The 57,034-nt window shown below is 62.1% G+C and carries 51 protein-coding genes and 1 riboswitch (1 of these 52 running past the window's edge); of the genes, 31 read left to right on the forward strand and 20 right to left on the reverse strand.

What is annotated here, in order from left to right:
* The 8 genes from RVM26_RS03860 to RVM26_RS03895 form a co-directional block, all read left to right on the forward strand.
* Positions 1-1,241 carry the 3' portion of a DUF3375 domain-containing protein gene (locus tag RVM26_RS03860; protein ID WP_498940923.1) on the forward strand. The gene continues 262 nt to the left of window position 1, outside the view, so 1,241 of the gene's 1,503 nt are visible here — the last part of the coding sequence; its start codon lies beyond the left edge, outside the window; the stop codon is at positions 1,239-1,241.
* A gap of 98 nt (positions 1,242-1,339) precedes the next feature.
* On the forward strand, positions 1,340-2,002 hold the full coding sequence (locus RVM26_RS03865; protein WP_498940924.1) for a DUF4194 domain-containing protein: 663 nt from the start codon (positions 1,340-1,342) through the stop codon (positions 2,000-2,002).
* Complete coding sequence (locus tag RVM26_RS03870) at positions 1,999-5,343, forward strand: ATP-binding protein (protein ID WP_498940926.1); 3,345 nt, start codon at positions 1,999-2,001, stop codon at positions 5,341-5,343. Before RVM26_RS03865 ends, RVM26_RS03870 begins: the two co-directional genes overlap by 4 nt.
* Positions 5,327-6,487 (forward strand): Wadjet anti-phage system protein JetD domain-containing protein, encoded by a 1,161-nt coding sequence (locus tag RVM26_RS03875; RefSeq protein ID WP_498940928.1) that lies wholly within the window; start codon positions 5,327-5,329, stop codon positions 6,485-6,487. Before RVM26_RS03870 ends, RVM26_RS03875 begins: the two co-directional genes overlap by 17 nt.
* A gap of 73 nt (positions 6,488-6,560) precedes the next feature.
* On the forward strand, positions 6,561-6,791 hold the full coding sequence (vapB, locus tag RVM26_RS03880) for a type II toxin-antitoxin system VapB family antitoxin (protein WP_039177604.1): 231 nt from the start codon (positions 6,561-6,563) through the stop codon (positions 6,789-6,791).
* On the forward strand, positions 6,791-7,201 hold the full coding sequence (gene vapC / locus RVM26_RS03885) for a type II toxin-antitoxin system tRNA(fMet)-specific endonuclease VapC (protein ID WP_016913422.1): 411 nt from the start codon (positions 6,791-6,793) through the stop codon (positions 7,199-7,201). Before vapB ends, vapC begins: the two co-directional genes overlap by 1 nt.
* 69 nt (positions 7,202-7,270) lie before the next feature.
* Positions 7,271-7,603: a hypothetical protein gene (locus tag RVM26_RS03890; protein ID WP_498940931.1), complete on the forward strand. Its 333-nt coding sequence runs from the start codon at positions 7,271-7,273 to the stop codon at positions 7,601-7,603.
* The gene (locus RVM26_RS03895; protein WP_498940933.1) at positions 7,543-7,809 is read left to right on the forward strand and encodes a hypothetical protein; all 267 of its coding nucleotides are present in this window, start codon (positions 7,543-7,545) and stop codon (positions 7,807-7,809) included. Before RVM26_RS03890 ends, RVM26_RS03895 begins: the two co-directional genes overlap by 61 nt.
* Before the next feature lie 38 nt (positions 7,810-7,847).
* Here RVM26_RS03895 and atzF read toward each other — a convergent pair whose 3' ends face one another.
* From atzF to epmB, 10 genes are all read right to left on the reverse strand, one after another.
* Complete coding sequence (atzF, locus tag RVM26_RS03900; protein ID WP_498940935.1) at positions 7,848-9,668, reverse strand: allophanate hydrolase; 1,821 nt, start codon at positions 9,666-9,668, stop codon at positions 7,848-7,850.
* A gap of 38 nt (positions 9,669-9,706) precedes the next feature.
* The gene (locus RVM26_RS03905) at positions 9,707-10,423 is read right to left on the reverse strand and encodes a hypothetical protein (protein ID WP_498940937.1); all 717 of its coding nucleotides are present in this window, start codon (positions 10,421-10,423) and stop codon (positions 9,707-9,709) included.
* On the reverse strand, positions 10,420-11,499 hold the full coding sequence (locus tag RVM26_RS03910) for an isopenicillin N synthase family dioxygenase (protein ID WP_498940940.1): 1,080 nt from the start codon (positions 11,497-11,499) through the stop codon (positions 10,420-10,422). Before RVM26_RS03910 ends, RVM26_RS03905 begins: the two co-directional genes overlap by 4 nt.
* Positions 11,496-15,116, reverse strand: coding sequence for an acetyl-CoA carboxylase biotin carboxylase subunit family protein (gene uca, locus RVM26_RS03915; protein WP_498940942.1), 3,621 nt, complete (start codon positions 15,114-15,116; stop codon positions 11,496-11,498). Before uca ends, RVM26_RS03910 begins: the two co-directional genes overlap by 4 nt.
* A 79-nt stretch (positions 15,117-15,195) precedes the next feature.
* Positions 15,196-15,834, reverse strand: a complete 639-nt coding sequence (locus tag RVM26_RS03920; protein ID WP_498940945.1) for an urea carboxylase-associated family protein — start codon at positions 15,832-15,834, stop codon at positions 15,196-15,198.
* Between the two features lie 10 nt (positions 15,835-15,844).
* Positions 15,845-16,567: an urea amidolyase associated protein UAAP1 gene (locus RVM26_RS03925; RefSeq protein ID WP_213262993.1), complete on the reverse strand. Its 723-nt coding sequence runs from the start codon at positions 16,565-16,567 to the stop codon at positions 15,845-15,847.
* On the reverse strand, positions 16,564-17,370 hold the full coding sequence (locus RVM26_RS03930) for an ABC transporter ATP-binding protein (RefSeq protein WP_039177589.1): 807 nt from the start codon (positions 17,368-17,370) through the stop codon (positions 16,564-16,566). Before RVM26_RS03930 ends, RVM26_RS03925 begins: the two co-directional genes overlap by 4 nt.
* Positions 17,367-18,194 (reverse strand): ABC transporter permease, encoded by an 828-nt coding sequence (locus tag RVM26_RS03935; RefSeq protein ID WP_081136957.1) that lies wholly within the window; start codon positions 18,192-18,194, stop codon positions 17,367-17,369. Before RVM26_RS03935 ends, RVM26_RS03930 begins: the two co-directional genes overlap by 4 nt.
* Positions 18,195-18,267: 73 nt before the next feature.
* Entirely contained in the window at positions 18,268-19,341 is a 1,074-nt protein-coding gene (locus tag RVM26_RS03940; protein ID WP_189462894.1) for a putative urea ABC transporter substrate-binding protein, read from the reverse strand.
* A gap of 58 nt (positions 19,342-19,399) precedes the next feature.
* Positions 19,400-19,518: riboswitch (guanidine-I (ykkC/yxkD leader) on the reverse strand.
* A gap of 209 nt (positions 19,519-19,727) precedes the next feature.
* A complete protein-coding gene (epmB, locus tag RVM26_RS03945) occupies positions 19,728-20,750 on the reverse strand; it encodes an EF-P beta-lysylation protein EpmB (RefSeq protein WP_498940948.1) in 1,023 nt (340 codons plus the stop codon).
* Positions 20,751-20,862: 112 nt separating this feature from the next.
* On the opposite strand from epmB, the gene efp reads away from it, so the two are divergent.
* Complete coding sequence (gene efp / locus RVM26_RS03950) at positions 20,863-21,429, forward strand: elongation factor P (RefSeq protein ID WP_016913434.1); 567 nt, start codon at positions 20,863-20,865, stop codon at positions 21,427-21,429.
* A 70-nt stretch (positions 21,430-21,499) separates the two neighbouring features.
* Positions 21,500-22,480, forward strand: a complete 981-nt coding sequence (gene epmA / locus RVM26_RS03955; RefSeq protein ID WP_016913435.1) for an EF-P lysine aminoacylase EpmA — start codon at positions 21,500-21,502, stop codon at positions 22,478-22,480.
* Positions 22,481-22,502: 22 nt separating this feature from the next.
* Here the strand turns inward: epmA and asd are convergent, their stop codons facing one another.
* Genes asd through rsgA form a run of 3 tightly spaced genes read right to left on the reverse strand, consistent with a single transcriptional unit; the run spans position 22,503 to position 25,316 of the window.
* Positions 22,503-23,345, reverse strand: a complete 843-nt coding sequence (gene asd, locus RVM26_RS03960; RefSeq protein ID WP_016913436.1) for an archaetidylserine decarboxylase — start codon at positions 23,343-23,345, stop codon at positions 22,503-22,505.
* Positions 23,346-23,397: 52 nt separating this feature from the next.
* Positions 23,398-24,237: a sulfurtransferase gene (locus RVM26_RS03965; RefSeq protein ID WP_081136963.1), complete on the reverse strand. Its 840-nt coding sequence runs from the start codon at positions 24,235-24,237 to the stop codon at positions 23,398-23,400.
* Between the two features lie 53 nt (positions 24,238-24,290).
* Positions 24,291-25,316, reverse strand: coding sequence for a small ribosomal subunit biogenesis GTPase RsgA (rsgA, locus tag RVM26_RS03970; RefSeq protein WP_026001635.1), 1,026 nt, complete (start codon positions 25,314-25,316; stop codon positions 24,291-24,293).
* A gap of 146 nt (positions 25,317-25,462) precedes the next feature.
* On the opposite strand from rsgA, the gene orn reads away from it, so the two are divergent.
* Entirely contained in the window at positions 25,463-26,047 is a 585-nt protein-coding gene (gene orn, locus RVM26_RS03975; protein ID WP_498940952.1) for an oligoribonuclease, read from the forward strand.
* 16 nt (positions 26,048-26,063) lie between these two features.
* On the opposite strand, the gene queG is transcribed toward orn, so the two are convergent.
* Positions 26,064-27,173, reverse strand: a complete 1,110-nt coding sequence (queG, locus tag RVM26_RS03980; protein ID WP_498940953.1) for an epoxyqueuosine reductase — start codon at positions 27,171-27,173, stop codon at positions 26,064-26,066.
* A 126-nt stretch (positions 27,174-27,299) separates the two neighbouring features.
* Here queG and RVM26_RS03985 point away from each other — a divergent pair, with 126 nt between their 5' ends.
* The 11 genes from RVM26_RS03985 to RVM26_RS04035 all read left to right on the forward strand — a co-directional run bounded on the left by RVM26_RS03985 (position 27,300) and on the right by RVM26_RS04035 (position 40,465).
* Positions 27,300-28,793: an NAD(P)H-hydrate dehydratase gene (locus RVM26_RS03985; protein WP_287807343.1), complete on the forward strand. Its 1,494-nt coding sequence runs from the start codon at positions 27,300-27,302 to the stop codon at positions 28,791-28,793.
* A gap of 11 nt (positions 28,794-28,804) precedes the next feature.
* Positions 28,805-29,302 carry a tRNA (adenosine(37)-N6)-threonylcarbamoyltransferase complex ATPase subunit type 1 TsaE gene (tsaE, locus tag RVM26_RS03990; RefSeq protein WP_039177559.1) on the forward strand — a complete coding sequence of 166 codons (498 nt, stop codon included), beginning with the start codon at positions 28,805-28,807 and terminating at the stop codon, positions 29,300-29,302.
* A complete protein-coding gene (locus tag RVM26_RS03995; protein WP_498940955.1) occupies positions 29,293-30,774 on the forward strand; it encodes an N-acetylmuramoyl-L-alanine amidase in 1,482 nt (493 codons plus the stop codon). The genes tsaE and RVM26_RS03995 overlap by 10 nt, the downstream gene beginning before the upstream one ends.
* Positions 30,775-30,852: 78 nt before the next feature.
* Positions 30,853-32,763 (forward strand): DNA mismatch repair endonuclease MutL, encoded by a 1,911-nt coding sequence (gene mutL / locus RVM26_RS04000; protein ID WP_498941704.1) that lies wholly within the window; start codon positions 30,853-30,855, stop codon positions 32,761-32,763.
* A 47-nt stretch (positions 32,764-32,810) separates the two neighbouring features.
* Positions 32,811-33,749: a tRNA (adenosine(37)-N6)-dimethylallyltransferase MiaA gene (gene miaA / locus RVM26_RS04005; RefSeq protein WP_081136973.1), complete on the forward strand. Its 939-nt coding sequence runs from the start codon at positions 32,811-32,813 to the stop codon at positions 33,747-33,749.
* 163 nt (positions 33,750-33,912) lie between these two features.
* Positions 33,913-34,161 (forward strand): RNA chaperone Hfq, encoded by a 249-nt coding sequence (gene hfq / locus RVM26_RS04010; protein ID WP_016913446.1) that lies wholly within the window; start codon positions 33,913-33,915, stop codon positions 34,159-34,161.
* A gap of 36 nt (positions 34,162-34,197) precedes the next feature.
* Positions 34,198-35,508 carry an HflX GTPase family protein gene (gene hflX / locus RVM26_RS04015; RefSeq protein ID WP_498940959.1) on the forward strand — a complete coding sequence of 437 codons (1,311 nt, stop codon included), beginning with the start codon at positions 34,198-34,200 and terminating at the stop codon, positions 35,506-35,508.
* 137 nt (positions 35,509-35,645) lie between these two features.
* Complete coding sequence (hflK, locus tag RVM26_RS04020) at positions 35,646-36,896, forward strand: protease modulator HflK (RefSeq protein WP_498940961.1); 1,251 nt, start codon at positions 35,646-35,648, stop codon at positions 36,894-36,896.
* The gene (hflC, locus tag RVM26_RS04025; RefSeq protein ID WP_498940963.1) at positions 36,897-37,781 is read left to right on the forward strand and encodes a protease modulator HflC; all 885 of its coding nucleotides are present in this window, start codon (positions 36,897-36,899) and stop codon (positions 37,779-37,781) included.
* 195 nt (positions 37,782-37,976) lie between these two features.
* Positions 37,977-39,170, forward strand: coding sequence for an ATP phosphoribosyltransferase regulatory subunit (locus RVM26_RS04030; protein ID WP_039177538.1), 1,194 nt, complete (start codon positions 37,977-37,979; stop codon positions 39,168-39,170).
* A complete protein-coding gene (locus tag RVM26_RS04035; protein WP_039177535.1) occupies positions 39,170-40,465 on the forward strand; it encodes an adenylosuccinate synthase in 1,296 nt (431 codons plus the stop codon). The genes RVM26_RS04030 and RVM26_RS04035 overlap by 1 nt, the downstream gene beginning before the upstream one ends.
* Positions 40,466-40,535: 70 nt before the next feature.
* Here the strand turns inward: RVM26_RS04035 and cobO are convergent, their stop codons facing one another.
* A complete protein-coding gene (gene cobO, locus RVM26_RS04040; protein ID WP_287807332.1) occupies positions 40,536-41,135 on the reverse strand; it encodes a cob(I)yrinic acid a,c-diamide adenosyltransferase in 600 nt (199 codons plus the stop codon).
* A 130-nt stretch (positions 41,136-41,265) separates the two neighbouring features.
* On the opposite strand from cobO, the gene RVM26_RS04045 reads away from it, so the two are divergent.
* The 4 genes from RVM26_RS04045 to RVM26_RS04060 all read left to right on the forward strand — a co-directional run bounded on the left by RVM26_RS04045 (position 41,266) and on the right by RVM26_RS04060 (position 46,220).
* Positions 41,266-41,751: a YajQ family cyclic di-GMP-binding protein gene (locus RVM26_RS04045; RefSeq protein WP_287807330.1), complete on the forward strand. Its 486-nt coding sequence runs from the start codon at positions 41,266-41,268 to the stop codon at positions 41,749-41,751.
* A 78-nt stretch (positions 41,752-41,829) separates the two neighbouring features.
* Entirely contained in the window at positions 41,830-44,460 is a 2,631-nt protein-coding gene (gene pepN / locus RVM26_RS04050; protein ID WP_498940966.1) for a M1 family metallopeptidase, read from the forward strand.
* 40 nt (positions 44,461-44,500) lie between these two features.
* The gene (gene yegS / locus RVM26_RS04055; protein WP_498940968.1) at positions 44,501-45,460 is read left to right on the forward strand and encodes a lipid kinase YegS; all 960 of its coding nucleotides are present in this window, start codon (positions 44,501-44,503) and stop codon (positions 45,458-45,460) included.
* A gap of 49 nt (positions 45,461-45,509) precedes the next feature.
* Positions 45,510-46,220 carry a hypothetical protein gene (locus RVM26_RS04060; protein WP_498940970.1) on the forward strand — a complete coding sequence of 237 codons (711 nt, stop codon included), beginning with the start codon at positions 45,510-45,512 and terminating at the stop codon, positions 46,218-46,220.
* A gap of 84 nt (positions 46,221-46,304) precedes the next feature.
* Here RVM26_RS04060 and RVM26_RS04065 read toward each other — a convergent pair whose 3' ends face one another.
* Positions 46,305-46,508 (reverse strand): cold-shock protein, encoded by a 204-nt coding sequence (locus tag RVM26_RS04065; RefSeq protein WP_016913457.1) that lies wholly within the window; start codon positions 46,506-46,508, stop codon positions 46,305-46,307.
* A gap of 140 nt (positions 46,509-46,648) precedes the next feature.
* On the opposite strand from RVM26_RS04065, the gene RVM26_RS04070 reads away from it, so the two are divergent.
* Positions 46,649-47,302: a LysE family translocator gene (locus RVM26_RS04070; protein WP_016913458.1), complete on the forward strand. Its 654-nt coding sequence runs from the start codon at positions 46,649-46,651 to the stop codon at positions 47,300-47,302.
* Positions 47,303-47,331: 29 nt separating this feature from the next.
* Here RVM26_RS04070 and RVM26_RS04075 read toward each other — a convergent pair whose 3' ends face one another.
* On the reverse strand, positions 47,332-49,281 hold the full coding sequence (locus RVM26_RS04075) for a lytic transglycosylase domain-containing protein (RefSeq protein WP_498940973.1): 1,950 nt from the start codon (positions 49,279-49,281) through the stop codon (positions 47,332-47,334).
* 136 nt (positions 49,282-49,417) lie between these two features.
* Here RVM26_RS04075 and RVM26_RS04080 point away from each other — a divergent pair, with 136 nt between their 5' ends.
* From RVM26_RS04080 to sixA, 4 genes are all read left to right on the forward strand, one after another.
* Complete coding sequence (locus tag RVM26_RS04080) at positions 49,418-49,753, forward strand: YkvA family protein (RefSeq protein WP_016913460.1); 336 nt, start codon at positions 49,418-49,420, stop codon at positions 49,751-49,753.
* Positions 49,754-49,880: 127 nt separating this feature from the next.
* Positions 49,881-51,785, forward strand: a complete 1,905-nt coding sequence (htpG, locus tag RVM26_RS04085) for an Hsp90 family chaperone protein (RefSeq protein WP_498940975.1) — start codon at positions 49,881-49,883, stop codon at positions 51,783-51,785.
* A gap of 114 nt (positions 51,786-51,899) precedes the next feature.
* Positions 51,900-53,024: an NAD(P)H-dependent glycerol-3-phosphate dehydrogenase gene (locus RVM26_RS04090; RefSeq protein ID WP_422822513.1), complete on the forward strand. Its 1,125-nt coding sequence runs from the start codon at positions 51,900-51,902 to the stop codon at positions 53,022-53,024.
* Positions 53,017-53,535 (forward strand): SixA phosphatase family protein, encoded by a 519-nt coding sequence (sixA, locus tag RVM26_RS04095; RefSeq protein WP_498940977.1) that lies wholly within the window; start codon positions 53,017-53,019, stop codon positions 53,533-53,535. The genes RVM26_RS04090 and sixA overlap by 8 nt, the downstream gene beginning before the upstream one ends.
* Before the next feature lie 160 nt (positions 53,536-53,695).
* Here the strand turns inward: sixA and gatB are convergent, their stop codons facing one another.
* The 3 genes from gatB to gatC are packed head-to-tail and all read right to left on the reverse strand — an operon-like array spanning position 53,696 to position 56,957.
* Positions 53,696-55,150: an Asp-tRNA(Asn)/Glu-tRNA(Gln) amidotransferase subunit GatB gene (gene gatB, locus RVM26_RS04100; RefSeq protein WP_016913464.1), complete on the reverse strand. Its 1,455-nt coding sequence runs from the start codon at positions 55,148-55,150 to the stop codon at positions 53,696-53,698.
* Positions 55,150-56,610: an amidase gene (gene gatA / locus RVM26_RS04105; RefSeq protein ID WP_498940979.1), complete on the reverse strand. Its 1,461-nt coding sequence runs from the start codon at positions 56,608-56,610 to the stop codon at positions 55,150-55,152. Before gatA ends, gatB begins: the two co-directional genes overlap by 1 nt.
* Before the next feature lie 59 nt (positions 56,611-56,669).
* Complete coding sequence (gene gatC, locus RVM26_RS04110) at positions 56,670-56,957, reverse strand: Asp-tRNA(Asn)/Glu-tRNA(Gln) amidotransferase subunit GatC (protein WP_016913466.1); 288 nt, start codon at positions 56,955-56,957, stop codon at positions 56,670-56,672.
* Between the last annotated feature and the right edge of the window lie 77 nt (positions 56,958-57,034).

Here is a 57,034-nt window from a genome sequence, read left to right on the forward strand (position 1 = left end):
GGATTCGGCGTGGCTTGGTCACCGAGCGAGGTCAACGGTTGTATGCCACCGATGCCTTGTCGTCGGCGATTCAGTTTGTCGATTCGCTGGACAACCGCATCATGACCTCTACTGCGTCGCGGCTGTCGGTGGTGCAGCGTGAAATCGAAAGCCTGGAAGTCAGCCTCAACCCCAACCCTGAGAGTCGCAAAGCAGCGATTCGGCGAAAAATCCAACAGCTGGAGGGCGAATTGGCCGACGCGGAAGCCGGGCATGTTCCGGTGCTTTCGGAGCAGCAAGCTATTGAAAATATAAGAGAAGTGTTTCACTTGGCCACTGGGCTGCGTGCCGATTTTCGGCGAGTGGAAGACTCCTGGCGAGAGGCGGATCGCCAACTGCGCCAATCGATCATGTCCGAGAAGTATCATCGGGGGGATATTGTCGATCGCTTGCTGGATGGTCAGGAGGCTTTGCTGGACACCCCAGAGGGCCGTGTGTTCGATAGTTTTTTACAACAGCTACGCCAAACCGCCGCGCTGGATATGATGCGCCAGCAGCTACGCACTATTCTCGTCCATCCCGCTGCCGGGAAAGCGCTTGGTCGGCTACAGCGGCTGGATCTTAAACAGCTGGGTATGCGGCTGGTTCTGGAAAGTCAGTCCGTATTACAAGCCAGAGCGCGCAGTGAAAAGGATGTCAAAGGCTTCCTCAAGACCGGTTTGGCGGCCGAACACCACCGCGTCGGACAGTTGCTCAATGATATCTTTCATACCGCTCAGGCGCTGGATTGGCAGCGCCAGAAAGTGCGCCGTTCAGAGGTGTCAGCGCTGCCGCCGCTGGGCTTTGCCCTGGGCAACTTATCGGTGATCGAGCGGCTGCGTTTCAAGGTGCTGGAAAACGAGCAGGACGAGACGCTGGATTTGGCTCAGCAGACGAGCGATTTGAGCGATGTCGAGGCTGAGTTCTGGGACTCTCTGGATGGGCTCGACCGCGACGCTTTGGTGCAGGAAACGCTGGCGCTGCTGGCGGCAGAAGGGCGCCCACTCACCCTACTGGAGCTCGCCGAGCGCCTGCCGCCCAGCCATGACCTGGAAACCCTGGCACTCTGGCTGGGCATGGCGCGGGAAGCTGGGGTTGAGATAACCGGGCAGGATGTTCAGGACGTGGTCATTACCGATGATGAACAGTGCGATTGGCTATTCAAAGTGCCGCTGGTTGCCCTGAGTGAGCAGGCGTTGCAGGGCATTGAGTGGGAGTTTTAAGTATGGCGGGTGTTTTTGATCAGATTGTTGGACGCCAGCAGGCAGATGAGGTGAGTGAAGAGTCATCGCCTCCAGAAGGGAAGGATTCGCCCCATTCAATGGCTGAGGAAGGGCTCACAGGTACCGACGGGGAAAATAGCGCGCGTACCGACGTCAAACTGCGGGAAGTGGCTCAGGAGCTGCTGCGTATGGGGCTGCTGGAAGAGAGCCTGCGCCCGCATCTTTATCGAACGGCCCTGGCCTCCATGGAGAGGCTCAATGCAACGTTAGAGCCCCTGGATTTAATTGCCCGCGCCGATGAGATCCGTGGGTTGGTATTTCTGGCGGTGCGTCATGGGGATGTCGATGTGTTTCAAGATGAGTGGTCACATCCACTGGTGCGCAAGCAGCGGCTGAATATGGAGCAGACGCTGCTGGTGGCTATTTTGCGTCAGCACTTCATCGCTTACGAGCAGGACACTGGTACGGGCGCCGGTGACGCCATGGTGGCGGTTGACGAGCTGATTCCACATATGCAGGTGTATTTGGGGGAGAGTGGCAGCGAGGCTCGGGAGCGCACGCGAATGCTGCAATTATTGGATCAGCTCAAGGGGCATGGCCTGGTCTCGGCGCCGGACAGTCACGAGCGGGTAGTCATCCGGCCAATGATCGCTCACCTGGCCAACCCGGAGAACCTCACTGCCTTGCTGTATGAGTTAAAGGCAAGAGTCGCCGCGGAGAGTAGTGACCGCCAGGACAGTGACAAAGAGGGGACGCCATGATCACGACAACGCCTAGCCAGCCCTCGCTGCTGGATGAGGAACAGGCGAGCGCCTGGCAGTTGGCTCCTACCTATATCCTGCAAACCCTGGAGCTGTTCAACTGGGGTGGCTTTGGTGGTATGCACAAGGCGGATATCGACGCTGAGGGTAGCGCCATCATTGGTCCCACCGGCAGTGGCAAGACCACGCTGGTGGATGCGTTGATGACCCTGCTCACGGCCAACCCCAGGTACAACCTTGCCTCTACCGGTGGCCATGAGAGCGACCGGGATCTGGTCTCTTACGTGCGGGGGGTGAGTGGCCCCGGTGATGGCAGTGAGGGGCAGTCGCATATTGCTCGGCCCGGTAAGACCGTGACGGGGCTGGTGGCGACGCTCAGTAATGGTGAAAGCCTGGTACGTATCGGTGCCCTGCTGTGGTTCGACAGCACCAGCATGTCGCCCTCGGATATGAAAAAGCTATGGCTGTTCAGTACCGCCCGCGAACATACTCTGCATCGCTGGCTGACACTGCAGCAGGAAGGCGGTATGCGCGCTTTGCGCCAACAGGACAAAACCGACACCGGTATTTGGACGTATCCCAGCAAAAAGGGCTTTCTAGCGAGGCTGCGGGACTTTTTCGAAGTGCGTGACAACGCCTTCAACTTACTCAACCGAGCGGCAGGGTTGAAGCAGCTCAACAGCATCGATGAGATCTTTCGCGAGTTAGTGCTAGACGATAACGCCCAGTTTCAGCGCGCCCGGGAAGTCGCCGATAGCTTCGACGACCTCACTGCCATTCATGAAGAGCTTGAAATCGCCCGCCGCCAGCAGCGCTCTCTGGAACCGATCAAAGTCGGCTGGGAGAAGTATCAACGCAACCAGGCAGAGCTGGATGACCAGGAAACCCTCAGCCGGGTGCTGCCGGTGTGGTTTGGTGAACAGGCTCACCGGCTGTGGAAGGCCGAAGCCGAGCGTCTTCAGCAACAAACCCAGCAGGCCGAGGCCGAGTTGGCAGCCGCTGAGGAGAGCTACACTCACCAGCAGCGCACCTGTGAGCGTTTAAATGAGGCTTACCTGCGTCTGGGCGGCTCGGATATTCAGACCCTGGAAGCGCTGGTCAAAGCAAAGCAAGCCAACCTGGAGCGCTGCCAGCGTCATGCGGCAGACTACCAGCGATTGGCACGCTCGCTCTCCTTTGACGATGCCCTCAACCGTGAAGCGGTCGCCACCAATCAGATGCTGGCTGCCGAGCAGTTGCGCGAGGTTCAGCAGGCGCTTGACGCCGCCAAGCAGGCCGCCTTTGAGCAGGGCAGTCAACGCTATCGGATGGAGCGAGAATCCAGGGAGCTACAGGATGAGCTGGCCGAGGTGAAAGCGCGCCCAGGGTCTAATATTCCCGGGCGCTTTCAACAATTTCGCTCCCTGCTGGCCGAAGCGTTGGCACTCAGCGAAGACGACCTGCCCTTTGTCGCCGAGCTGGTACAGGTAAAAGCGGACGAGCAAGCCTGGCGCGGCGCGATTGAACGGGCGATTGGTAGCCACCGGCTGCGTATTTTGGTGCCGCCGGAGGCCAGCCGCCAAGCGCTAGACTGGATCAATAGCCGTCACAATGCGCTGCATGTACGACTCCTGGAAGTGAAATCGCCCGTCAGCCAGCCGCGCTTTTTTGAGGATGGCTTTACCCGCAAGCTCGACTACAAGGATCACCCCTATCGAGAAGCGGTCAAGGAGCTACTGGCAGGGCTGGACAGACATTGCGTTGGCTCACCGGAGAGGTTACGAGAGACTCCCCATGCCATGACGGCGGAAGGGTTGGTGTCGGGCAAGGCGCGCTTTTTTGACAAGCAGGATCAGAAGCGGCTAAGCGACGATTGGCAAACCGGCTTTGATAACCGTGACCGGTTGGCGGCATTAAGCGCGCAAATCAGCGAAGCGGAAGCACGCTTGCAGAGCGCCCAAGCGGCAGAAGAGCAGGCGAAGGCCTCACTGGCTGAACTTGAACAGCAGGTAGTGTTGTTAACAACGCTGGCAGCGTTGGACTATGAGGAGATCAACGCGCCCCAGGCCGAGCGTGAATGGCAACAGCAACGGGACAAACTGGCCGCCTTGACCGCACCCGATTCCGATGCGGCGACAGCCAAACGCCAACTGGAGCAAGCCCGCGATGAGTTGGCCACGCTGGAGCAGCAAAAAACGCAGTGCATCAGGCAGTGTGCCCAGTTAAACAACCGGCTGGAGGCGGCCCAAAAAGAGCAGCAGCAGGCGTTTCGCAAAAGCGAAGCAGGATTGAAGGAGGCGGAGCGCACTCTTGCTGATAGCCATTTTTCTCCCCTTGATCAACGGCAGCTTGCCAACGTTGATGAGCTGGAGCGCCACGCCACTACCCAGTTGCAACAGCAGCTAACCACCTTGCGGGCGACCCAAAGCCGGCTGGAAAAAGAGCTGGTCAAAGCCATGTCGGATGCCCAGCGGGAAGACCGCGGGGCGCTTTCTGAGGTTGGGCGGGAGCTAGACGATGTGCCCGACTACCTGGCCCGACTCAAGGTGCTGACCGAAGAAGCGTTGCCCGACAAGCAGCAGCGTTTTCAGCAATACCTCACCGACTCTTCCGATCAGGGTGTATCGCAGCTGCTGGCCACCATCGAGGGGGAAGTGGAGCGGATCGAAGAGCGGTTGGAAGACCTCAATAACACCCTGCGGCGGGTAGACTTCCAGCGCGGCCGTTACCTGCAGCTGGTGGCCAACAAGGTGGTGCATGAAAGCCTGCGCACCTTTACCCGGGCCAATACGGCGCTTGCTTCGTCGCGATTTGTCGAGGATGGCGGCGAAAGCCAGTACAAGGCGCTGCAACATATTATCGCCCTGCTGCGTGATGCCTGCGAACGCCAGCGTACTCTCGGCGCGCGGGCGCTATTGGATCCACGCTTCAGACTTGAGTTTAAAGTCGCGATGATCGACCGTGCCGACGGGCGTGTGATTGAAACCCGCTCGGGTTCCCAGGGCGGTAGCGGTGGCGAAAAAGAGATTATCGCCTCCTATGTGCTGACGGCCTCGCTGAGTTACGCGCTGTGCCCGGATGGTAGCCCTCGGCCGCTGTTTGGCACCATCGTGCTGGATGAAGCCTTTTCGCGCAGTTCGAATGCCGTAGCCGGGCGTATTATCGCCGCGCTCAATGAATTCCACCTTCATGCGCTGTTTATTACCCCCAATAAGGAGATGCGTTTGCTGCGCAAGCACACCCGCTCGGCGGTGGTGGTGCATCGCCGTGGCAATGCCTCCAGCCTGACGCCGATCAGTTGGCAGGCGCTGGATGCCGTGCGTGAAAAGCGGCGTGAGGCGCGCAATGAAGTCCCCGAGTGAGATCGCTGCTCGCCTGGCTAAGCAGTGGCAGCAAGCGTTCTGGCGAGTAGAGCGATTGTTATCCTCGGAGAGTTGGCCGCTGGTGATCGCGATTGGCAAACCCACCGGCCGCCAGTTTGCCGATCAAACCGGTCTGGTGCAGGCCCATGTGCAGCGCTGGCGGCAGGTCACCGTTGGTGAGGTGGTGTTTCAAGATATCAACTTCCGCGCTGCTGCTGAACCGGTGTCACTCCCCGTACAGTGGGTGCTGCACACGCCGTCTGAATGGGCCGCCGCGACGGCGGATGGTGACGTGCAGCAGGAGTTTGCGCTGCTGGAAACTCTGGTAGGCAGCGTCAACCAGCGTTACTGGGAGGTGCTGGTTCGCGAACGTGCCCTGTGGCGCAATAAGTCTGTTAGTGAAATCACTGCCGCTGCAGCGCTGGCGGACTCGCTTTCTCCGGGGATGGCAGAAGGTCGACCATTAAGATTGCTCAATGGATTGGGGGTGGACACCAAGTTTATCGAGCGCAACACGGTGTTACTGACACGCCTGCTGGATGAACGCTACGACGGCATGGTCAACCAACAAGGCTTAAGCGGTTTTCTGGATGCCCCCGATGATAAGGATCACTGGCTGCTGGTAGTGCCCTTGGCGCAGGAGCTGCTGCCTTTTAAGCGCCTGCGCATCACCGCCAGTGAACTGGCGGATACTTGCCTGCCGGGCTCGCGGGTGGTGGTGGTCGAGAATGAGCAGTGTGAGCACTTGCTACCCGTCATGCCGGGCACTGTGGCGATTCTAGGTGCGGGGCTGGATGTACACTGGCTGGCAGGTGAGGCGCTAAAAACAAAAGCGGTCGCCTATTGGGGCGATATGGACACTTGGGGACTGCTGATGCTGGCCAGAGCGAGGCAGGCGCTGCCTACGATTACTCCGCTGATGATGAGCGAGGCGCACTTCAAGGCATTTTGCCGTGACTGCGCCGTGCCAGAGCCGGTTCATGCCGAGCTGCCGAGCAGCGGCCTGACTGAGCATGAAGTGGCTTTTTTCCATTTGCTTAAAGCCCAACCACAAGGGCGCCTGGAGCAGGAGTATCTACCCATGGAGGAAGTGCATCGCCAGCTACAGGATTGGGTAGACTCATTAGGGTGTATATCCCTTTGACATATCCATTGCGTTGGCTAACATGAGTTCCATGTACGGTATCTCCCGATGGTCCTGGCACAGGAGTATGATCATGGAACAAGGCGCAGTCTTTCAGAGTAATCGAAGCCAGGCGGTTCGACTGCCCAAAGCGTTGGCTCTGCCAGAAGGTGTAAAACGAGTCGACATCGTGGCCATTGGTCGTACCCGGGTTATATCGCCAGCCGGGGAGGCCTGGGATAGCTGGTTTGAGGGTGAAGGCGTGAGCGCTGACTTCATGTCGTCACGTGAGCAGCCCCCCGAACAGGAACGAGACCTGTTTTGATGCTCAAGTTCATGCTCGATACCAATATCTGCATTTTCACGATTAAAAATCGTCCGCAAGAGGTTCGTGAGGCATTCAAACAGCATCATGGGCAGCTGTGCATCAGTACTGTCACACTGATGGAGTTGGTGTATGGTGCAGAAAAATCTGCTTTCCCTGAACGTAATTTAGCCACCATCGAAGGGTTTGCAGCCAGGCTGGACGTGTTGATGTACGACGAGGCAGCGGCATCGCATACAGGGCAGCTGCGCGCTGAACAAGCCAAGGTGGGCAAGCCCATAGGCCCTTACGATCAAATGATCGCCGGTCACGCGCGCTCACGAGGGCTGATACTGGTCACCAACAATATGCGCGAGTTCAAAGCAGTGCCGGGCTTGCGTGTAGAAGACTGGGTAGGCTCGGGGCAGTGACGCTCTATGGCGGGAGACCACCTAGTGTCAAAGCGATTATTCCAGCATAGAACAGCAGGATAGCCGTCAATGTGCAGAGGATGGGTAACACGGGTTGGGTGGGTCTTCGTGCTGATTGCCTTGGCAGCTGCAATATTGACCTCGGCTGCCTCCCGCGAGCCCTTCGAGCCACGACTGGTGCGGCTGGAAGCCCACAAGGCACTGCCTGCATTGCCCCTTGAGCAAGAGTCTCCTGAGATCAATGCGCTGATGCTGCACTACGCTTCCGATCAGGCGCTGTGGATGAGCGCCTGGCTGGCTGTCATGCTGCATGGCGACCTCGCCCGGGAGGTACTGCTCGCATGCGCGTGGCGGCAGTGGCGGGCACGGCCTACGTGGTGGTACGCCACCCCAGCCTGGTGAGCGCGCTAGGCGCCAATCTGGCCAACTGGCTTGGCTGGCCCACCTGGTTGGGGCAGTGGCTGCTGTGGTTCTTGGTCTTGCTGCCGCTGCTGATCATGGCCCGCTGGCTATATCGCTGGTTGATTTCCCCCTTGCTCTGGCTGCTACTGCCGGTGGCGCGCCTGTGCGCCAGGACGCTTGCACACGCGCCGAGGCAGCGTGGGTAGCGCCGCTCTGAGGTCATTGCTCAGAGCGGCGGGCGGTGTCAGGCGTGGCTGGCCAGCCACTTTCGCCAACTGCCGAATTCGGTAATGTCCCTGGCGGTACCGCTTTCGTTCAGCGCCCCGGCAGTGCAGATGAATCCACACGCCCAGCGGCCGCTGGCCAGCTCCACCTGCCCCAGCCCCAGCGGCGCGGGAATCCCGGCCAGAAAGCTGCCCACGGTCTCGACGGGCAGCCGCCATACCTCGACGTCAATGGCCTGGCCCCCCGCATCGCGCAGCAGCGCCGGACGCGAAGGCGGCCCGCCTGCCAGCGCGAACAGCTTGTAGCAAGGAGCCGTCTGGCTCGCTTCGTGCAGCACGCCGCCGCGCTCCGTCAGTTGGTGGTTGAGGGGTAAGCCGCTCAGGTGAGCGCCGCACACCACGATCTCCATGTGGCCGTCCTGGGCGGTGGTTGCCAAATCAGCGAGTGGCGGATGTGCAATGCCGGTTGCCCCCAGTGGCAGCATCACGCGTGCCTCCAGCGCCCGCGCCAACGACAGCAGCATCAGGTCGGCAAACGCCGGGCCGAACAGGGTGACCCCGGCAGGCAGGCCGCTCTCGGGCAATGCCACAGGTACCGCCAGGGCGCTGTAATCGAGCAGGTTCATGAAGTTGGTCCAGGTCCCCAGCCGTGAGTTCACGCCAATCGGGTCAGCGGCGACATCTGCCTTGGTGGGGTGGGTCACCGTGGTGGGGCTGAGCATCACATCTACCTGGGCGATGAGCGCATCGGCCTGGCGCTTGAATTCGGCGAGCTGATAGCGCGCATCGAAGGCATCGACCGCCAGCGGGGTGGCCCCGCCTTGCGTGATCTGAAACGTCACCGGGTGAACGGCTTCGGGGTGGCTGGCCATCAGCTCACGAATCACGTGGTAGCGCTCGGCCACCCAGGGGCCTTCGTAAAGCAGGCGCGCCGCCGCCAGCAGTGGCGCGCAGTCCAGCTCGACCTTTTCACCGCCCAGCGCTTCAAGGTGGGCAATGGCCTGGTGCATGCCCTGGGTGTAGGCCGCATCCGTTTGCCATTGGGTTTCGGGCGGTACGCCAAAGCGGAACGCGGAAGGGGCCTTTCCATAGCGTCTGGCGTGCACGGCAAAATCGTGCTTTCGCGACCAGGCGCACTGATCATCATAGGCAGCGGTAATGCTGAGCACTTTCGCGGCATCGTCGGCGGTGAAGGTAAACAGGCTGATGGTGTCCAGCGTTGCGCAGGCGGGTACTACGCCGCGGGTGCTGAGCAGGCCAAGGCTTGGCTTGACCCCGTACAAGTTGTGAAAACAGGCCGGCACACGGCCTGAGCCCGCCGTATCGGTACCGAGAGCAAAGCTGACCATGCCTGCCGCCGTGACCACCGCCGAGCCACTGCTGGAGCCACCCGGCACCCGCGTCGGGTCGAAGGCATTGGCGGGCGTGCCGTAAACCTCCAGCGCCCGTTCACCGACCAGCCCCGTGGCAAACTGATCCAGGTTGGTTTTGCCCATGGGGATCGCCCCCGCATCGATCAACCGCTGCACGACGAAAGCGTGTTCGCTGGGCGTGTAGGCAAAAGCAGGACACCCCGCCGTGGTCGGAACGCCCGCCAGGTCGATATTGTCCTTGATCGCAAACGGAATGCCGTACAGGGGCAGGGTCTCCGGCGATTCGCCTTCCAGACGTTGGAGGTAGGGCGCTAATTGCTCACGCGTCAGCCGGGTGATCCAGGCAGGGTCATGGCCGTGTGTATCGGCCAGGGAGAGCAGGTGTTCTACCAGTCGTGCAGGTGTCAGGTTGCCCTGCCGATAGGCGCTGTGCAGGCTGGCGATATCCAGCGCTTGGGTGAGTGCCATGGTGGTCTCCTAATCTAGTGCTGAGCTAGTGGTTTTACCTAGCCGTTCTGGGTCGTGTCGAGCTTGAGTGGCGTGTCGTTCATTGGCGTGGCTGGGTGACCTATGCGCCAGGGGTGGGTCGAAAGACGAATCTGCCACCCTTGCCCATCGCGCTCCAGATAGTCCATGCACAGGCTGGCTCGCCAGCGCAGTGCGTCGTCGCTGGCCTTTTCCAGTGGCGTGTAAAGCGAGTCATGGTGGCCTGATGCGGGGCGCGGAGTGATGGCCATGGCATGGTCACCGATCTGAAACCAGCGTAGCTGCCCTTGGGCGTCGGTGCGCACTAGCTCGTGTTGGCCGGGGGTGCATTGGCGTTGCCAGTGTTCGACGTAGCGCCCGTGGGGGTGCTGCTCTTCGAGCAGGTGATCATCGAGCCAGGCCAGGTGGCCGACGTCTTTTTCCAGGCTGGGGTTCAGGTCCTGCAGGCGGTGCCAAGTGCATACCGGCCCGTCGATCTGGGTGATGCCGACGAACCCGGTCAGATGGGCGAGCCATTCGAGCTGCGCTCGACTGCACGCACCCAGGTGCTCGATGCCTGCCAGCGCATCGTGACGGGCGGGAAGGCGCAGGTCGGCATGCCACTGAGCGCCCTGTAGCCAGACCACCTGGGTGCCGGTATCCGTGTACTGGTAGGGCGGCTGAGCGGGCTCGGCATAGAGCGTGCGCTTCCAGACGCCCCGAAACTCGGTTGGTGTGGCGGGGAGTGGTAGGGTCATGAGGCGGGCTTCTTGTCCTGGGGGTGCGAGTGCTTGCCGTGCTGGCCCAGGCTACCCACCTCTCGGGCACCTTCGGGAAGCGTAATCTCACCCTTTGTCAAACGCTCGCGCAGGTAGCGGAAGGTCTGGATCGTTTGGGCGTAGAGGTGATCGCCCGCTTTGAGCGGTGCATAATGAGCTTTGCCGTGGCGCTCGACCAATTCAGGCAGCGGTGCCACTTCAGTATGGTAATCGCAGGCGAAAAACAGCGGGAAAGAGTAGCGCTCCTGTTTAACTTTGCGCACTCGATGGGAGGTCGCCACAAATTCGCCGTTGCTCCAAATTTCCAGCATGTCGCCAATATTGACGACTAATGCATCCTCTTGATAGGGGACATCGATCCATTTGCCTGCACCATTCATGACCTCGAGCCCCGGTGCAGTGGGTAGCAGCAGCGTGAAGCACTCGTAGTCGGTATGGGCACCGATGCCTTGGGCATCTTCGGCATCAGGGTTATACGGATAGTGGATCAATCGCAGTTGGCTGGGCGGCTTGGTGACGTGGCGCAGTAGCTGCTGCTCATCAAGACCCAATGCTCGGGCAAAGCCGCCCATGAGTGCCCGGCCCACTTGGTAGGCAGCCTCGTAGTAGGCGGCGATAGGCTCGCGGAAACCGTCAAGGTCGGGCCAGGGGTTGGGGCCGAGGAGTGGCGTACCTGCCAACACCTCTGGGTCGTCACTGGGCAGTTCAAAGGCAAGATCAAACGCCTCTTTCATGTCCGGCTTGTTAGGGTCTGGCGACTCTTCACCAGGAGGAACATAGCCTCGGTGGTGATGGTAGAGGCCGATGTAGCGCTCCATTTTGATGGCTTCAGGTTGGGCAAAGAAGCGTTTGGCTTGAGTAATCAAACCCTCGCGAAGCGGGAGGTCGATACCGTGGCCCACCATTTGAAAGAATCCCACGTCTCGTGCGGCGCGACCAAGGTTATCCGCAACCGCTTGGCGTGCAGCGGCATCACCATGGAGTAAACCGCTAATGTCGATAACGGGGATTGCTTGAAAGTCAGCTAAGCGCTGGTCGGCGGTGATCTGGCTCATGCGCTTACCTCCTGTTCACTGGTGAGCACCACAAGTGGTTGCCCCGGCGCAATGGAAGCGCCCTCAGAAAGGGGTAAGCGAGCAACACGGCCAGCGCAGTGGACGGTGATCTCAACTTCCATTTTCATCGACTCCACCAGTGCCACTGGCTGGCCAGCCGTTACCAGATCACCCTCTTCCACCAGCAATTTCCACAGACTGCCGGTGACGGGGCTTTCGATGCCTATTTCGTGATCATCCAACGCGGTGACTTCGGTGGCTTCCGGGGCCTGATCTTCAAAGGTGAACTGGCCATTGGCACGCCAGGCGGCCATTTCGGCCTGGAAGGCGGCTTCACGTTTTGAGCGGAAGGTCTCAATTGCCGAGGCATGTTTGTCGATGTCGGCCTGGTAGTCCGCCAAGCGAAAGCGAGTCGTTTCAATGGACAACTCGTAACGACCATGGGGGAAGTCGCGGCGAATTTGCACCAGCGCCTCGTGGCTGACCTCATGAAAACGCAGTTGATCAAAAAAGCGCAGCAGCCAGGGGTTCTCGAAGTGGGCCGTGGTGCGATAGCGGTTCCACATCTGCAGGGTGCGCCCCACGAACTGGTAGCCGCCAGGGCCTTCCATGCCATAGACGCACAGGTAGGCGCCGCCGATACCCACCGAGTTTTCGGCGGTCCAGGTGCGGGCCGGGTTGTATTTGGTGGTAACCAGCCGCTGGCGCGGGTCGAGGGGCGTGGCGACCGGTGCGCCGAGGTAGACGTCCCCTAGCCCCATGACGAGATAGCGGGCGTTGAAGACGATGTCGCGCACCTGCTGCTCGCTTTCCAGCGCATTGATGCGGCGTATGAAGTCCAGGTTGCTGGGGCACCAGGGGGCGTCGGGTCGCACGCTGCGCTGGTACTTGTCCACCGCTTCCTGACAGGCGGGGTCGTCCCAGGAGAGCGGCAGGTGCACCACGCGGGACTCCACTTCCAGCGACTCGACATCCACCAGCGCCTGTTCGGCCTGGCGCAGGTGGGCGAGCAGCTGGTCGAGGCTTAGCTCGCGGGGCTCGTAGTGGAGCTGCAGGGAGCGAATGCCCGGCGTCAGCTCGCGCAGCCCCACCACTGGGTGCTCGCGTAGCCACAGCATCCAGGCGTGGACCCGAAAGCGCAGCGCGATATCCAGCTCCATGGTGCCGAATTCGATCAGCAGGAAGTCGTCACCTGCGCGGCGGTAGACGATGCGCTCGCCTGCCTGGGCAGCATCGACCTCGCGGAGCAGCGGCGAGCCGCGCTTGGCCTCACAAACGGGCGTGGGCTGGGCGGACAGCTGCTGCAACTGCGTCAACTGATGCACTTCCAGGGCGCGGGCATCTTCCAGGCGGATCGGCACGAAGCGCACCTTGTCGCCTGCCGTCAGTTGGCCCAGCTTCCAGCGTTCGGCGCGCACGACCGTGGCCGGGCAGACGAAGCCGCCCAGTGAGGGGCCGTCGGGGCCCAGGATGACCGGCATGTCGCCGGTGAAGTCGATGGTGCCGAAGGCGTAGGCGTTGTCATGAATATTGGAGGGGTGAAGCCCCGCCTCGCCGCCATCGGCGCGTGCCCAGGTGGGCCGAGGGCCGATGAGCCTGACGCCGGTGCGGCTGGAGTTGTAGTGGACTTCCCATTCATGGTCGAAAAAGCGCTCGATATCCTCGTCGGTAAAGAAGTCCGGGGCGCCGTGGGGGCCGTAGAGAACCGCAATGCAGGTCACCTCCGGGCCGCCAAAGGTGGGGATCAGCGCTGGGTCCAGCGTCTTGACGGGCGCAGCTGAAAACGCGGGCAGGTCCAGCATGTCGCCACTGCGCAGAGCGCGACCACCGTGGCCACCAAACTGGCCCAGCGTGAAGGTGCTGCGTGAGCCCAGGTAGCGGGGGCAGTCGATGCCGCCCCGCACCAGCAGGTACGCGCGGGCGCCCACGGCGGCCTTGCCCAGGGTCAGGGTGGCGCCGGCTGGCACGTCGATGACCTGCCAGCCGGAGATGGCGGTGCCATCGAGGGTGGCAGGCAGCTCGGCGCCCGCCAGCACGATCTGGGTGGCGCGATGAAAGCGCAGCGTGGGGCCATTCAGGGTGATTTCGAGCCCGGCGGCCTCGTCGGGGTTGCCCAGCAGCCGATTGCCCAAGCGAAACGACCAGTCGTCGAAGGGACCGGATGGGGGAACACCCACGTCCCAGTGGCCTTGACGCCCCGGGTAATCCTGCACGGTGGTCAGCGTGCCTGGGCTGAGCACTTCCATGGCGGGAGGGGTCCATGCCAGCTGGGTGAGCCAGTGCGTGTCGATCTGGGCGGCGTCGAAGCGGGCGTCCCTCAGCACATGGGCCAGCCAGCGGCGATTGGTGGCAATGCCATACACCGAGGCGTCTTCCAGGGCCGTGGCCAGCCGGGCAATGGCCTGTTGGCGAGTGTCGGCATGGACCATCACTTTGGCCAGCATGGGGTCGAACAAGGGGGTGACTTCCAGGCCTGCTTCGAGGGCGTGGTCGATACGCAGGCCCTGGGCCTCGGGGAAGGTGACTTCGGTCAGCAGCCCCGCGCTGGGGCGGAAATCGTGCGCCGGGTCTTCGGCATACAGCCTGGCCTGCACGGCATGGCCACGGGGCTGCAGGCCCTCTGCCAGGCTCGCCAGCGGGGGGAGTGCCTGGCTACCGAGACGTACCATCCACTCGACGATATCGACCCCGTAGACCAGTTCGGTCACGCCGTGCTCGACCTGCAGACGGGTATTGACCTCCAGAAAGTAGAACGCTTCGCGTTCGGCATCGTAGATGAATTCGACGGTGCCCGCACTGCGGTAGTTGACCGCCTGGCCCAGCTGCACCGCCGTGGCGTGCAGGGAGCGCCGCACGGCATCAGGCAGGTTGGGAGCAGGGCACTCCTCGAGAACTTTCTGATGGCGCCGCTGGGTGGAGCAGTCCCGCTCGCCAAGGGCAATCACCTGCCCTTGGCCATCGCCGAACAGCTGCACTTCCAGATGGCGAGCACGGGCGATGTAGGCTTCGAGAAAGACGCCGCCATCGCCGAAGTTGCGCTCGCCCAGACCTTTCACCGAATCAAAAGCGCGTGCCAGCTCTGCCTGGGAGTGGCAGACCTGCATGCCGATGCCGCCACCGCCAGCGGTGGACTTGAGCATGACCGGGTAGCCGATACGCTCGGCGTGAGCCTTGGCGTCTTCCAGCGAGGCCAGCAGCGGTGAGCCGGGGACCAGCGGCACACCGGCCTGTTCGGCCAGCGCGCGGGCTTCGTGCTTCAAGCCGAACTGGCGGATCTGCTTGGCGGTCGGGCCCAGGAAGACCAGCCCGGCCGTATCGCAGACGCTGATGAAGCGGGTGTTTTCCGACAGGAAGCCGTAGCCGGGGTGAACCGCCTGGGCGCCGCTTTGCTGCGCAATGGCGATGAGCTTGTCGATGTTCAGATAGGTCTCGCTGGCGCCGCCTTCACCCAGCGAATAGGCTTCGTCGGCCTGGTGCACGTAGGGCGCATCGCGGTCGGCGTCGGCGTATACCACGACGCTCTGGATGCCGAGGGCGTTCAGCGTTCGCAGGATACGCGCGGCAATGGCCCCGCGATTGGCAATCAATACCTTGGACAATAACGGTGTCGTGGACATGGTGGTGCCTGCAAAGAAGGGCGGGCCGTCCCGCAGATGAATCAGCCCCTTGGGGTCGTCCCCAGGAGGAAAAGTGACCTCACTCCCAGACCAGCAGCTCGATGGGCGTCGGGTTGTAGCCGTTACAGGGGTTGTTGAGCTGAGGGCAGTTGGAGACCAGCACGATGACATCCATGTTGGCTTCCATCTCGACGTACTTGCCGGGGGCCGAAATACCGTCGGCAAAGGTCAGCCCGCCGTCGGCCGTCACCGGCACGTTCATGAAAAAGTTGATGTTGTGGGTGATGTCGCGTTTGGTCAGCCCGAACTCGGGATAGCGGGCAATGGCCTGCATCCAGTTGTCGCGGCAGGAGTGCATGTGGCGCTTTTCGAGATCGTAACGCACGGTATTGCTTTCGCTGGCGCAGGCACCGCCCAGGGTGTCGTGGCGGCCACAGGTATCGGCGGTGATGGTCAGCATGGTGCGGCCTTCACTGGATATCAGCCGGGTGCCCGCCGTCAGGTAAACCGCGCCCTGTTCGCGCACGGTATCCATGGCGCTGTAGCGTTCGGCGATGTCGTCGGCATTGAAGAACAGGGTGTCGGCGGCCTGGTTACCCTCCAGGTCCAGAATGCGCAGGGTCTGGCCGCGTTTCACGGTGCCGATGTAGTGGTCACCGGCCTCGACGGTGGTGCGGCGGACGGCGTTTTCAGGGCGTAAGGTGCTTTCGATGATCATGGTGTCCCCCTTAGAGGCCGAGGTGGTAGAGGCGATTGTTGGCAAAGCCACGTGCGTTTTCGGGCCGTGAGCGGTAGCAGGGGTCTTCCTCGGTGGGAGGCTCCGCCGTGCCTAGCGCGATATCGACGCCGCGACGGGGGTAGTGCGGGCTGGGGTCGAGGGGGTGCGGGCAGGTGTGCAGCAGCACCAGCGTATCCATCTCAAAACGCAGCGTGACGCGGCTGCCCGGCTGGCAGTGGTTGTCGACATAGCGCAGCTTGCCTGCGTCATCGCTCTCGACCCGTGAAAACAGGTTGAGGTTGGCCGCCAGATCGCGTCGGCCCAGGCCGTATTTCGCCAGCTCGACGAGAAAGGCATCGTGGCCGGTGCGGGTCCAGTCATTGTGAGCCTGCTGGTAGCGCACCGGCTGCCAGCCCTTGGCCAGAAGGTGGTGGGGCATCAGGTTGCCGCCCACGCTATCGTGCCAGCCCAGGGTGTCATGGGTGATCGACGCAAAGATGCGGCCCATGTCGGAATAGAGGCAGTGGCCCTGGGTGAGTTTGAAGGTGTGCTGGCACTTCAGGGTGTCCGGGAGGTTGAGGCGCTCCAGCAGGTTTTCCGGGTTGTAGCAGAGCAGCCCTACGTTGCTGTTGGCCTGCTGGGCTGACAGGGTCAGCGTAGTGCCGCGGCGCAGGCGCAGGGACCAGTGATGGCCGCCGGGCAGGTGCGTGGCGTAGTCCGCGTGGGTTGTCATGACAGCGTCTCCTGTACGTGGGTGGTCAGACCGCGTTCCGCCAGCGTGTCACTCAATGCCTGGGCGGAGTGTGCGCGGTTGGCCTGTTTGCCGATGGGCAGGTCGTAGGTGATGGTGGCGCCATAGGCCTCGGGGGCCTGGGGGTCGTGGCGAGTCTTGTCGAAGACCCACAGCCGCGTGCCAAGGGCGAAGGCTTCCGTGAGGTCGTGGGTGATCATGAAAATGGTCAGCGACTGCTCTTGCCAAAGCCGCGTGATCAGCGCGTGCATGTCCTGGCGAATGCCGGGGTCGAGCGCGCCGAACGGCTCGTCCAGCAGCAGTAGCCGAGGTTTCATCATCAGCGCCTGGGCAATGGCGAGGCGTTGCTGCATGCCGCCGGAGAGCTCGTGGGGGTACTTGTGCAGCGCATGGCCCAGGCCCACCTCTTCGATGCGCGCCGTGGCCACTTCGATGGCGCGCCGCCGGGATGCACCAAAGCGCTTGCCCAGCAGCGGGGCAGTCCGCAGCTCTTCGGCGATCATGACGTTGCCCAAGACGGTCAGGTGGGGGAAGACCGAATATTTTTGAAACACCACGCCTCGGTCGGGGCCGGGTTCGTCAGGAATGGGCTGGCCATCCAGCAGCAGGCTGCCTTTGGAGCGCTTTTCGGTGCCCAGCAGCATTTTCAGGAAGGTGGTCTTGCCGCAACCTGACGCGCCCACCAGTGTCACGAACTCGCCTTCCTCGACGGAGAAGTTGAGGTTTTCCAGCACCACGTGCTGGCCATAATGCTTTTCCAACCGGTGGGCGGAGAGCAGGCTCATGATTTGTCTCCTTCATCGGCGTGATACCAGGGGAAGGCCAGCCGTGATACCCAGGCCAGCAGTTGATCCAGCACGAAGGCCAGCAGGGTGATCCAGGCCACGTAGGGCAGAATCACGTCCATGGAGAGGTAGCGGCGCACCAGAAAGATGCGATAGCCAAGGCCCTCTTGGGCGGCAATTGCTTCTGCTGCAATCAGGAACAGCCAGGCGCTGCCCAGCGCCAGCCGTGTGGCATTGAGCAGCCGAGGCGTCAATTGAGGCAACAGCACTCGCAGCAGCACTTGCCAGGAGCTGGCGCCCAGGGTCTGGGCCTTGATCAACTGTTCGTCTGGCAGGCGCAGGGCGTGGCCCTGCAGGTCACGAATCAGAAAGGGCGTCACGCCCATCACGATCAACGCGATCTTGGCCGCTTCCCCGGTGCCAAAGGCGATGAACAGGATCGGCAGAATGGCCATGGGCGGTATCAGCGACGTTACCGTGATCAGCGGCGAGAGCTTGGCGCGCAGCAGCGGAATGCCGCCACTCAAGATGCCCACCACCAGGCCGATCAGCGCGCTGATGCCGACACCGATCAGCAGCCTTTCGAGGCTGGCGAAAGTGTCGGTCCACAATACGATCTGGCCGGTGCGCACGTTCTCGGCCGTGGCCAGGTGGTGAAAGGTCTGCGCCATGCTGCCAGGGGAAGGCAGCAGGCGGTCGTTGGGGTTGTCAGCCAGGCGAGCACTGGAGGCGCTCAGGTAGAGCATGCCCAGTACCAGAAACGGCACCAGTCCCAGCAGCCAGCGGCCGCCGCGCGAGGGCGACAGGTTAATCAAGCGCTTCATGGCAGGGTCCACCAGGTAAGTAAGGGGCAGAAGCGGCGAGCCGCCGCTTCATGGGGCGAATACCGTGGCCTCGTTACTGTGCGTCGAGGTACGCCTGAGTAAAGGAAGGATCGAAGCGCAGCTGCACGTTGCTCTCGTCACCGAAGATACCGCTGGGCGTTTCGATGCCCACCACGCCCGCGCTGGGTGCCATGTCGCCCAACAGCCCGTGGGTAAAGCTGAAGTCGGCCACTCGCTCCATGGTGTCCAACAGCTCGGGGCTTTCCATCAGCGCCACGGCTTCGGCGGGGTCGGTATACAGGTAGGTTGCCTCTAGCTGGGCACGGTAACCCTCCAGATCGGTGCCGGCGGCATCGGCCATGATCGTCAGCGCGTGCTCGTCATTGGCCTCGACAAGCGCCATGACCTCGTACCAGGCGCCCACCAGGGCGTGACCCAGGGCGGGGTAGTCGGCCAGGGTTTGGGTGTGCACCACCATCATGTCGAGAATTTCACCGGGGATTTCCGCCGAGGTGTATACCACCTGGCTGTCCGGCATCTCGGCGATGGTGCTGAGCTGCGGATTCCATGCGGCTACGGCTTCGGTACTGCTGCTGGAAAACAGGCCGACGATATCGGCGTCGGAGGTATTGACCGTTTCGATGTCGCGCTCGGTCAGCCCAACGCTCTCCAGGGCGCGTGCCAGAAAGTAGTGAGACACGCTGAACTGCACCAGATTGACCCGGCGGCCTTCGATATCCGCCAGCTCACCGCCCCCTTTGAGCACGATGCCGTCATTGCCGTTGGAGTAGTCGTTGATGATCAGTGCGGTGGAGTCGACGCCGCTGGCGGCAGGAATGGTCAGAGCGTCCATGTTGGTCATGGCGCAGCCATCGACGTTGCCCGAGGTGAACTGGTTGATGGACTCGACGTAGTCGTTGACCTGTATCACGTCGATAGCGATGCCGTGCTGCTCGGCCCATTTGTCGACGATGCCTTCGACATCGGCATAGGCCCAAGGCATCCAGCCTGCATAAATGGACCAGCAGACGCTGAATTGATCACGCTCCTGGGCATGTACGAAAGAGGGAGCCAGCGAGGTGGCCAGCAGGGCGGCCGAGAGCGGAGCCAGCAGATATTTACCAGGGGTGCGGATGGAACGGGTCATGAGAGCCTCCAGCGGCTAAGTAAAAACTCAGGGGGCATCGGCGCATCACTGTGCCTTATCCTCCCGGGCTTTTATCCCGCCGTGTAACCTTGCGCTTGCAAGGTCGATCGCTCTCGGACCAGCCACAACCATCAGGGGCGTTTCGTTGATGGTGTCGGAACCCTAGCGATCTATTGGAAACTCGATTGTGCGGCTGCGATAGCGGCCAATACCCCGTGTGTAACACCATGAACACAGCAAGATATTGGCCGCTTGCTTAAAAATGACGGTGAATCATGCGTTTGGCGACGTTTCTGACGAACAGGGCATGCAGCGTCGCTTTTGTCTGCGCATTTTTTTGGTGCGTTATCATTGGGCTTGCACCACGCTGTATCGGTTGTCAGCGCTTACAGCGGCGTCTTGCTCATCCTGCCCGGTACTTCTCGCACCAGCCTGGGCATCAGGAAGCCGGGCAGGTGTTCGAGCAACTGCTGGACCAGCGCTTTGGCGCGTTCGTCGGTGACGTCGTAGTGGGCTGCGCCTTGTACGGGGTCGAAGGCGTGCAAGTAATAGGGCAGTATCCCCGCCTCGAACAGTCGTTCGGAGAGCGTGGCCAGGGTCGTGACGTCATCGTTGATGTCGCGCAGCAGGACGCTCTGATTGAGCAGCGTGACGCCCGCCTGTTTGAGGCGCGCGCAGGCTGCGACCACGGCCTGGTCGATCTCGTTGGCGTGGTTGATGTGCAGCACCATTACCTTTTGCAGCCGGGTGTTGCCAAGCCAGCCCAGCAGGTGGTCATCCACCCGGTCCGGGATGACCACCGGCAGGCGCGTATGCAGCCGCAGTCGCTGCAGGTGGGGAATCTCTTCCAGCTGCGCGACCAGCCAGCTCAATTGCCTGTCGTTGGCGGCCAGCGGGTCGCCGCCGGAGAGAATCACTTCCCGAATGGCGCTGTCCTGGCGGATATAGCCAAGGGCCTCCTGCCATTGGGCTCGCGAAGGCGCGTGCTCCTGGTAGGGGAAGTGGCGGCGAAAGCAGTAGCGGCAGTTGATGGCGCAGGCCGGGCTGGCGATCAACAGCACGCGGTTGGTGTATTTATGGATCAGGCCTTTGGCCGGGCGGTGCTCGGCTTCTTCCAGTGGGTCGGTGACATAGCCAGGCGGCGACAGGGCTTCTTCGGCCAGCGGCAGGACCTGGCGCAGCAGCGGGTCGCCGGGGTCGTTGGGCGCGATGCGTGACAGGTACGCCTCGGGCACGCAGATATCGAACAGGCGATGCCCCGCCTGGGCTTCTTGCTGCCACTGGGCGTCCAGGCCAAGGCGCTGGCAGAGGGTTTGCGGGTCGCGAATGGCGCGGGATAGTTGCCGTTGCCAGGAGGCGGGCGCCTCGTCGGATATCGAGTGACCGGCAATGATGATGTTCTCCTGCAAAAAGCCCTCCTTCGGGTTATCATGCGCGCACTTGGCTACAAGGTTAACGACGGCGGAGCAGGGCTGCGCGCGTCACCGACTGAAACACACCATAGAACCATTGAGAGGCAGTATGGCGAACTATTCTACCAACGAATTCAAAGCGGGTTTGAAAGTAATGCTCGATGGCGATCCTTGTTCGATCGTCGAGAACGAGCTGGTCAAGCCTGGCAAGGGTCAAGCGTTCAACCGCGTCAAGCTGCGCAACCTGATGACTGGCCGTGTCGGTGAGCGCACCTTCAAGTCTGGCGACTCGCTGGAAGGCGCTGACGTCATGGATCTGGAGATGGAGTACCTCTACACCGACGGTGACATGTGGCACTTCATGAAGACCGACGGCTCTTTCGAGCAGTACGCGGTAGAGAAAAAAGCACTGGGCGAGACCGAAAAGTGGCTCAAGGAGCAGGTGCCCTACACCCTGACGCTGTGGAACGACAAGGCGATCTCGGTCACGCCGCCCAACTTCATCGAGCTGGAAGTCGTCGAAACCGACCCCGGCCTGAAAGGCGATACTGCTCAGGGCGGCTCAAAGCCTGCTACGCTTTCCTCGGGTGCCGTGGTACGCGTACCGCTGTTCATCAACCAGGGCGAAGTGTTGAAGATCGACACCCGCTCCGGTGAGTACGTATCACGCGCTTGATCGGCGTCACTTGCAAGCGGTAAGCAAAGCCACGCACTCTGCGTGGCTTTATGTTGTCAGGGAGAAGGGAATGACGGCCAGTTGGCAGCCAACAGCATCCATGGAGACGCTACGTGAGCGTGCGCGCCTGCTTGCGGCAGTGCGCCATTTTTTCGTATCACGCGATGTCATGGAAGTAGAGACCCCCGTCCTCGGGCAAGGGGGCAGTACCGATGTCAACCTCGTGTCGCTGGCGACGCGGGCACGCACGGACAAGGGCCAGCGCAAGCTGTGGCTGCAAACCTCGCCGGAATTTCACATGAAGCGGCTGCTGGCGGCGGGAAGCGGACCTATCTTTCAGCTGGCTCGGAGCTTTCGTGATGGAGAGGTGGGGTCGCGGCACAATATCGAATTCACCATGCTGGAGTGGTATCAGCCGGGCTATTCGCTCGCCCAGCTGATCGAAGAGACCACGGCGCTGGTCGCCCATGTGATGCCCAATGCTCCTGGGCCAGTGGTGCACTACCGCTACCGTGAGCTGTTTCATACGCATCTGGAAGTGGACCCTTTCACCACGTCGCTGGACACCCTGCGGCTGGTGGCGGCCGAGCGGGGCAGCATGCCCGCCAAGGCGTTGGCCGAGGAGGGGCGTGATACGTGCCTCGATCTGCTCATGGGCATGGTCATCGAGCCGCGCCTGGGCCAGCAGGAGCTGAGCGTGGTGGTGGATTATCCGGCCAGCCAGGCGGCACTCGCGCAGCGCCATCAGGATAGCGATGGGGAGTGGGTGGCGTCGCGGTTCGAGCTCTATCTGAACGGGGTCGAGCTGGCGAACGGCTACCATGAGCTGACCGATGCCGATGAACAGCGCCAGCGGTTTGCCCGCGATAACGAGGAGCGTCGTCGGTTGGGGCTGAGCGAAGTGGACGTGGACGAGCGGCTGCTGGCCGCGCTGGCCCATGGAATGCCTGCTGCCTCCGGTGTCGCGCTGGGCATCGACCGGTTGATACAGCAGGCCTTGGGCAAGGGGAAGCTGGAGGAAGTACTGGCGTTTGCTACCCCTGCCTGTTGAGGTTGGTCGTGCCGGGCGCTGGCTATGACGCCTGCGGCGTTGCCAGGGATTGGCCCATGGCCACCTTGGCGCCCAGCTCATGCTCGGCAAAGGTGATCGGCTTGGCGAAGCAGGTGACCACCGTGGAGCCCAGCTTGAAGCGGCCCATCTCGGCGCCTTTTTCGATCACGATGGGCTGGCCGAAGACCATCCGCTGGGGCGTGCCCGCCAGCGGGGTCACCTGGCCTGCCCAGACGGTCTCGATGGCGGCCACGATCATGGCACCCACCAGCACCATGGCCATGGGGCCGTGCTCGGTATCGAAGATACAGACCAGACGCTCATTGCGCGCAAACAGGCCGGGCACGTAGTTGGCGGTGGCCTGATTGACGGAAAACAGCCGCCCCGGCACGTAGATCATTTCGCGCAGTGTACCGGTCACCGGCATGTGCACGCGATGGTAATCCCGTGGGGAGAGGTACACGGTGGCAAAGCTGCCTGCCATGAACTCCTGGGCCAGCGCATCGTCCCCCCCCAGCAGCGTATGCACCGAATAGCGATGCCCCTTGGCTTGCACGATGTCGCCTGCGCACAGGCGGCCAAACTGTGAAAGGGTGCCGTCGGCCGGGCTGAGGATGCCATCGCCCAGGGGGCGGGCATCGGGCTTCAGCGCTCGGGTGAAGAAGTCGTTGAACGTGGCGTAGGCGGTAGGGTCCGGTTCCAGTGCCTGGCTCATGTCCACGTCGAAGCGTTTGATGAACGCTTTGATGACGGCATTCTTGACCCGTGGTTGATCGCACGCGGCGACCTTGCCCGTCAGCCGGGAAAGCGCGTGATGGGGCAGTGGGTACTGCAGTAGCGAAAAGGCTTTTTGAGAAACGGTCACAGTGGTGTCTTTGTCTCGATGTCGGTTGAGTGTCGTTGGCGCATGGCAGTCATCAGCGTTCGATGGGGGTATCGTCGCGATTGCCCCATTCGCCCCAGGAGCCCGCGTAGCCACGAATGTTGAAGCCCAGGGCCTTGCCCACCAGCCAGGTAAAGCTGCTGCGGTGGTGGCTTTGGCAGTGGGTGGCGATCTCCATGTCCGGTGTCAGGCCCAATGCGCCCAGTTCGGTGATCAGTTCGGCGTAGTCGCGAATGCGCAGCGCGCGTTGACGATCCATGGCGTCTACCCAATCCATGTTCACCGCGCCGGGGATGTGGCCCAGGTGCTTGTTGTTGCCACGCTCACCGTCGTATTCGGCCTTCGAACGGGCATCCCAGATGGCGAACTGCTTGTCGTTCAGCTTGTCGAGAATCTCGTCGCGGCTGATGGCGGCCTGGGGATTGAGAATGTCGGCCTGATAGTCACTGGGCGTGGGGGCCGTGGGCTCGGTGCTCTCTTCGAGGCCCGCGTCGCGCCATGCATGAATGCCGCCATTCAGGTAGGAGTAGCGGGTATGGCCAATCAGCTCCAGCGTCCACAGCAGGCGAGCAGCCCAGCCGCCACCCTCGTCATCGTAGGCCACCACGTGGGTATCACGGGTCAGGCCCATGGCGCTGAACAGCTGCGAGAGAAACGCCACGGAGGGCACGTCGTTGGGGACCGGGCCCTCGCCGCGCATCAGATAGCGGTAGTCGAGGTAAATGGCGCCGGGCACGTGCCCCTGCCGGTAGCTGTCGCCATTCAGTGGCACATCGACGATCAAGAGCTGAGGGTCGCCCAGATGCTCGACGAGCTGTTCTGGTTCGACGATCAGTGGCAGCACGTTGGTTTCGGAAGAGTGGCTGTTGGTCATGGTCGGCTCCCTGTCCCTGCAATGAAAGTAATCTGAGCCATCGGCGTCAGCCGTCAGGCCTGGGTGTTCAGGCTATCCAGTATGCGTCGGTAGCTGGTAAAACGCTCTGGGTGAATCTTGCCCGCCTCGACGGCATTCAGTAAAGCACAGCCGGGCTCATTGCGATGGCGGCAATCCCTGAAGCGGCATTGGCCCAGGTAGGGGTGAAACTCGATGAAGCCGTTGGTCACTTCCTGTTCATCGAGGTGCACCAGCCCGAATTCGCGGATGCCGGGGGAGTCGATCAGCTCGCCGTCGTGCACTTCGTCGCTGCGCATGGCGTAGAGCCTGGCGGTGGTGGTGGTGTGAGTACCCTTGCGCGAATCTTCCGAGAGGGCGCCGATGCGCAGGGTCTCGTCCGGCAGCAGCAGATCGATCAGCGAAGATTTGCCTACCCCGCTCTGGCCGACGAACACCGAGGTACGGCCCTCCAGCTGCTGACGCAGGGCGTTCAGGCCGTCAGGGTTGGCCGTGGTGGTACGCACCACCCGATAGCCCAGTTGGCGGTAACGCTCCAGCAGTTGGCCGAGTTCGCCACCGCCTTCCGGCAGCAGGTCGGTCTTGTTGAGCACCAGTACGGGCGTGATGCCGGTGGCCTCGGCGGCGACCAGGTAGCGGTCGATCAGGTTGGGGTGCGGCGCGGGCTCCACCGCAAAGACGATCAGCAGCTGGTCGATGTTGGCGGCCACCGGCTTGAGCTGCCCTCTGGCATCCGGGCGCTTGAGGATGGTGTCGCGCTCCTCTCGGGCCACCACGACGCCAGAGCCATCCTGACCCGCTCGCCAGATCACCCGGTCGCCGGTCACCAGCCCTTCCAGGTTGGCGCGCAGATGGCAGCGTACCGGGGTGCCGTCGGCATCGCGGACTTCCAGGGTGCGGCCGAAGTGGGCCATCACACGGCCTGGCTGTTCGGGACCATACTCCCCGGCGGAGAGTTTTTCGGCGTCCCGCGCGTCGCGTTTTTCCGCCCGCTGAGCGCGCTCGGCCTGGATTTTTTCGACGCGCCACTGCTGCTGACGGCTTAATTTACGTTTGCTCATGACCACCCGAAGATCGTTACAATGGCAGGCATTGTAACCACCTGAGCCACCCGCTGTCCCCTACGGGGTGCGGTGCAAGGCAATATAAGCGACACTTTTATGCACATCGCTCGTGTTGAAGCGACTTTGGCCAAGGAATGAGACGAATGAGTGAGCAAGCCGTCACCCCGCGCAGCGACCTGCTGGTATGGATCGATCTGGAGATGACCGGCCTGGAGCCGAACAAGGAGCGCATCATCGAAGTGGCCACGCTGATCACCGATGCGCATCTCAACGTGGTGGCCGAAGGGCCGGTGATTGCCGTCAAGCAACCGGACAGCCTGCTGGCCGCCATGGATGAGTGGAATCAGAAAACTCACGGTGAGTCGGGGCTCGTGGCGCGGGTCAAGGCCAGCCAGGTGAGTACCGAAGAGGCCGAGCAGCAGACGCTGGCGTTTTTGAGCCGCTACGTGGTGCCCGGCTCATCGCCCATGTGTGGCAACAGCATCCATCAGGATCGCCGCTTTCTGGAGCGTGAGATGCCCGCCCTGTGGAGCTTCTTCCACTACCGCAACCTGGATGTGTCCAGCGTCAAGGAACTGGCCAAGCGCTGGAACCCGAGTGCGCTGGAAGGGTTCAAGAAGCGCAACGTGCATTTGGCGATGGACGACATCAAGGAGTCGATTGCCGAGCTTGCCCACTATCGCAGCACCTTCCTGCGCGTGGCGCCCGGCAGCGACGAGCAGCGTTGATCCGCGCTGACGCTTTTCAGCCTTGCGTCGCGATGCGCGCTGCGCGTTTCTGGTGCTGCTCTGCCAGTGCCCAGACCACGTGCTCGCGGACCAGCGCGCTGGGGTAGGCGCGGCGTGCCCACAGGGCGGCTTCGACGTCACTGCTCCAGGGCGCATTGCCCAGGCCCACCGCCAGGTTGCGTAGCCAACGCTCGTAGCCGATGCGGCGTATCGGGCTCCCGGCAGTCTTGTCAAGAAACTCCGCCTCGCTCCAGCCGAACAGAGTGACGAGCGAGGCGCGGTCGAGATCGTGACGCGGAGCAAAATCCTGCTCCTGGGTCGGGCGTGTGAAGCGGGTAAACGGGCAGACCAGCTGGCAGTCATCGCACCCATAGACACGGTTGCCCATGGCCCGGCGGTACTCCACGGGGATCGCGCCGTGCAGTTCGATGGTCAGGTAGGAGACGCATTTGCGCGAATCGACGACCTTGTCATCGATGATGGCGCCGGTGGGGCAGGCCGTGCGGCAGGCGCTGCAGCTGCCGCAGTGCTCTCGCTCGAAGGGCGGGTCCACGGGCAGGGGCAGGTCGGTATACAGCTCGCCGAGAAAGAACAGCGAGCCAGCCTGGGGGTTGAGCAGCATGGCGTTCTTGCCGAACCAGCCAAGCCCTGCCTTCTGGGCCAAGGCACGCTCCATGACCGGGGCCGAGTCGACGAAAGCGCGAAAGCCAAAGGCGCCCACCTCTTGCTCGATCTGCCGCGCCAGCTGGGCCAGCCGTTTGCGCATCAGTTTGTGGTAGTCGCGCCCCAGGGCATAGCGCGATACATAGGCACGCTGGGGCTGCCCCAGTACTTTGGTGGTGGCAACGTCGGCGGGCAGGTAGTCCATGCGCACGCTGATCACCCGCTGTGTGCCGGGTTCCAGCTCGGCTGGGCGGGTGCGCTTGGTGCCGTGCTTGGCCATGAAGCCCATGTCGCCGTGGTAGCCCTGTTCCAGCCAGCGCTCGAGATGGCGCTCGTGGACGGCAAGATCGGTATCGGTGATGCCGACCTGCTGAAAGCCCAGCTCGCGCCCCCAGCGCTTGATTCGCTCGGCGAGTTGCTGGAGTTGCTCGGCAGAGAGTGAAAAATCAGAGGAAGGTGGCATGGTTGATCAACGTTGGCGCGACAGGCGCGCTATGCTAACCCATTACGCTTTCATACGACATGCACGGTGCTGCCGTGTCACCACGACGGCAGCGCCCCGGCACATGGCAACCGCTAAGGAGAGACCGTGTCCACACTGAGTACCTCATCGCTACGCCCTTTGTACAAGGCGGCCCAGGTGCGTGAGCTGGATCGACGCACCATTGCCAGTGGCATCGACAGCTTCGCACTGATGCAGCGCGCGGCTTCCAGTGCCTGGCACAGTTTTCGCTCGCGCTGGCCCCAGGCCCGCAGCGTCACGGTGCTGTGTGGAAGCGGCAACAACGGGGGCGATGGCCACGTGCTGGCGGCTCTGGCCATGCAGGCAGGGCTCAAGGTTCAGCGGCTTTCGAGCAAACCCCTGGAAGCGCTCACGGGTGACGTTGCCAAGGCGGCGGGGCTGGCATCGGCCGCCGGGGTGGGATTCGACGAGTGGCGGCCCGCCACGACGCTGGTGGGGGAGGTGATTGTCGATGCCCTGCTGGGTACCGGGCTTGCCGGTGAGCCCCAAGGCAACATCCGACAGGCCATCGAGGCCATCAATGGTGCACACCAGCCGGTACTGGCGCTGGACATTCCCTCGGGTCTGTCGGCGGATAGCGGGGCCGTGCTGGGCAGTGCGGTGGTGGCGGATGGCACCGTTACCTTCATTGGCGACAAGGTCGGGCTGCATACCGGCGACGCGCCAGCCTATACCGGCGAGATCGATTTTCGCCCGTTGGGCGTAAAGGCTCAGGCCTTTTTCGATATTCCGCCCACGGCCTGGCGACTGGATGAAGCGCTGCTGGCCGACGCCTTTGCACCGCGTTCGCGGATCAGCCACAAGGGCAATCTGGGGCATGTGCTGGTCATGGGCGGCGCGCCCGGCTTTGGTGGAGCCGCCTTGCTGGCCGCCCAGGCCGCGGCGCGGCTAGGCGCGGGCAAGGTCACCCTGGCGACGGCCGAGGAGCACATTACCGCCAGTTTGGTGCGCTGCCCGGAAGTCATGGCCCGAGCCGTGCGTGGCGGGGCGGAGGCCGCCGGACTGCCGGACACCGCCGATGTGGTGGTGATTGGCCCAGGCCTGGGGCAGGGCGCCTGGGGGCAGGCGCTGTTGCAAAGTGCACTGCAGGGGGCGACGCCGCTGGTGGTGGATGCCGATGCCCTGAACCTGCTGGCCAGCCGCTGGCCTGACATGCGCCGCGATGACTGGATACTGACCCCGCATCCGGGGGAAGCCGCGCGACTGCTGGGGTGCACGGTGGCCGAGGTACAGGCGGATCGCCCTGAGGCGGCGCGGGCCTTGCAGCGTGCCCGTGGCGGCGTGGTGATCTTGAAAGGGGCAGGCAGCCTGATCGTCGGCCCCAGTGGGCTGGTGGTATGCCCATACGGGAATCCCGGCATGGCCAGCGGCGGCATGGGTGACGTGCTGAGCGGCATGCTGGGAGCCTTGGCAGGCCAGCATGATCGCCTGGAGTGGAGCGCCTGGCTGGGCGTGATGGTACACGGCCTGGCGGGCGATGCCGCCGCGAAAGCCAGCGGAGAGCGTGGCCTGTTGGCAAGTGATCTGGCATCCTATGCACGAGCGTTTATCAACCCGTGAAGGCAGCCCACATGCAGGTGCAATCAAGTGACGAAATGGCCCACGTTGCCTTTGGAGAAGCGTTGGGCAAGGCGCTGGAAGGTCGCGGGCGAGTGTATCTCGAAGGCGACCTGGGGGCAGGCAAGACGACGCTGACGCGAGGCATCTTGCGTGCCTACGGTTATCAAGGGGCGGTCAAAAGTCCCACGTATACCCTGGTAGAGCCCTACGAGCTAGGCGAGCAGCGGATTTATCACCTGGATCTTTACCGCCTTGCCGACCCGGAAGAGCTGGAGTTCATCGGCGGCCGAGAGGTGCTGTCCGACCAGGCCTTGTGCCTGGTGGAGTGGCCCAGCCAGGGCGCTGGTTGGCTGCCCGCGCCCGATCTGTGGATACGCTTGCAGGTGGCGTCACCCGGCCGCCTGCTGTCATTAAGTGCCGAGACGCCGCATGGAGTTGCGGTGTTGGCTCAGCTCGAAACGCTGGCGGCTGAACAGCAACAGGAGTGTGGTGTGGTTCAATGGACATGAGACAGTCATTGGCTGCCTGGGCCGGCAGGCTGGCTACCGGGTGCGCGCTGCTCTTGATGAGCGGTGCATCGTTGCAGGCGGCGACCATCGAGAGCATGCGCCTGTGGGCGGCCCCCGACCATGCGCGGCTGGTGTTCGATTTGACCGCCGCCGCGCAGGCCAATGTGTTTACCCTGGATAATCCGGCGCGGCTGGTCATCGACCTCGACGACAGCCAGCTCGATACCGATGTCTCGACGCTGCCCCTGGAGGGCAGCGCGATTTCCGCCGTGCGTACGGGCTCCCGAGATGGTGGCGGCCTGCGCGTGGTGCTGGAGCTCAATCGCGATATTTCCCCGCGTCATTTTACTCTGCCGCCCAACGACCAGTACGGTCATCGGCTGGTGGTGGATCTGGAGTACCCCGGTGAAAGTGCCGTCGAAAACCCCATCGACCCCATCGAGGCGATGATCCGCGACCAGGAGATCATGGCGCAGCGTAGTGCCCAGGCCCAGCAGGCAGATGTGCCCAGTGCGGTGGCCGATGTGCCAGAAGCACCCACCCAGCCGGTCGAGGTTCAGCCTGCGCAGCCCCACCCGCGCCGCGACATCATCATCGCCATCGATGCCGGGCACGGAGGGGAAGACCCCGGTGCCATCGGGCCTGCCGGTACTCGGGAGAAGGACGTGGTGCTGGAGATAGCCCGTCGCCTGGCCGCCGACGTCAATCGAACCGAAGGCTTCAAGGCCGTGCTGATTCGTGACGGTGACTACTATCTTGGCCTGCGCCAGCGTACCCAGCTGGCCCGAGAGCAGAAAGCCGATTTCTTCGTCTCCATCCATGCGGATGCCTTCACCAGTCCCCGGCCGCAAGGCAGCTCGGTGTATGCGCTTTCCCAGCGGGGTGCCACCTCGGAAACCGCTCAGTGGCTGGCCGATAGCGAAAACCGCGCCGACCTGATAGGCGGTGTCGACGGCAGTCTGTCGCTGCGCGACAAGGACCAGGTGCTGCGTGGCGTACTGCTCGACTTAACCATGACGGCCACGCTCAACGACTCGCTCTCCATCGGTGGGCAGGTGCTGGAGCAGTTGGGTCGGGTGAATCGCCTCCACAAGAGTCGCGTGGAGCAGGCCGGTTTCATGGTGCTCAAGTCGCCGGACATTCCGTCGCTGTTGATCGAGGTGGGCTTCATTTCCAATCCCGACGAAGAGCGACGGCTACGCGACCCGGTGCATCAGCAAGGCCTGTCGACGGCGATTTTCAGCGGCCTGCGCGAGCATTTTCAGAGCAACCCGCCACCGGCCAGCCTGCTGGCCTGGCAGCGCGACAATCAGCGCCGCCCCACGGGCAACGAATACCGTATCCAGTCTGGCGATACCCTGTCGGCTATCGCGATTCGCCATGGCGTGCCGGTGAACCAGCTCAAGCAGGCCAATGACCTGAACGGCGACGTGATTCGTGTGGGTCAGGTGCTGCGCATTCCCCGCTCTTGAAACGGATGACGAGCAGGCCGAGGCAACAGTGCTATGGAAACGAAGCAACGGAAACAGGTGAGGTGAAGGTTGGCTGAATTGACTTCTACCGCTGGGCGGATACAGGTACTGGACCCCCGTCTGGCGAACCAGATTGCGGCCGGAGAAGTAGTCGAGCGGCCTTCGTCGGTGGCCAAGGAGTTGATCGAAAACGCCATCGATGCGGGCAGCCAGCGCATCGAGGTGGATATCGAGCAAGGCGGCGCCCGGTTGATCAAGATTCGCGACGACGGCATCGGTATCGGCGAGCAGGACCTGCCGCTGGCCCTGGCGCGTCATGCCACCAGCAAGATCACCAGCCTGGAAGATCTCGAAGGCGTCAGTTCGCTGGGGTTTCGCGGGGAGGCGCTGGCCTCCATCAGCTCGGTCTCCCGGCTAGAGCTGGTATCCAATGCTGAAGACGATCCCCGTCAAGGGTGGCGGGTGGTGGCGGAAGGGCGTGGCATGGAGGCCAGAGTGACGCCTGCGCCGCACCCGCGTGGCACCAGCGTGGCGGTGCGTGATTTGTTCTTCAATACGCCGGCCAGACGCAAGTTCCTGCGCACCGAGAAGACCGAGTTCGCCCATGTGGAAGAGGCGTTCCGCCGCCAGGCCTTGTCGCGTTACGATATTGGCTGGGTGCTGCGCCATAATCAGAAAGTGGTGCATCAACTGCCGCCCGGGGATACCGCCGCCGCGCGAGAGCGGCGCATCGCTTCGCTGCTGGGCAAGAACTTCATCGAGCATGCCCGCTACATCGAGCGGGAAGCCGGGGGGCTAAGGCTCAGTGGCTGGGTGGGCCTGCCGACGCACTCGCGCTCCCAGGCGGACCAGCAGTACTTCTTCGTCAATGGGCGCGTCGTGCGTGATCGGCTGGTGGCCCACGCGGTGCGTCAGGCCTACCGAGACGTGCTCTACAACGGTCGGCATCCGGTCTTCGTGCTCTACCTGGAGCTGGACCCGGACGTGGTGGACGTCAACGTGCACCCCACCAAGCATGAAGTGCGCTTTCGCGATGGGCGCATGGTGCACGATTTTCTCTACTCCAGCCTGCATCACTGCCTGGCGGTGTCGCGGCCCAGTGAAGGTGTCGGGCCCGAGGCTGACCAAGCCCCGCGAGCCGAGTCGATTCCGTCTGATGCCGAGCCGCCTGCGGCCCCGGCGCCACGCTGGCAGCAGCAGGGCATGGCGTTGGCGGAGAGTGAGGGTCGTCATCCCGGCGCCGAGCGGGTGCGGCGGTTCATGCAGGGCTACCAGGCGCTTCACCCCGACCATGAAGAGACGCTACTGACGCCTCAGCCCAGCCCGCTAACGGCCACGATGCCTGAAGCCCATCAGGTGCGCGAGGCGCCGCCCGTCATGCCCCAGCAGGATGCCACGGCCGCGCCGCCGCTCGGGTTCGCGCTGGGTCAGCTGCATGGTGTTTATATTCTGGCTCAGAACGCCCAAGGGCTGGTGCTGGTGGATATGCATGCGGCCCATGAGCGCATCGTCTATGAGCGCATGAAGCAGCAGTGGTCTGCCGCGCAGGGGATCGATGCTCAGCCGCTGCTGGTGCCGGTGTCGCTGGCCGCCAGCCGCAGCGAAGTGGCGACAGCCGAAAGCGAGCGCGAGGCCATTGCGCAGCTAGGTATCGAGCTGGACGTGGCAGGGCCGGAAACGCTGCTGGTTCGCCAGTTGCCAGCCCTGCTGGCCCAGGCAGACCCCGAGGCACTGGTGCGAGAAATGTTGGAGGAGCTGTCGCGCTTTGGCCGCACTCATCAGGTAGAGGCGCGCATTCACGAGCTGCTCTCCACCATGGCTTGCCATGGCAGCGTGCGCGCCAATCGCCGCCTGACCCTGGATGAAATGAATGCGCTGCTGCGCGACATGGAGCGCACCGAGCGTAGCGACCAGTGTAACCATGGTCGCCCCACCTGGACGCAAATGAACATGAAGGCGCTCGATCGTCTGTTCTTGCGTGGCCAGTAGCCTTGAGACACCCCCTATGAACCTATTCCGTGAAGCAGGCCAGACCGATGGTTGACCAGCGCCCTTTGGCGATTTTCTTGATGGGGCCTACCGCGGCAGGCAAGACCGATGCGGCCATTGCGCTGCACGAAACCCTGGGGCACGAACTGATCAGCGTCGATTCGGCCATGGTGTACCGTGGCATGGATATCGGCAGCGCCAAACCGAGTGCTGCGGAGCTGGCCCGCGCCCCCCATCGGCTGATCGACCTGCGGGACCCGGCAGACCCCTATTCCGCCGCTGATTTTCGTGAAGATGCACTGCGCGAGATGCGGCAAATCAGCGCGGCAGGCAAAGTCCCCCTATTGGTGGGCGGTACCATGCTCTACTTCAAACGCCTGGTGGAAGGGGTGGCCAATCTGCCCGCCGCAGACCCACTCATTCGTGAGCGGCTGGCGGCCATGCAGGCAGAGCAAGGGCTGGCAGCGCTGCATCGCGAACTGGCCAGCGTGGATCCGGTCTCGGCGGCGCGCATTCATCCCAACGACCCGCAGCGGCTGATGCGTGCTCTGGAAGTGTTCCATGCCAGTGGCAGGCCGATGAGCGAGCTGTGGGCTGAACAGGAAACGGAAACCTTTCCCTGGCGGGTGCTGTCGATAGCCTTGTCGCCGCTCGATCGCTCGGTATTGCACCGGCGCATTGCCCAGCGATTTGACGCCATGCTGGATGAGGGCTTGATTGATGAGGTCGCCGCCCTCACAAAGCGTAAAGATATTCATGCGGGCTTGCCCTCGATGAAAAGTGTTGGCTACCGTCAAGTATGGGAATATCTGAATGGTGAGTATGACCGGGACGAGCTGGTGTCTCGGGGAGTGATCGCTACACGTCAACTGGCCAAGCGGCAGCTGACGTGGCTGCGTAGCTGGCCAGCACTGCGCTGGATAGATACGCAGCAGCCGGATGCGCTGGATAAGCTGCTGAAATTCGTGCGTGAAAGCGGTGCTTAGCGTAAGATAGTGATTTCGTAACAAGTGTTTTAGAGTGATTGTTTTAGAGTGGCCTTTGGCGCTCGAATCGACACTAGGCCTTTCGGGCAACAAGATTGCGGCGCAGCACCAGTAGGGCGCGCCATTTGATAACCAACCCCAACGACAGTTTAGGGAGAACAACATGTCCAAAGGGCAGTCCCTTCAAGACCCGTACCTGAATATTTTGCGCAAGGAGCGCATCCCGGTCTCTATTTTCCTGGTAAACGGCATTAAGCTACAGGGCCAGATTGAATCGTTTGACCAGTTTGTCATCTTGTTGCGCAATACCGTCAGTCAGATGGTTTATAAACACGCCATTTCCACCGTCGTGCCCTCGCGCAATGTGCGCCTGCCAGCACAGGATCCCTCAGCGGCTGACGCTGACATCTGAGACGGCTGGATGGCAAGAGAGTCCACGAGGTATTGATTGTTTTTTGAACGCCCTGAAGCCGGTGAAACGGCAGTCCTTGTTCACGTAGATTTCTATGATGAGCAGGCACGAGAAGACCCGGGTGAGTTCCTGGAACTTGTGCGCTCTGCCGGTGCAGAGCCCGCGACGTTGCTCACAGCTAGCCGCCAGCGACCCGATTCCCGAACGTTCATCGGGGGCGGGAAGCTGGAGGAGCTGCGGGCGATGCTCGCAGCCCATGAAGCGGAACTGGTGATCTTCAACCACAGTTTAAGCCCTTCCCAGCAGCGTAATCTTGAGAAGGAACTCAAGTGTCGTGTCCTGGATCGCACCGGTCTGATTCTCGATATTTTTGCGCAGCGGGCACGAACTCATGAGGGCAAGCTGCAAGTCGAGCTTGCCCAGCTCGAATACATGTCTACCCGTCTGATACGTGGGTGGACCCACCTTGAGCGGCAAAAAGGCGGCATTGGCCTGCGCGGTCCCGGCGAAACGCAGCTGGAGACCGATCGGCGATTGCTGCGTGCCCGTATCAAGTCCATCCACAAGCGTCTGGACAAGGTGCGCAGCCAGCGCGAGCAGAATCGCCGCGCCCGAGCCAGAGCCGAGATCCACAGCGTGTCGCTGGTGGGGTACACCAACGCTGGCAAGTCGACGCTATTCAACGCGCTGACCAGTGCTGAAGTCTATGCCGCCGATCAGCTGTTCGCGACGCTGGACCCGACGCTCAGACGGTTGGAAATAGAAGATGTCGGCCCCGTCGTGCTGGCCGATACCGTAGGCTTCATCCGTCACCTGCCGCACAAGCTGGTGGAGGCGTTCCAGGCGACCCTGCAAGAGGCTTCCGAAGCCACGTTGCTGGTCCACGTCATCGACGCCGCCGACCCGGATCGCGAATTGAACGTGGCGCAGGTGGACGAGGTGCTCAAGGAAATTGGTGCCGACAGCGTGCCGGTGCTCAAGGTCATGAACAAGATCGACAAGCTGGATAGCGCACCGCGCATCGAGTACGACGGTCATGGCGTGCCGAGCGTGGTATGGCTATCTGCTCAGCAGGGGCAGGGTCTGGAGCTGCTGCACAAAGCGCTGTCAGAGCGTCTGGCCAATGACGTGATCGGTTTTTCGCTGACCCTGGCGCCAGAACAGGGCAGGCTGCGCGCTGGCCTGCATGAGCTGAATGCCGTACGCGAAGAGAGTTTCGACGAGCAGGGGCGCTCCGTGCTGGACGTGCGCCTGCCGCGGCGTGATTTCAACCAGCTGATGGCGCAGCTGGGCGAGCGCGCCAATACCTATTTACCAGAAGCATTACGCGAATCTGACGAATGGTAGCCCTTCAAGTGCCAGCTGCCCATGGTGCAGTGTTGTGGGGGTATGGTACAAGATTGATATAGCAATAATATCAAAAGCACTCGGCCTTGCCTGAGCGTAAGGTACGGTGCAGGTGAACACCTTAGTGGAGACGAAGTATGGCCTGGAATGAGCCCGGTGGTGGCAACCAGCACGACCCCTGGAGCAGTGGGGGGCGTCGTGGTAGCAATAACGGCGGTAACAACGGCGGAGGCAATGGTGGGAACGGCGGTAACAATCAGGGGCCTCCCGATCTTGATGAAGCGCTCAAGAAGTTTCAAGACAAGCTGAACGGCATGCTGGGCGGCGGCAAGAAGAGCGGTAGCGGTGGCAACAAGGGCGGCGGCAAGCCGCGCAATTCGTTCGCACTGCCCGGGCTGCTGCTGATCGTGGCGCTGGCCATCTGGGGTGCGTCCGGCTTCTATCTGGTTGACCAGTCCGAGCGTGGTGTCGTGCTGCGTTTTGGTGAGTTCCAGGGCATCGTCAGTCCCGGTCTGCAGTGGAATCCGCCGCTGATCGACGATGTGCGTATGGTGAACGTCACCCGCGTTCGTTCCGTTGCACAGACCCAGTCGATGCTGACCCGAGACGAAAACATCGTCGAGGTCGAAATCTCGGCCCAGTATCAGGTGGCCAATCCACGTGATTTCGTACTGAACGTGCGCGACCCGGCACTCTCCATCGAGAATGCGCTGGACTCGGCTCTGCGCCATGTGGTGGGTGGCACCGACATGATCGATATTCTGACCTCTGGTCGTGAAATTCTCGGTAGCTCGGTGGCCAGCCGTCTGCAGGCCTATCTGGATGCCTATGGTGCCGGTATTCGTCTGCAGACGATCAACATCGAGTCCACCTCGGCGCCCGCGCCAGTGATCGATGCTTTCGATGATGTTATCCGTGCCCGCGAAGATCGCCAGCGGACCATCAACGAAGGTATGGCCTATGCCAACGCGATCATCCCGGCTGCACAAGGTCAGGCTCAGCGTGTGGTAGAGCAGGGGCAGGGTTATCGTGAGTCGGTCGTTGCCGAAGCACAGGGTCAGGCCAACCGCTTCAATGCGCTGTTGACCGAATACCGGAACTCACCGGAAGTGATGCGCGAGCGTATGTACCTGGATGCCATCGAAGAAGTCTTTGGGAACACGCCCAAGGTGCTGCTGGATATCAGCGACAATGCGCCCTTGATGTACCTGCCACTGGATCAGATGCGTAGTGGAAGCAGCGGCGGTTCGAGCAGCTCCAGCAGCAACGACAGCAGCGGTAACAGCAGTGACGCCCTCGACCCGCGTGTGCTCGATTCGCTGCGTACCAGTCAGGGTGGCGTTTCGTCATCGTCCAGTAATTCGCCCATTCGCAGGGAGGGTCGCTAAATGATTAATAACCGTTCCCTGCTGATCGTGGGTGGCCTGGCCGCAGTGGCCTGGCTGGCCAGCAACAGCCTGTACGTGGTGGATGAGACCGAGCGTGCCGTCAAGCTGCGCTTTGGTGAAGTCATCGAAGAGAACATTCAGCCTGGGCTTCACGTCAAGATTCCGATTGCTCAGACCGTGCGCAAGTTCGATGTGCGTCTGCTGACCCTCGATACCGATACCAGTCGTTATCTGACCCTCGAGCAGAAAGCGGTCATCGTCGACTCCTACGTCAAGTGGCAGGTGGTCAATCCCACCCGTTACTACGAGGCCACTGCGGGTGACGAGATGATGGCGGTGCGCCTGATTCAGCCCCGAGTCGACGAAAGCCTGCGTAACGAGTTTGGTCGCCTCAATCTTCAGGAAATCATCGCCGAGCGCCGTGATGACCTGATGACCGGACCCACCAGCGAACTTGACGAGCTGATGCGTGAAGAGCTGGGCGTGGCGATTCGTGATATTCGTATCAAGCGGATCGACCTGCCGGAAGACGTGTCGGCGGCTGTTTTCGAGCGGATGCGTTCCGAGCGTGAGCGTGAAGCGCGCGAGTGGCGTGCTCAGGGTCAGGAAGAGGCCGAGCGTATTCGCGCCAACGCCGACCGTCGCCGTCAGGTCCTGCTGGCGCAAGCCAACGAGCGCTCCGAGACCCTGCGTGGTGAAGGGGATGCCGAAGCCGCCGCGATCTTCTCACAGGCTTACAGCCAGGATCAGGAATTCTTCGCCTTCTGGCGTAGCCTGAACGCCTACCGTCAGAGCTTCTCTGGCGACGGCAACCTGCTGGTGCTGGAGCCAGACAGCGACTTCTTCCGCTACCTGCGCAGCGCCATGCCGGACAGCGACGAGTAAGCGAAGCGGGCTCGTTTCCCGCTGGGCGATACGCCCGGCGGGGTTCAACTGGGCTCCAAACGTGGTAGACTTTATCAACCGGGCGTCGCCCGGTTTTTTTGTGGCCCCATTTCACGTGCGTTATCAGGCCGGGCAGGTCAAGGTGCCCTCCTGGTGTCGTCGGCCGGGCCTTCATCGTCTCGCAGGATTGTTCACATGACCATCGCTGACCGCTGGCTACTGCCTGACGGCATGGATGAGGTGCTGCCGCCTCAGGCAAGCCGCATGGAAGAGCTGCGCCGTGCGCTACTCGATCTTTATCACGCCTGGGGCTATGACCAGGTAATGCCGCCACCGGTAGAGTTTCTCGACTCGCTGCTGACGGGTACCGGCACCGACCTCGACCTCCAAACCTTCAAGCTGACCGACCAGTTGACGGGGCGCATGATGGGCGCCTCGGCAGACGTCACGCCCCAGGTGGCGCGAATGGATGCGCACTCGCTGAAACGTCAAGGGCCGGTACGCCTGTGCTACTGCACCAACGTGCTGCGTGCCAAGGCCGACCAGCATCAGGGGGGACGCAGCCCCGTTCAGGTGGGTGTCGAGTTGTTTGGTCATGCGGGGCTCGAAGCCGACAGCGAAATCATTCACCTGGCGCTTGCCAGCCTGCATGCCGCTGGTGCCAGTGAGATCCACCTGGCGCTGGGGCATATCGGCATTTATCGCAGCCTGGTCGAAGCCGCTGCGCTCAGCGAAGAGCAGGAGCGTGCGCTGTTCGAGGCGCTGGCGCTCAAATCGCCTGGGCAGTTGGCCGAGCAAGTGGCGGCCAGCGTCAAGGACCCGGTATTGGCGGAGATGCTGATGGCGCTTGGCGAACTGCACGGCAACGCCGAGGTGCTGAGCGAAGCGCGTGAGCGGTTTGCGGGCGCACCGGCGCCGGTCAATGCCGCGCTGGATCAGCTGGAAGCGTTGTACAAAGGGGTGTTGGCGCGTTTCGACGTGGCCTTGTACTTCGACCTGGCCGAGCTGCGTGGCTATCAGTACCACACCGGCATGATGTTTGCGGCTTACGTTCCCGGTTATGGCTACGCATTGGCCAAAGGGGGGCGCTATGATGATACTGGGCGTGCCTTTGGGCGTGCCCGCCCGGCGACGGGCTTCTCGATGGATCTGAAACAGCTGGCCTCCCTGGCGCCAGCATCTCCTGACCGCAAAGCGGTGTGGGCGCCAGCCCAGGAGGATGAGTCGCTCAATGCTGCCATCGTGGCACTGCGCGAGCAGGGTGAACGCGTTATTCAAGCGCTGCCTGGGCAGCGTACTGGGCCGGCGGAGCACAACTGTGACCGCCGTCTTGAGTTTATCGACGGCCGTTGGCAGACAGCGGCCCTGACACAAGAGACGAGTGCATAATGGGTAAGAATGTCGTAGTCCTGGGGACTCAGTGGGGCGATGAAGGCAAAGGCAAGATCGTCGATCTGTTGACCGAATCCGCTTCTGCCGTGGTTCGCTTTCAAGGTGGCCACAATGCTGGCCACACGCTGGTCATCGATGGTGAGAAAACCGTTCTTCACCTGATTCCGTCCGGCGTGCTGCGTCCGGGCAAGACCTGCGTCATCGGCAATGGCGTCGTGCTCTCTCCGGAAGCCTTGATCAAGGAGATTCGCGAGCTGGAAGCCAAGGGCGTACCGGTGCGTGAGCGTCTGCGCCTGTCGCCAGCCTGTCCGCTGATCCTGCCGTACCACGTGCGCCTGGATCAGGCGCGAGAAAAGGCCCGTGGCGTGGCCAAGATCGGCACTACCGGTCGTGGCATCGGCCCGGCTTATGAAGACAAGGTTGCCCGTCGTGGCCTGCGCCTGGGCGATATGCTGCATCGCGAGCGTTTTGCCTCCAAGCTGGGTGAAGTTCTCGATTACCACAACTTCGTACTGGTGAATTACCACGGCGAACCGGCGGTGGATTTCCAGGAAGTGCTCGACAGCGCCATGCAGATGGCCGAAGAGCTGCGCCCCATGGTCAGCGATACCGTCAGCATGGTCCACGACCTGCGCAAGGCCGGTGAGAACATTCTGTTCGAAGGGGCTCAAGGCTCGCTGCTGGATATCGACCACGGTACCTACCCCTACGTGACCAGCTCCAACACCACGGCCGGTGGTACCGCCACCGGCTCTGGCGTGGGTCCGCTGTACCTGGATTACGTGCTGGGTATCACCAAGGCGTACACCACGCGTGTAGGCTCTGGCCCGTTCCCCACCGAGCTGTTCGACGACCACGGCCGCCACCTGGCCGAGCGCGGCCATGAGTTCGGTGCTACCACCGGGCGTCCGCGTCGCTGTGGCTGGTTCGACGCCGTGGCCCTGCGCCACGCCGTGCAGATCAACTCGGTCTCGGGTATCTGCTTGACCAAGCTGGACGTGCTCGATGGCCTGGAGAACATTCGCGTCTGTGTCGGCTATCGCAGCAAGGACGGTGAAGTGCTCGACAATCCGGTGGACTCAGAGGGCTACGAAGCCGTCGAGCCGGTCTATCACGACCTGCCGGGCTGGAAAGAGTCGACTCTGGGAGCGAAGAAGGTCGAAGATCTTCCCGCCAACGCCCGTGCCTACATCAGCTACCTGGAAGAGCAGGTAGGCACCAGCATCGACATCATCTCTACCGGCCCTGACCGCGTGGAAACCATCGTGCTGCGCAATCCCTTCGACAGCTAATACCTGCCGATGCCAGCCAAACGGGGCGACGGTGACGTCGCCCCGTTTTGTTTGCAGCCCTGGCGCGGACTCAAAAGTCGATGCCGCGCCGCGCCTGCAGTCCGTTATTGAAGGCGTGACGCACCTCCTGCATTTCCGTCACCGTGTCGGCCATGGCCACCAGCTCGCGATGGGCGTTGCGCCCCGTGATGATGACGGTTTGCTCCCTCGGTCGATTGGCCAAGGCCTGTTTGACCGTGGCGATGTCGAGATAGCCGAACTTGAGCATGTAGGTGATTTCATCGAGCACCACCAGGTAGGTGTCGGGGTCGCTCAGCATGGCCTCGGCCTGCTGCCATACGGCCTGGCAGGCAGCGGTGTCGGCCTCGCGGTTTTGGGTATCCCAGGTGAAGCCGGTGGCCATGATGGCAACGCTCAAGTGCGGGTCTTCTTCCAGGCGATTGCGCTCGCCACACTCCCATAGCCCCTTGATGAACTGCACGACGCCGACTTTATAGCCGTAGCCCAGCGCCCGGGTCACGGTGCCCCAGGCAGCCGTGGTCTTGCCTTTGCCGTTGCCCGTATTGACCAGCAGCAGGCCACGCTGCTCGGTGGCCTTGGCGATTTTCTCGTCCACGTGGGTCTTGAGTTTTTCCATGGCTGCCTTGTGACGCGTCTCGCGATCGCTCATCGAATCTCCTCGTGATGGGGTGTCGTGCTCTGTCGAATTTACGCTGGGTAAAAACTTCGGGTAACAGAATTGGCCGCTGAGTGCCTTGCTGCTCTAGAATAGGAGGCTATGTCTCGATAGGAAACAGGTCATGCCATCTTTTGATATTGTGTCAGAGTTCGATCAACACGAAGCCGCCAATGCGGTGGATCAGGCGAACCGCGAAGTGCAGTCGCGCTTTGATTTTAAAGGCGTGGATGCCAGTTTTGCACTGGAAGGCGACAAGGTACAGCTGGAAGCCGAAGTCGACTTCCAGCTCAAACAGATGCTCGATGTGATGCGCAGTCGGCTGATCGCACGGGGTATCGATGCGCGCTGCATGGACATCAAGGACCCGGTGCTTTCCGGAGTGAAAGCTCGCCAGGAAGTAGTGCTCAAGCAGGGGCTCGACCAGGCCGAAGCCAAGGACGTCGTCAAGCGTATCAAGGCCAGCAAACTCAAGGTGCAGGCCCAGATACAGGGCGAAAAGGTGCGCGTGACGGGCAAGAAGCGCGACGACCTGCAAAGCGTGATGGCCCTGCTGCGAGGCGAAGAGGGGCCCGACCTGCCGCTTCAGTTCGATAATTTCCGCGACTGATCACAACCGCATAGCCGCGTCGTGCAGCCGAAGGCTGCCACGGCGCGTTCACTTTATTGCCCACAGGAGTCACGAATCATGTCTGATCCGCAGCCGGTCTATTTAAGCGACTACCAGCCGCCCGACTATCAGGTCACCCATACCGAGCTGACGTTTGATCTTGACCCCACTGCGACCCGTGTCAAGGCACGTTTGACCATTGAGCGCCATGCCCAGGCCGCGCCGCAGGCGCCGCTAGTGCTCAATGGCGAGCATTTGACCCTGCGCTCGCTCGAGCTCGACGGTCGCCCGCTGGCAGAGAGCGAGTACCAGTTGAGCGATACCCAGCTCACCATTGGTGAGGTGCCCGAGGCGTTCGTGCTGGAGAGTGAGGTCGAGATTTCACCCAGCACCAACACCGCTCTGGAAGGACTCTATCAATCCAACGGCATGTACTGTACCCAGTGCGAGGCCGAGGGGTTTCGGCGTATCACCTTTTATCCTGACCGCCCCGACGTCATGGCCACTTACAGAGTCACCGTGGTGGGCGATGCCGAAAGCGAGCCGGTGCTGCTGGCCAACGGCAATCCCGTCGAGCGTGGCGAGCTGCCTGGCGGGCGTCACTTCGTCACCTGGGAAGACCCGCATCCCAAACCCTGCTACCTGTTTGCCCTGGTGGCAGGCAATCTGCACAAGGTCGAGGATCACTTCACGACCCTGAGCGGTCGTCGCGTGACCCTTCAGCTGTGGGTAGAGCAGGAAAACCTGAACAAGACCGATCACGCCATGGCATCGCTGAAGCGCTCCATGGCCTGGGATGAGCAGACCTACGGGCGTGAGTATGACCTGGACCTGTTCATGATCGTAGCGGTGAACGATTTCAACATGGGGGCCATGGAGAACAAGGGGCTGAACATCTTCAATTCGGCAGCCGTGTTGACCCACCCGGATACCGCCACCGATGCGGCTTTCCAGAACGTAGAAGGCATCGTGGCCCACGAATACTTCCACAACTGGTCGGGTAACCGGGTCACTTGTCGGGACTGGTTTCAGCTGTCGCTGAAAGAGGGCTTCACAGTCTTCCGTGACCAGTGCTTTTCGGCGGACGTCAACTCGGCGCCGGTCAAGCGTATTCAGGACGTGTCGTTTTTCCGCACGGCGCAGTTTGCCGAAGATGCTGGCCCCACGGCTCATCCCGTACGCCCAGACCACTATATCGAAATCACCAATTTCTACACCCTGACCATTTACGAAAAGGGTGCTGAAATCGTACGGATGCTGCGCAACCTGCTGGGCTGGGAGGCGTTCCGTCGCGGTGCCGACCTGTACTTCGAGCGCTTCGACGGTCAGGCGGTGACCATCGAAGACTTCGTCGGCTGCATGGCCGAGGTCTCGGGGCTGGATCTGGAGCAGTTCATGCGCTGGTACGCCCAGGCAGGCACCCCCGAGATAGACGCCAACGGCGAATACGACTATGCCAATGCCGTGTACCGCCTGACGCTGCGCCAGCGTACCCCGGCGACTCCCGGCCAGCCGGTGAAGCAGCCGCTGCACATCCCCGTGCGTATGGGATTGGTCGGCACCAAGTCGGGCCATGACCTGACCCTGACGCTGAACGGCGAGTCGCTGGGCAAGGATGCCGTGGTGCACTTGACCGACGATGAGCAGACGTTTGTGTTCACCGACGTTCCTGAAGCGCCAGTACCCTCGCTGCTGCGCGATTTCTCGGCCCCGGTGAAGCTGCACTTCCCCTATTCACGGGAAGAGCTGGCGTTCTTGCTGACCCACGACAGCGATGGCTTCAATCGTTGGGATGCCGGTCAGCGGCTGGCCATGCTGGCGCTGGACGATCTGATCGCCGCTCATCGCAACGGGGTCGAAAAGGTCATGGACGGCCGCGTGGTGGAGGCTTTTAAAACCCTGTTGACTGGCCCCATGCAGGACAAGGCCGTGCTGGCCGAGATGCTCACGCTGCCCTCCGAGGCCTACATTGCCGAGCTGCAGCCGATCGTCGATGTGGATGCCATCCATGCGGCGCGAGAATTCGTTCGCCAGTCGTTGGCACTGGCCCTTCGTGAGGAGTTCCTGGGGGTCTATCAGGATAATCTCAGTGACGCGGCCTATGCACCTTCGGCTGAACAAATTGCCCAGCGCAGCCTCAAAAACGTGGCGCTCTCCTATCTGATGTCGATCGAGGATGACGAGGCCGTGGCGCTGTGTGAGGCGCAGTTTTCCGCGGGACACAACATGACTGATGTGCGGCACGCCCTGACGCTGCTGGCGCACAGCGACCGTGACGAGCTGGCGGCGCCTGCGCTGAAAACGTTTGGTGAAAAGTGGGCCCACGACCCGCTGGTCATGGACCAGTGGTTTACCATTCAGGTCACCCGGCCCCAAGCGGATGTGCTGGAGCGGGTACGCTACTTGATGCAGCACCCGGCCTTCTCGATCAAGAACCCCAACAAGGTGCGTGCGCTGGTGGGGGCATTTGCGCAGAACCGGGTGAACTTCCATCGCCTGGACGGGCAAGGCTACGCATTGCTGGCCGATGTGGTGATCGAGTTGAATCGACTCAACCCGGAAATTGCTGCACGGCTGGTCACGCCATTGACCCGCTGGCAGCGCTTTGACGAGGCTCGCCAGCAGTTGATGCGCCAGGAGCTGATGCGCATTCGCCAGGAGCCGCTTTCGGCGAACGTCTACGAGGTGGTCGAAAAAGCATTGGCTTAAGATCGTTCTTGCGGTTTAACCAGGGAAAGGAAGCGCGCCAGTGACAGATCCGAACAAGCACTTTTTACTCATTATCAACGGAAAATCGGCGGGCAACCCTGAACTGCGTGAAGCAGTGGCTGCTCAGCGCAAGGCAGGGGTGACCATCACGGTGCGCGCCACCTGGGAAGGGGGCGATGCCGCCGACTTTGCGGCCGACGCAGAGGCGCTGGGGGCGACCCACGTGGTAGCCTGTGGCGGCGATGGCACGGTCAACGAGGTGGTCAATGGATTGATGCGCCTATCCCATGACCACCGCCCCCCACTGGGTATCGTTCCTCTGGGCAGTGCCAATGATTTCGCCACGTCGGTAGGGCTGCCCCTGGAGCCTGGGCCTGCGCTGCAAGCGGCTATCTCGCTCGCCGCGGCGCCCATCGACGTGATTCGCATGACGGCGGAAGCCAACGGTGAGCAGTCGGTCAGCTACTACGTCAACATGACCACCGGTGGCTTTGGGGCCGAAATCACCTCTTCGACCCCCAAGACCCTCAAGCGCATGTTGGGCGGCGGGGCCTACTCGCTGATGGGCGCGCTCAAGGCGTGGCGGCACCGCAGTTATCGCGGTACGCTGCATTGGGCCGACAGCGAGCAGGCCGCTTCGCTGCTGCTGCTGGCGCTGGGCAATGGGCGTCAATCGGGGGGCGGTCAGGTATTGGCACCCAGGGCCCGATTGGATGATGGGCGTCTGGATGTCCTGCTGGTCAAGGATTTCCGTTCGGTGCTGGAACTGCCTGCCTTGTTAGGCGAGCTGCAGCATTTTCCGCCGGACGGCCGCTACGTGCGCTACTTCACGGCCAGCCAATTGACCGTGACTACCAGACCGGAGGATGACCCCTGGCCGCTGACCCTGGATGGCGAAGCGAAGCGCTACGAGCGCTTTACGGCAGAGGTAGTGCCGTTGGCGCTCAAGGTGCTGCTACCCGAAGGGTGTGCGCTGTTGTCGGCCAATGAACGCCACTAGACTGTCATAATTGAGTCATTGAATACGATGTTTTAAGGAGCTATACGCAATGGTGAATCGACTCTGGATGCCTGTTTTGGCCAGCATGGCGCTGTTACTCAGTGCCTGTGGCGACAGCCAGGAAGAAGCCAACGTTTCCCCGGAAGAGACCCCTGCCACGCTGACTGAGGAGGAGGGGGCTGCCACCACGGAGGCGGCGCAGGACGACGGGGAGGACGAGGTGCCGGACCCGCAGGAGGTCGAGGACGATATTGAAGCGCGTCAGGCCGCGGAGCAGTTGGAAGCCGCCGAAGCGATGCGCGAGGGCGATGAGCAAGAACCCGGCGTGCCGGAAGCCAGCGAGCTGCAGGCCGGTGAAGAGACGCTGGGGGCCGACCCCGACGACGCTCTGGACGAGGCCAGTGCCATGCCGGGGGAAACCACGCGTTCTGACGTAGACGACATGATCGCCGAAACCGAGCGCCGCTTCGAAGAGGCCCAGCGCCAGCTCGAAGAGCAGTTTCAGGAAGTGGAGCAGCAGCGCCCTGAGCTGGAACCCATGGAGAGCGATCGCTTGTCGGGCGACTGGGAAACGGATAGCGCCATCACGAATGGTGCCCGTCTGGACGATGGCCTGGAAGCCACTGACGTGGACGCCCTGATCGAGGACACCGAGCGCCGTTTCGAGGAAGCCCAGCGACGCCTGGAAGAGCAGTTCGAAGAGCTGGAGCGGGAACGGCTGGAAAACTCAGGGGCGCGCAACGGGACGACGTCCCCCTGATCGCATGACCTCTTGAAACGCTAGAGTCATGCGAGAGCGAAAAAAAGAAGGCCCGCCAGAGCGGGCCTTCTACATTGGCCTGGGTCATACCGGGCGAATGTTGGATGCCTGAAGGCCTTTTTTACCCTGAGTCACTTCGAAGCTGACTTTTTGACCATCCTGCAGGGTCTTGAAGCCTTCCGCCTGAATTTCGGAGAAGTGGGCAAAGAGATCGTCACCGCCGTCATCGGGAGAGATGAAGCCGTAACCTTTCGTATCGTTGAACCACTTGACAGTACCAGTTGCCATCATTCATGTCCTTAACGTGCTTGATGATTAGACGGGCATTCACGGTGTTTGCCCGCGAAATTCACTTTAGAAGCAAATAGCCGGGTCGTCCAGTGGCCCCGAAAACCTTCCCGTCAACGTCTTTTGCGAGCCTGATACGCATGCCTTTTACCTTGATCGACGCGCAGTTCATCCCGTTTCTGGTGGCTATCACGCTGCTCTCTGTCAGCCCCGGGGTGGATACCCTGCTGGTGATCCGCAATACGGCACGCGGTGGCCTGCGCGACGGTATTGCCACCAGCGTGGCCATCTGCTGCGGCCTCTTCGTGCACGCAACGGTGTCGGCGCTGGGCATTTCGCTGATTCTTCTGCAATCGGCTTGGGCATTCAATGCGCTCAAGTTGGCCGGGGCGGCCTATCTGATCTGGCTGGGGGTTTCCAGTTTGATGGCCGCCCGTAGAGGAACGCCGCTGCCCGTCAAAGGCGTCATGCAGAACGCTGCGCCTGTCCCGCTCTGGCAGCCCATCAAGGAAGGGTTGCTGTCGAACGTGCTGAACCCCAAGACCGTGGTGTTTTACATGGCCTTCCTGCCGCAGTTCATCGCGCCCACCGACCCCGCCCTGCTGAAGTCGCTGTGGCTGGCAAGCATTCACTTCGTGATTGCCAATGTGTGGCAGATCAGCGTGGTATTGATGGTCGGGGGCGCCAGCAAATGGCTGGCCAGCGCGCGCTTTGCACAAACCCTGAATGCGGCCACGGGGGCGGTGTTGGTCATGTTCGGGCTGCGGCTGGCGCTGGAGCAGCGCCCGGTGTGACCGGGCGCGGGAGGGAAGCGGAGACAGGCTTAGCGTTGAACCAGCGCGCGGTCGTAGCGAACGCTCTGCTCGCTGTCGTTCAATAGCGAGACGCCTTCGCTGCTACCGCCGTTGGCCAGGCTCTCGAAGATGACTCGATAGCTCAGCACGGCCTGCACGTAATCGCGGGTTTCGCGGAAGGGGATGCTCTCCACGAACAGGTCGAACGACTCCATGCTGTTACTGCTTAGCCACTGGTCTACGCGACCAGGGCCGGCATTGTAAGCTGCCGTCGCGGCGAGGCGGTTGCCACGGTAACGGTCGAGCTTGTCACGCAGATAGGTACTGCCCAGGCGAATGTTCAGTTCGGGGTCGAGTACGCCGTAAGGCCCGGGGTCGCTGAGTCCCAGTTGGCGACTGACCTGCGTGGCGGTGCCGGGCATCAGCTGCATCAGGCCGCGTGCGCCAGCCGGTGACAGCGCCACGGGGTTGTAGGCGCTCTCCCGACGGGTGATCGCCATCAGCAGGAAGGGGTCTACCCCGGTCATGCGGCCCCAATGCAGAAAACTGTCCCGGTAGGCGGGTGGGAAGCGCCACTCCAGGGCATCCCACATCTCACCGGCAATCGTGGTTTGTACCAGCCGGGCATGCCACTGCTGCTGGGCAGCGTAGTCGGCGAGGGCGCGAGCCTGGTAAGGCGACGCTTCGCGAACGGCATGCAGCCACTCGCTGTTGGCCAGGCCCTCTTCACCAATGCGCAACAGCGCTTGCGTGCGCTGTACGGCGGGCAGTCGCGCGATATCCTCGCGGGTGGCTTCGTCGAAGTGGTGGCGCTCGTGGTTGAGTCGGTACGGCTGGCCGATTTTTTCAGCGGCGGCAAAGCCATAGAAGCTACGGTCCAGAGCGGCCTGCTGGTAGCGCGCCTGAGCAGCTTCCTGATTACCCAGCTGTTCGTTGGCGCGTCCCAGCCAGTACTGCCAGCGGCTGCTCTCCTGCTGGCTGGCGGGCATCTCTGCAATCCAGTGAATGACGTCGGTCCATTGGCGCTCCGCCAGGGCGCGGCGCACCCGAAGCTCCAGCACCCGTTCGCTCTGCAAGGAAGGCAGCACGCTGTCTACCCAGCTCAGCGTGCCGGGCACGTCGCGCACCAGGGCGTAGAAGGCCAGCTCCTCCTCGATGACCTGCTGGTCGCTGGGCGCCAGCGTCAGGCGCGGGGCGATCTGTTGCCAGGCGGCAAAGGCACGGGGCGTGTCTTCGCGGGTATAGCGCTGCATGGCCGCCTGATAGAACGCTGCCGTGGCGGCGCATTCAGGCCCCAGGCAAGTGGGGGCCGTGGTCAGGCTGTTGAGGCTTGTGTTGGCCCGCTCCGCCGTATCGATGGCCGTTTGCCACTGGCCGCTGAGCAATCCTCCCAGGTAAGTGCTCAAGCGCTGCTCGCCTGCTTGCCAGGCCAGCATCTTGCGCTCCCAGATGGCGGTGGCATCGATGGTGCCATCCGCGCGCAGGCGGCTGAACAGGGCGTTGCAGGCGTCCGGCTGTGAGCTGCCCACGCGCCACAGCGCCAGGCCCGCCGTGCGTGCCTGTTCGGGGGCGCGGTCGAGGAGTGCCGTGTAGTAGTAGCACTGCCGTGCCGTACCGGCGGGTTCGCCATCGGCGACGGCCAGCAGGTCGCTGAAACGGCCCGCATAGCCGTAGTTGGCAATGGCCTGGCCGCGCAGCCACTCACCCAGGGGGGAGTCACCGTGCTGCTCGATGAACTGCAGTACCTGGCTGACAGAGACGTTGGGCAACTGCTGGCGTAGCCGGTGATACTCCACATAGCCGCTGAGGATATGCCCGTCGATGGCGCTCTGGTCGATTTGTTGCCACTGCTGCTGGCGGGCGGCGTTCAATGCATCGCGCATGGCCTCGTCCGAGGCGGCCCAGGACGCAGATGGCAGGCCGATCAGTGCCGCGGCACACAGCGTGCGAAGGGTAGAACGAAATGGCGTTGCCTGCATGGCACTCCCTCTTTAACTGGAACTGGCTGATATGACGGTCGAGTAGGTGATGGCCACCGTCGCGTGGCCGTCGCGATCATGAACTATTTGGCCAAATGACGTTCTGACCATTGTACCCTGAGAGGATTCCCTGACGATGGCACGATTATCTAGCTGGTGGTTGTTTCGTCGCTTGAAAGGTCGGGCCTGGGCCATCAAACGAGTAGCCCGTGCGCTCACGCTTTTCCTGCCCATGACCCGCGACGTACTGCGTGGCAGCTTCAGGCCGGTGCCTTGGGCCGCCTTCGGTACCATGGCTCTGGCACTGGCCTATCTGGTCATGCCCTTTGATCTCATCCCTGATTTCCTGGTCATCATTGGCCTGGTCGACGATGTGCTGATCGTCGGTTGGCTGTTGAACCGTGTGGATCGCCACCTGGCCGAATATCGCGCCTGGAAGGCCGAGAACGAAGCAGCGTCGACGGCTGCCTGATCGGCGCGGCTGGTTGGCTAGCGCTTGAAATCCCATCACTTATCCCCATATTGCCTTCATCCTGTTTGACGCCTCTGCTTGGCTGGCAGAGGCGACACGCCACACGAAATAGATGAGGGCTAAGCGCATGACCACGGCGAACCACGAAGAAACCCTTGGCTTTCAAACCGAAGTCAAGCAGCTTCTGAACCTGATGATCCACTCCCTGTACTCCAACCGGGAGATATTCCTGCGTGAGCTGATTTCCAACGCAGCGGATGCCTGCGACAAGCTGCGCTATGCAGCCCTGGACAACGACGCCCTGTACGAAGGTGACAGCGAGCTGCGCATCGAAATCGAGCACGACCGTGATGCCAACACCATTACCTTGCGTGACAACGGTATCGGCATGAATCGCGAAGATGTCATCGCCAACCTGGGGACCATCGCCCGTTCAGGCACCGCCGAGTTTCTCAAGCAGCTTTCCGGTGAACAGCAGAAGGATGCCAAGCTGATCGGTCAGTTCGGTGTCGGTTTCTATTCTGGCTTCATTGTGGCAGACGAAGTCGCCGTGCGCACTCGCAAGGCGGGCACCGCCGCGTCGGAAGGCGTCGAGTGGCGCTCGCGGGGCGAAGGTGAGTTCACCGTGGCCGATATCGAGCGCGAGGTGCACGGCACCGAGATCACTCTGCACCTGAAAGAAGATGCCAAGGAGTTTGCCGACGACTACCGCCTGCAAAGCCTGGTGCGCAAGTACTCCGATCACATCGAAGTGCCGGTGCGCATGCCCAAGGTCGAGACCGCCCGTGACGACGAGGGCAACGAGATCGAAGGCAGTGAAGTCACCACCTGGGAAACCGTCAACGAAGCCACGGCGCTGTGGGCACGTCCCAAGAGCGATGTGTCGGACGACGAATACAAGGCGTTCTACAAGCACGTGGCACATGACTTCAGCGACCCGCTGACCTGGAGTCACAACAAGGTCGAGGGCAAGCTGGAGTACACCAGCCTGCTCTACGTGCCGGGCCGTGCACCGTTCGACATGTTCGACCGTGACGGTTCCCGAGGCGTCAAGCTGTACGTTCAGCGGGTATTCATCATGGATGACGCCGAACAGTTCCTGCCGCTCTACCTGCGTTTCATCAAGGGCGTGCTGGACACCCGCGATTTGTCGCTGAACGTCTCTCGTGAGCTGCTGCAGCAGGACCCCAAGGTCGACAAGATCAAGGGCGCCTTGACCAAGCGTGCCCTGGACATGCTCAAGAAGCTTTCCAAGGATAGCGAACAGTACCAGACGTTCTGGAACACCTTTGGCAGCGTGCTGAAAGAAGGGCCGGGTGAAGACTTCGCCAACCGCGAGAAAATCGCCGGTCTGCTGCGCTTTGCTTCCACGCATACCGACACGTCCACCCAGGAGCATTCTCTGGCCGAATACGTCGAGCGCATGAAGGAAGGTCAGAAGAAGATCTACTACGTGGTGGCCGACAGCTTCAATGCCGCGAAGAACAGCCCTCACCTGGAGATCTTCCGCAAGAAAGGTATCGAGGTGCTGCTACTCTCCGATCGTATCGATGAGTGGCTGATGAGCCACCTGACCGAGTTCGATGGCAAGTCTTTCGCCGACGTGGCCAAAGGCGAGCTGGACCTGGGCGATGTCGAAGACGAAGCCGAAAAGCAGGCTCAAGAAGAGACCGCCAAGGCAAAAGAGGCGTTGGTCAAGCGCGTTCAGGAAGCGCTGGGCGAGCACGTGCAGTCGGTGAAGGTCACTCACCGCCTGACCGACTCGCCTGCCTGTGTGGTGCTGCCGGAGCATGAGATGGGCTATCAGATGCGACGCATCATGGAGGCCGCGGGGCAGAAACTGCCCGAAGTGAAGCCCATTCTCGAGCTCAACCCCGATCATGCGCTGGTGGCGAGGCTCGAAGGCAGCGAAGGCGAGCTGTTTGCCCAGCTGGCGCATATTCTGCTCGATCAGGCGATCATTGCCGAAGGTGGCCACCTGGACGACCCGGCGGCTTACGTGAAGCGGCTGAACAGCGTGCTGACCGCGTGATGTCCATTCGTTGAGGGATGCGGCCCGCCTGGCCTGCCAGGCGGGCCGTTTGTTTTTCGGCCTGTTTTGAACGGCGAAGGCGGCCGTTGGTGATAAAGTAGGTGATCACTATGAATGCTAAACGATCAGGATGTCATCATGGCGGATGAGCAACAGATTAAGGTCGCCGTGCTGGGCGGGGGGAGTTTTGGTACCGCCTTGGCCAGCATTGCGGCAGACAACGGTGCCCAGGTGCGCCAGTGGATGCGTGACGAAGCGCTGGTGGCGCAGATCAATCAGGAGCACCGTAATGGCCGCTACCTGCCCGATTATCCGATCAACCCTGCCGTCGAGGCGTCCACTGACCTGGAAGCCGTCCTGGTCGGGGCGGAGCTGGTGCTGATCGCCATTCCCTCCAAGGCGTTTCGCAGCGTGGTGCAGGCGGCCAAGCCGTGGCTGACCGCCCAGCAGATTCTCGTCAGCACCACCAAGGGGATCGAGCAGGAGAGTTTTCTGCTGATGAGCCAGGTGCTGGAGCAGGAGACCGGCTTTAGCCATATTGGCGTGATCGCGGGCCCGAACCTGGCCTCCGAGATTGCCGATAAACAGCTGACCGCGACCGTGATTGCCAGCGCCGATGCCCTGACGCGTACCCGGGTGCAGCAGGTGCTGGGGTGTCGCTATTTCCGCGTTTACGCCAGTAATGACCGGCACGGCGTCGAACTGGGCGGGGCACTCAAGAATATCTATGCCATCGCCGCAGGCATGGCAGCGGCACTGGGCATGGGTGAAAACACCCGCAGCATGCTGATGACCCGTGCACTGGCGGAGATGAGCCGGTTTGCCGTGGCCCAGGGGGCCAATCCGATGACGTTTCTGGGGTTGGCGGGAGTAGGTGACTTGATCGTGACCTGCTCCTCGAATCTGTCGCGTAACTATCGGGTGGGGTATGCGCTGGGCGAGGGGCGTGACCTGGAGGCTGCGGTAGAAGCGTTGGGGCAGGTCGCGGAAGGGGTCAATACCGTCAAGCTGGTGTGCGCCAAGGCTGAGGAGTTGGGCGTTTACATGCCGCTGGCGGAAGGGCTGAAGCGGGTGCTGTTCGATGGCGTGCCCGCCCAGGAAATGGCGCGCACGCTGATGCTGGGTGAGCAAAGCAGCGACGTCGAATTCATTCTGCCCCGTGAGGCCGTACAGCAGGCGCATCGGGAACAGACATCGCCCCCTCGAGTGGCGGTCAGCAAAGGAGATGTTCATGAGTGACCAGGGAAATCAGGCGCTGCGCCATGGCGGCGCGAGCCCACTGCTGATCATGCGGCATGGTGAAGCCGCTCCCGGCTTTCCAGACCCGGTGCGTGCGCTGACTCGCCGCGGCGAACAGGAGGCGGGCGCCATGGCGCGCTGGCTGGCCGCGCGGGTCAGTGAAGGAGAGCTTGCCACCCCCGTGCTGTATGCCAGCCCGTATGTGCGTGCGCAGCAAACCGCTGAGCATATCCGTGATGCCTTGGGCATTCCCTTGAATACCTTGCCGTTCATCACGCCAGACGATTCCGCCAGCGACGTGGCCGAGTGGCTGATGGCACAACAGCCCCAAGGGCCCATCATGCTGGTCAGCCATATGCCGCTGGTGGGCGAGTTGGCAGGGTTGTTGATCGAAGGCTCGCCGAGCCAAGGGCTGGGTTTCCCCACGGCGGCCATTGCCGAGCTGGAGGCCGACGTCTGGGCAGCAGGGTGCGCTCAGCTGCAGCGCTTCACCCAGCCCAGCCAGCTGTAGCGGCTGGTTGTAGAGGCTAGTTGTAGAAAGTAGCTGTAGAAAGTAGCTGTAAAGAGTAGCTGTAGAGAGTAGCTGTTGAAAATAGCTGAGCGAGTCCCCCACCACGCAAAGCGGCTGCCGAAGCAGCCGCTCATGGTGATGCACTGGCACTGGGGGCGCGTTACAGCAAAGCGTCCAGCTTGGTCTTGAGCAGGTCGTTCACCTGCTGGGGGTTGGCGGTGCCGCGAGAGGCCTTCATGACCTGGCCCACGAAGTAGCCGATCATCTTGCCGCGCTTCTCGGGCTCCGAATCGCGGTACTGAGCGACCTGGGCCGGGCTCTCGGCGATGACCTGATCGATCATGCCTTCGATGGCGCCAGTATCGGTCACCTGCTTCAGCCCTTTGGCATCGATGATGGCATCGGCGCTCTCCCCCTGGCCATTCCACAGCGCCTGGAAGACCTGCTTGGCGGCCTTGCCGTTGATGGTGCCATCGAGCACGCGGCGTACCACTTCGCCCAGCTGCTGGGCCGAGACGGGGCTGTTCTGAATGCTCAGGTTTTCCCGGTTCAATGCACCGGACAGCTCGCCCTGAACCCAGTTGGCCGCCTGTTTGGCATCGCCGCACACTCGGTGGACTTCCTCGAAGAACTCCGCCATTTCGCGGCTGGCCGAGAGTACGCTGGCATCGTAAGCCGATAGCCCCAGCGCGTCCTGGAAACGAGCGCGCTTGTCGGCTGGCAGTTCCGGCAACTGGCTGCGCAGATGCTCCAGGTACGCTTCATCGAGGACCACGGGCAGCAGGTCGGGGCAGGGGAAGTAGCGGTAATCGTTGGCTTCTTCCTTGGTGCGCATGCTGCGGGTCTCATCGCGCTCAGGGTCGTACAGGCGGGTTTCCTGCACCACGCTGCCGCCATCTTCGATCAGCTCGATCTGACGCTCGACTTCGAAGGCGATGGCGCGCTCCACGAAGCGGAACGAGTTGACGTTCTTGATTTCTGCGCGCGTGCCGAACGCTTCCTGGCCTTTGGGGCGCACCGAGACGTTGACATCACAGCGCATCGAGCCTTCGGCCATGTTGCCGTCGGAAATGCCCAGGTAGGTCACGATGGAGTGGATGGCCTTCAGATAGGCCGCTGCTTCCTTGGCGTTGCGCATGTCCGGTTCGGAGACGATCTCCAGCAGCGGGGTGCCTGCGCGGTTCAGGTCGATGCCGGTCATGCCGTGGAAGTCTTCATGCAGCGACTTGCCTGCATCTTCTTCCAGGTGAGCATGGTGGATGCGGATGCGCTTGGTGGTGTCGTCGTCTAGGGTGATTTCCACCTCGCCAGCGCCCACGATGGGGTGATACATCTGGCTGGTCTGGTAGCCCTTGGGCAAGTCGGGGTAGAAGTAGTTCTTGCGGTCGAAGACCGATACTTCCGGGATCTCGGCGTGGACGGCCAGGCCGAACTGAACGGCCATGGCGACCGCCTGTTCGTTCAAGACGGGCAGCACGCCAGGTAGGCCCAGATCAACGGCGCAGGCCTGGGTGTTCGGCTCGGCGCCAAACGCCGTCGAGGCGCCGGAAAATATCTTGGAACGCGTTGCGAGCTGAACGTGGACCTCGAGCCCAATCACGGTTTCCCATTGCATCAGGCGTTCTCCTCGGCAAAGGCAGGCAGTTTGAGATGCCAGTCGGTGGCTTGCTGGAACTGGTGAGCGACGTTGAGCAGCTGCGCTTCGGCAAAGTGCGTGCCGAGAATTTGCAGGCCCACCGGGCGGCCGCCCGCAAATCCGGCCGGAACGCTGATGCCGGGAATGCCCGCCAGGTTCACGGCAATGGTGTAGATATCCTGCAGGTACATCGACACCGGGTCTTTCTTCGCGCCCAGGTCGAAGGCGGGCGTGGGCGATGCGGGGCCCATCAGTACATCGACATCTTCGAAGGCGTCGAGGAAGTCCTGACGAATCAGGCGACGCACCTTCTGGGCCTTGGTGTAATAAGCGTCGAAGAAGCCTTCCGACAGGGTGTGGGTGCCAATCAGGATACGCCGCTTGACCTCTTCACCAAACCCTTCGGCCCGCGAGCGGGTGTAAAGGTCAATCAGGTCGGCAGGCGCCTTGCAGCGGTGACCGAAGCGCACGCCGTCGAAGCGCGACAGGTTGGAGGAAGCTTCAGCGGGGGCAATCACGTAGTAGGCCGGGATGGCGTAGTGCGTGTGCGGCAGGCTGACCTGCCGCACCGTGGCGCCCAGCGACTCGTAAACCTTGACGGCATCACGCACGGCTTGCTCGACTTCCGGGTCGAGGCCGTCGCCAAAATACTCCTTGGGCAGGCCGATTTTCAGGCCTGACAGCGGCGCGTTGAGGGTTTCGGTGTAGTCAGGTACGCCACGGGCGACGCTGGTGGAGTCGCGCAGGTCGTGCCCGGCAATCACGTTGAGCAGCAGGGCACAATCTTCAGCCGTGCGTGCCATCGGGCCTGCCTGGTCGAGGCTGGAGGCGTAGGCAATCATGCCGTAACGGGAGACGCGCCCATAGGTGGGCTTCAATCCGGTGATGCCGCAGAACGCGGCCGGCTGACGAATGGAGCCGCCGGTGTCGGTGCCCATGGCCGCAGGTACTAGCCCTGCCGCTACCGCCGCCGCGCTACCGCCGGAGCTGCCGCCGGGGACTGCCGTCAGGTCCCAGGGGTTCTTGACCGCGCCATAGTGGCTGTTTTCGTTGGACGAGCCCATGGCGAACTCGTCCATATTGGTCTTGCCGAGACTGATGGTGCCAGCGGCCGCCAGCTTTTCCACCACGGTGGCATCGTAAGGCGCGATGAAATTATCGAGCATTTTGGAGCCGCAGGTGGTCTTGACGCCCTGGGTGCAGAAAATGTCTTTCAGCGCCAAGGGGATACCAGCCAGCTTGCTCGCCTTGCCTGCCGCGCGTGCCTGGTCGGCGGCTTCGGCCTGGTTCAGCGCCTGCTCGGCGGTCACCGTGATGAAGCTGTTGAGCTTGCCATCGGCTTTTTCGATGCGCTGCAGAAAGTGGGAGGTCAGCTCTCGGCTGGAGAGTTCACCGCTGTCCAGGGCGGCGGCGAGCTGCGTTACGGTTTTATCGTGCATGACCCGGAAGCTCCGTTCGGGGGCGAATGAAATAAGCAGAAACGAGCGGGGTGCGGCGGTTATTCAACCACGCGAGGCACCAGATACAGGCCGTTTTCCACTGCCGGAGCACAGCGCTGGAAAGCGTCGCGCTGATTGGTTTCGGTGACTTCGTCGGCGCGCAGGCGCTGCGTGGCATCCAGCGGGTGGGCCAGTGGCGCCACGCCTTCGGTATCCACGCTCTGGAGCTGGTCGACCATGTCCAGAATGCGGCTGAGATCGTCGACAAAGCCACTGGCTTGGTCATCGCTGACGGCGAGTCGGGCCAGATGTGCGGCCCGGCGCACATGAGATTCTTCAAGCGCCATGATCGAGGTTTCCTCGCAAACGTGATGGAACATATTCCGCTTTGAGCGGTATACATACGGTCATCTTAAATTCGTCT

This window comes from Halomonas sp. KM072, assembly GCF_050710315.1.
In the GTDB taxonomy this organism is placed as follows: Bacteria; Pseudomonadota; Gammaproteobacteria; order Pseudomonadales; family Halomonadaceae; genus Vreelandella; species Vreelandella hamiltonii.

Bases quoted from the DNA above. Each gene is read 5' to 3' on its own strand.
- RVM26_RS03865 (WP_498940924.1), top strand. From the start codon at position 1,340: ATGGCTGAGGAAGGGCTCACAGGTACCGACGGGGAAAATAGCGCGCGT.
- RVM26_RS03870 (WP_498940926.1), top strand. From the start codon at position 1,999: ATGATCACGACAACGCCTAGCCAGCCCTCGCTGCTGGATGAGGAACAG.
- RVM26_RS03875 (WP_498940928.1), top strand. From the start codon at position 5,327: ATGAAGTCCCCGAGTGAGATCGCTGCTCGCCTGGCTAAGCAGTGGCAG.
- vapB (WP_039177604.1), top strand. From the start codon at position 6,561: ATGGAACAAGGCGCAGTCTTTCAGAGTAATCGAAGCCAGGCGGTTCGA.
- vapC (WP_016913422.1), top strand. From the start codon at position 6,791: ATGCTCAAGTTCATGCTCGATACCAATATCTGCATTTTCACGATTAAA.
- RVM26_RS03890 (WP_498940931.1), top strand. From the start codon at position 7,271: ATGTGCAGAGGATGGGTAACACGGGTTGGGTGGGTCTTCGTGCTGATT.
- RVM26_RS03895 (WP_498940933.1), top strand. From the start codon at position 7,543: ATGCGCGTGGCGGCAGTGGCGGGCACGGCCTACGTGGTGGTACGCCAC.
- atzF (WP_498940935.1), bottom strand. From the start codon at position 9,668: ATGGCACTCACCCAAGCGCTGGATATCGCCAGCCTGCACAGCGCCTAT.
- RVM26_RS03905 (WP_498940937.1), bottom strand. From the start codon at position 10,423: ATGACCCTACCACTCCCCGCCACACCAACCGAGTTTCGGGGCGTCTGG.
- RVM26_RS03910 (WP_498940940.1), bottom strand. From the start codon at position 11,499: ATGAGCCAGATCACCGCCGACCAGCGCTTAGCTGACTTTCAAGCAATC.
- uca (WP_498940942.1), bottom strand. From the start codon at position 15,116: ATGTCCACGACACCGTTATTGTCCAAGGTATTGATTGCCAATCGCGGG.
- RVM26_RS03920 (WP_498940945.1), bottom strand. From the start codon at position 15,834: ATGATCATCGAAAGCACCTTACGCCCTGAAAACGCCGTCCGCCGCACC.
- RVM26_RS03925 (WP_213262993.1), bottom strand. From the start codon at position 16,567: ATGACAACCCACGCGGACTACGCCACGCACCTGCCCGGCGGCCATCAC.
- RVM26_RS03930 (WP_039177589.1), bottom strand. From the start codon at position 17,370: ATGAGCCTGCTCTCCGCCCACCGGTTGGAAAAGCATTATGGCCAGCAC.
- RVM26_RS03935 (WP_081136957.1), bottom strand. From the start codon at position 18,194: ATGAAGCGCTTGATTAACCTGTCGCCCTCGCGCGGCGGCCGCTGGCTG.
- RVM26_RS03940 (WP_189462894.1), bottom strand. From the start codon at position 19,341: ATGACCCGTTCCATCCGCACCCCTGGTAAATATCTGCTGGCTCCGCTC.
- efp (WP_016913434.1), top strand. From the start codon at position 20,863: ATGGCGAACTATTCTACCAACGAATTCAAAGCGGGTTTGAAAGTAATG.
- epmA (WP_016913435.1), top strand. From the start codon at position 21,500: ATGACGGCCAGTTGGCAGCCAACAGCATCCATGGAGACGCTACGTGAG.
- RVM26_RS03965 (WP_081136963.1), bottom strand. From the start codon at position 24,237: ATGACCAACAGCCACTCTTCCGAAACCAACGTGCTGCCACTGATCGTC.
- rsgA (WP_026001635.1), bottom strand. From the start codon at position 25,316: ATGAGCAAACGTAAATTAAGCCGTCAGCAGCAGTGGCGCGTCGAAAAA.
- orn (WP_498940952.1), top strand. From the start codon at position 25,463: ATGAGTGAGCAAGCCGTCACCCCGCGCAGCGACCTGCTGGTATGGATC.
- queG (WP_498940953.1), bottom strand. From the start codon at position 27,173: ATGCCACCTTCCTCTGATTTTTCACTCTCTGCCGAGCAACTCCAGCAA.
- tsaE (WP_039177559.1), top strand. From the start codon at position 28,805: ATGCAGGTGCAATCAAGTGACGAAATGGCCCACGTTGCCTTTGGAGAA.
- RVM26_RS03995 (WP_498940955.1), top strand. From the start codon at position 29,293: ATGGACATGAGACAGTCATTGGCTGCCTGGGCCGGCAGGCTGGCTACC.
- miaA (WP_081136973.1), top strand. From the start codon at position 32,811: ATGGTTGACCAGCGCCCTTTGGCGATTTTCTTGATGGGGCCTACCGCG.
- hfq (WP_016913446.1), top strand. From the start codon at position 33,913: ATGTCCAAAGGGCAGTCCCTTCAAGACCCGTACCTGAATATTTTGCGC.
- hflK (WP_498940961.1), top strand. From the start codon at position 35,646: ATGGCCTGGAATGAGCCCGGTGGTGGCAACCAGCACGACCCCTGGAGC.
- hflC (WP_498940963.1), top strand. From the start codon at position 36,897: ATGATTAATAACCGTTCCCTGCTGATCGTGGGTGGCCTGGCCGCAGTG.
- RVM26_RS04030 (WP_039177538.1), top strand. From the start codon at position 37,977: ATGACCATCGCTGACCGCTGGCTACTGCCTGACGGCATGGATGAGGTG.
- RVM26_RS04035 (WP_039177535.1), top strand. From the start codon at position 39,170: ATGGGTAAGAATGTCGTAGTCCTGGGGACTCAGTGGGGCGATGAAGGC.
- cobO (WP_287807332.1), bottom strand. From the start codon at position 41,135: ATGAGCGATCGCGAGACGCGTCACAAGGCAGCCATGGAAAAACTCAAG.
- RVM26_RS04045 (WP_287807330.1), top strand. From the start codon at position 41,266: ATGCCATCTTTTGATATTGTGTCAGAGTTCGATCAACACGAAGCCGCC.
- pepN (WP_498940966.1), top strand. From the start codon at position 41,830: ATGTCTGATCCGCAGCCGGTCTATTTAAGCGACTACCAGCCGCCCGAC.
- RVM26_RS04060 (WP_498940970.1), top strand. From the start codon at position 45,510: ATGGTGAATCGACTCTGGATGCCTGTTTTGGCCAGCATGGCGCTGTTA.
- RVM26_RS04065 (WP_016913457.1), bottom strand. From the start codon at position 46,508: ATGGCAACTGGTACTGTCAAGTGGTTCAACGATACGAAAGGTTACGGC.
- RVM26_RS04070 (WP_016913458.1), top strand. From the start codon at position 46,649: ATGCCTTTTACCTTGATCGACGCGCAGTTCATCCCGTTTCTGGTGGCT.
- RVM26_RS04075 (WP_498940973.1), bottom strand. From the start codon at position 49,281: ATGCAGGCAACGCCATTTCGTTCTACCCTTCGCACGCTGTGTGCCGCG.
- RVM26_RS04080 (WP_016913460.1), top strand. From the start codon at position 49,418: ATGGCACGATTATCTAGCTGGTGGTTGTTTCGTCGCTTGAAAGGTCGG.
- htpG (WP_498940975.1), top strand. From the start codon at position 49,881: ATGACCACGGCGAACCACGAAGAAACCCTTGGCTTTCAAACCGAAGTC.
- RVM26_RS04090 (WP_422822513.1), top strand. From the start codon at position 51,900: ATGCTAAACGATCAGGATGTCATCATGGCGGATGAGCAACAGATTAAG.
- sixA (WP_498940977.1), top strand. From the start codon at position 53,017: ATGAGTGACCAGGGAAATCAGGCGCTGCGCCATGGCGGCGCGAGCCCA.
- gatB (WP_016913464.1), bottom strand. From the start codon at position 55,150: ATGCAATGGGAAACCGTGATTGGGCTCGAGGTCCACGTTCAGCTCGCA.
- gatA (WP_498940979.1), bottom strand. From the start codon at position 56,610: ATGCACGATAAAACCGTAACGCAGCTCGCCGCCGCCCTGGACAGCGGT.
- gatC (WP_016913466.1), bottom strand. From the start codon at position 56,957: ATGGCGCTTGAAGAATCTCATGTGCGCCGGGCCGCACATCTGGCCCGA.